The organism is Bacillus sp. EKM206B (assembly GCF_011066015.1).
GTDB lineage: Bacteria > Bacillota > Bacilli > Bacillales > Bacillaceae > Bacillus > Bacillus velezensis.
Window position 1 is genome coordinate 115344 of sequence record NZ_JAAMNL010000008.1, and the last position, 43715, is coordinate 159058.

A 43715-nucleotide genomic window follows, 5' to 3' on the forward strand; every position below is an offset into this window, starting at 1 on the left:
AGGTTCGGTAACGGCGCTCATTGACCGGCTCGAAAAAGCGGGATATGTCATGAGGAAAAAAGACCCCGAAGACAAACGTCGGGTGATCATCGTGCCGCTGACAGCCGGAAAAGCGAATGTGAAGCAATTGTTCAGCTCCTTATCCCAGTCCACGATCAGCCTTTGCCGGCAATATAAAGAAGAAGAACTGCGGCTGATATTCGATTTTTTAGGAAAAGCGACGGACATGATGGAAGACGAGCTTGAGAAATTAAAATAATATATCATAGCACGGCCCATTCATGAATAACTTGTACAAGTTGCATGAATGAGGGGGAAGCCAATGAACATCTTTTTAAGCTACATCGTTCTCGGGCTGTCATTGTCAGCACCTGTCGGACCGGTCAATGCGGCGCAAATTGACAAAGGCATCAAAAACGGCTTTTGGCATGCATGGATTTTCGGTCTTGGCGCCATGGCCGCGGACGGGCTGTATATGATTCTGATCTATTTCGGGCTGTCTCAATTTTTGACCGCTCCTTTTGTAAAAACGTTTTTGTGGCTCTTCGGTTTTTTCGTGCTGACCTATACGGGAGTCGAAACGCTAAAAAATATAAGGGAAGCCATGAATGTCAGAAGCGGAAAAGGAAAACCGGCTTTTTACAAAACATTCGGCGCGGGATTTTTTATTTCTCTTTCCAATCCGCTGAGCATTTTATTCTGGCTCGGCATATACGGGAGCATCCTCGCCAAAACCGCTGAATCCTTCGATGCAAATCAGCTTTTGATTTACAGCTCCGGCATTCTTCTCGGCATTTTGATCTGGGATTTTTGCATGGCGGTCGCTGCGAGCACTTTCAGAAATCTTCTTCATGAAACAGCGCTTCGCTGGCTGACGGGAGCGGCGGGTGTGTCTTTGATCGTTTTCGGATTTTATTTCGGCTGGCAGGGGATTCAAATGCTCATCTCATAAATAGAAGGACTGTCACCCATCGCCTGTCTCCATCATAACGTATCCTGACGATACTGGAGGTGGGCTGATGGCAAGCGAGCTGTACACAAAAAGTTGCCTTGAGGAAAAGTTGTTGGATCTGCCAAATTGGCAGAGAGTCGCTTTTGAGCTTCTATCAGAAAAAGTAGGTGATAAAGCGGACGCGTTTCCGTGCATTCCGGGACGTCAGGGATTTTTGACAGATCAGCTCCGGATATCCTTTGCGGGTGATCCCCGCGAAGAGGGAACCCCGGAGGAAGTGGGGATGCTGCTGTCCGAGTACGGAAAGATCTCAAGGAATACCGGAAAATACGCGTCGCTGCTTGTGATTTTTGATACGCCTGAGGATTTAGCTGAGCATTATTCCGTTGAGGCGTATGAAGAACTGTTCTGGTCTTTTTTAAACCGGCTGAGCGGCTGCGACCCGAAAGACTGGCCGGAAGACATACCGGAGGACCCTGAACATTATAAATGGGAGTTCTGCTTTGACGGCGAGCCGTATTTTATTCTGTGCGCGACGCCTGCGCATGAAGCGAGACAAAGCAGAAGCTTCCCGTTTTTTATGCTGGCGTTTCAGCCGAGATGGGTTTTCGAAGGATTAAATGATTCAACCGCCTTCGGACGAAACATGAGCCGGCTGATCAGAAAACGCTTAGAGGCGTATGATGAAGCCCCTCTTCATCCCCGATTGGGGTGGTACGGAGGAAAAGACAATTTAGAATGGAAGCAATATTTCCTCCGTGATGATGAGACGCAAGTGTCAAAGTGTCCCTTTTCTTATTTGAAGAGACTGTTTAAACCGACGAAATAAGCTATGATCCGGCAGGGCTGTGTCCCTGCTTTTTTTGTACGATCCATGTCACGATCGCAATGACGGCGAGAAAACAAAGGCTGACCAGAAAACCGGGCCGGCTCGATTTCTCAAACAGCGTCCCGGAGACGGCCGCAACAATCAGCACAAGGGCGATAACAATCTGAACGGTTCCCATCTTTGTCGTTTCAAGCAGTTTCTTGCCCGAGAACAAAATGAACAGCCACGTATAAAGAAGCATCAGGCCCGCCGCGGTTGTCATGTGTTCATATATATTTTTCGGCAGCACCAATGACAGGATGATGGAGACGATGAGTCCGGCAAACGTCAATCCGAGCGCAGGCCAGCAGATTTTTTTGTTTTCCTTTAATCTGAAGCATTTCGGCGCATCCCCGTCATCGGCCATCGTACAAAGCAATGTCGTCACGGCAAACAGCGAGGCGACGAGCGTGGAAAATCCCGCAATAATAAAAATCCCGTTAAAAATATCAAGAATGATATCTAAATGAAAACCCTTCAGCGATGTAATAAACGGGCTGTCCTGTTCGGTGAATTTGCCCAGCGGCACTAACAGCAGCGCCAGGCCGAGAGAAATGACGTAAATCACCGCAAGAACGGCAAGCATCAGCCGGCCTGATTTTGAGGCTTCCTCCGGCTTTTTCAAATGCACGGTCATCAGCCCCAAGACTTCAATTCCTCCAAAGGCGTAAAATGCATAAATCAATCCCGTCCATAACCCCATCGCTCCGTGCGGGAACAAATCCTTTGATTCGTTCGGCACCTGCACATCCGGTTTATGAGAAAATATACCGCACAGCGCCAATATGGCGATCACGATAAACATAAAAATCGCCGCTGTCTTGACAACAGCGAGCACATTTTCCGTTTTTTGAAAAACGGACAGCCCCGTAAATATAATCAAAAGACCGAGCACCGCATAGATGGAGGCGAAAATCCACAGCGGCACATTCGGAAACCAATGCTTTGTAAACAGCGAGATCGCTGTCAGCTGGCTTCCAGTGATCAGCATCTCGGACGACCAGTACACCCATCCGTTGCTGAAACCGGCCCAAGTGCCGAAAGCCTTTCTCGCATAAGCGCAAAAAGACCCCTTTTCGGGCTGTTTGGCCGAGAGCTTCGCGAGCTGCTCAAAGACAAAATAGGTGCCAAGCCCGGCAATAAGAAATGAGATCAGCGCGGAATATCCGCTTTTGACAATAGCGATGCTGGACCCGAGAAAAAAGCCCGTCCCGATTGTGCAGCCGACGCCGATTAAGGAGAGCTGCCACCAAGCGAGATTCCCTTTAGGCTGGTCCTGTGATTTACTCATGAAGTTCAACCCCTTTATCAAAGCTTAGATTGCGGCCGTCAGAAGGGGAATATACATCCAATAAATTGCTTTACATGAAACAAACGGCCGAAGTTCATAATAGAAGAAAAAAAGGAGCAGTCTGATGACACAGCAATTTATTGTACCGCCGAAAAAAGGGCTCGGCCTGAAGGTTCACAAAGGGCAGATTATAAAAGTAGTCGATGTGGAAGGGCAGCAGGTGGCTGATTTTACGGCGTATCATGCCAAGGACTTTTATGAACATCTTGATCAGGGCGCGACGATTGATGCCAACCAGTCCATTCAAGTAAAAACGGGTGATCATATTTATTCGAATTTATACAAGCCGATGCTGACGCTGATTGAGGATACAGTCGGCAAGCATGACCTGCTGCTTCCCGCCTGCCGTCCGGATATGAACAGGCTTTTATACGGAAAGCATAAAGACGAGCTCCAGGATACGTGCTATGACAATATGAGCGGGGCGCTTGAACCGTTCGGGGTGCCGCGGCCGCATATGCATTACCCATTTGCCATCTTTATGAACACGGTGCTCGATGAGAAGGGGAACTTATCAGTCGAAACGCCTCTTTCTGACGCGGGTGATTATGTACGGCTCCGTGCGGAAATGGATCTCGTCGTGGCGTTTTCATCCTGTCCGATTGAAAAAGGAAAATGCAACGGAGACAGCATCACGGCGCTGCGGGTGGAAATCAGCTGATCCCGGTGTATTTGATTCACTTAAAATCTGCACCTGTGCTATATTTAACAGAGAGTCGTACATAGTGGCATGATTCATTTTCAGCATGAACGGGAAATGGATCATAAAGAAACAATGCAGGAGGAGTGATTGGGATGAGCATCCAGAAACAAATTATGAATGATCTCCATGTAAAGCCCTCAATTGATCCGAAACAAGAAATTGAGGACAGAGTGAACTTTCTGAAACAATATTTGAAAAAAACAGGTGCCAAAGGCTTTGTGCTCGGCATCAGCGGGGGGCAGGATTCCACGCTTGCGGGACGCCTCGCCCAATTGGCGGCTGAAAGCATCAGAGAAGAAGGCGGAAACGCTGAATTTATCGCCGTCCGTCTTCCGCACGGCACACAGCAGGATGAGGATGACGCCCAATTGGCGCTCAAATTCATTAAACCTGATAAATCATGGACATTTGATATTAAGTCCGCTGTCAGCGCGTTCGCTGATCAGTATAAAAAAGACACGGGCGATCAGCTGTCTGACTTTAACAAAGGAAATGTAAAAGCCAGAATGAGAATGATCGCTCAATATGCCATCGGCGGACAAGAGGGGCTGCTTGTCATCGGAACCGACCATGCGGCCGAGGCGGTGACCGGTTTCTTCACGAAATACGGTGACGGCGGAGCTGATCTGCTGCCGCTGACCGGATTAACGAAACGCCAGGGCAGACGTTTATTAGAAGAGCTCGGCGCGCCGGAACGCCTGTATTTGAAATTACCGACGGCCGATCTGCTTGATGAAAAACCGCAGCAGACTGATGAGACCGAACTCGGCATCACATACAATGACATTGATGATTATTTAGAAGGCAAGGATGTTTCTTCCGAAGTGATTGAAGCGCTGGAAAAACGCTACCTCAGTACGGAGCATAAGCGCCAGGTGCCGGCATCAATGTTTGATGATTGGTGGAAATAGAATGAAAAAAACCTCCCTTTTGAAAGGGAGGTTTTTTGTTTATTTCATTTTTATTTATCTACACTTTCATAAATCCCTACCCAATACCCTTTGCTGCTGTCATAGTATTTGCTTTTGAAAATCCATTTTGTTCCATCTAAAACGAAAGAAGCAGCGAAATTGCCGTTAGGGCTTTGAACGAGTTTGATGGCATTAATGCCGGCATCTGCTTTCGTTGAGATTGGGCTATTTTCCGCGGATGCGGATGCTGTTGGTGATGCGGCAAAGGCAGGAGCGGCAGACATCAGTAAGGCAAGAGACAGCGCAGAACCGGTTAACACTTTTTTGAATTTCATTTCGAGCACTCCCTTTTCAAATGAAATGTGTTACGATGTTAATAATTAGATAATTATCCATAAAATACCTTCTGTATTTCTAAATTTTTTTTCTTAATTTGAAAAAACATCCCTTCAGAGGGGATGTTTTTTATTTCTTAAAGCAGTGCCTGATCTCATTCAGGGATTCTTTCATATGCGCTTCAGCATGATGACCGAAGTATTCGAGTGATACGAATCCGCCGTATTGCCTGTTCAACAGTTCTTTCAGAAAGGGTTCCTGCTGTAAATCGCCTTGCAGAACAGACACCGGCTTGCTGAGATACCAGTTGTCAAAATTCCAGTGATAGTTTTTCAGATGAATGTGGCTGACGGTATGATACAGTTTTTCCAAAGCGGACATTTGGTCAACGTGATTGACGTGTAGGTTGGAGCCGTCAAAAATGGTGCGGACCCGCGGATGTCCGACATCCTCCAAAAATGCCAGCGCCGCCTCCGGTGTATCCGCGTACGTATCGTAATGAATCTCAAGCCCGATATCGACTTCATAGTCATCTGCGAGCCGTGCCGCCTGCTGAAATTGATCAACCGCACGTTGCCACTTTTCCGGTGACGTCCGGTGCGAAGGAAGATTGCCGGCAAAGACTCTGATCAAGGGACTGTGCAGCTGTCGTGCCGCGCTTAATGCCCTTTGAACATCCTTTAACGCCTGCCTTTCATCCTGAGTGGCGAAGTCAGTGTACAAACTGACGGCAGGCACCCCGATGCCTTCCTCCTGAAGCTGCTGATAAAGCCTGTCGAGCGGGCCGATTTCCTCTATATATTGTTTAGCGTGTCCGTACCACAGTTCGATTCCCTCAAAGGAGTGCTCCTTCGCGAAAGAAATGATGTCGAAAATATGCTTTTTCTTAAATCCTGTCGTGCAAAAACTCAGTTTCATCGATAATCCTCCCGTAACTGTCTATCATATGTGTACTTTTTCCCCGGGTGCGATACGGATAAACAGGTGAAAAGGGCAGACACTTTTTTATAAGCGGGGTGTGTCTGCATCAGGTCAGTGCGGCACACAAATTGTTTAACGCTTTTTTGCGTCAAAGTATTAAATAATTAACCGAAGTGTTGTACAATTAATTTCATTCGAGTAAGGGGGGAGAAGCCATTGAAAAAAGAAACGGAGCTGAGGGCCTTCAGTCCCGTCCGCAATAAACCGACTCGCGCTCGTTATGTGATATTGGTTCTTTTGTTTTTTATCACTGCGATTAATTATATAGACCGAGCCAGTGTATCTATTGTCGGCCCATCCATTCAACATTCGCTGAACCTAAGCCCCGCGCTTTTGGGCATCGTTTTTTCTGCGTTCAGCTGGACCTATACGGGGATGCAGATTCCAGGCGGGCTCATTTTGGATAAATTCGGGTCAAAACGGACATACGGAATTTCTTTATTTGTGTGGTCGGTTTTTACCGGAGTACAAGCTTTTGCGACAAGTTTCGGGTTTCTATTCGGCTGCCGCCTGCTCATCGGCATAGCTGAATCGCCGGCGTTTCCGGCAAACAACCGGATTGTCACGACATGGTTTCCAAGGCGGGAACGCGCCTTTGCGACGGGTGTTTATACGGCGGGGGAATATGTCGGGCTGGCGTTTGCCACACCGGTTTTATTCTGGGTGTTAACGGCATTTGACTGGCGCGCCGTATTTATTTCCTCAGGGGTGCTCGGAATTATTTTCTCCATTTTCTGGTTTAAAATGTATCACGAGCCGAACGGGTATCGGAAAGTGAATCGTGAGGAGCTTGATTATATTAAAGAAGGCGGCGGACTGACTGAGGTGTCTGATGCAGCCGGCAGGATATCGTGGGCGGATTTCGTCCAGCTTCTAAAATACCGCAAGCTTGTCGGATTGTATATCGGCCAATTCGCCGTAGCCTCCACGCTGTTCTTCTTTTTGACATGGTTTCCGACTTATCTGGCGGAGGCAAAGCACATGGCTTTCTTAAAAGTCGGCTTCGCCGCATCAATCCCGTATATCGCCGCTTTTTTCGGCGTATTGTTCGGCGGGTATTGGTCTGACGGCATGATGAAACGGGGGGTGTCGGTGAACGTTGCCCGGAAAACGCCCGTCATCCTCGGTCTTCTGCTGACAGGCTCCATCGTGCTCGCGAATGTTACGGATTCTGCTCCCGCGGTTTTGACGATCTTATCCATTGCTTCTTTTGCGCAGGGCATGTCCAATATATCCTGGACGATGCTGAGTGAGGTCGCGCCAAGCGAAACAATCGGATTGGCAGGGGGCGTCTTTAGCTTTTTCGCCAATATGGCCGGCATTATCACCCCGCTTCTCATCGGGTTTATCGTTTCTGCGACCGGTTCATATAACGGAGCGATTCTGTTTGTCGGCGCTGTCGCATTTATCGGGGCATTTTCTTATATTTTCATTGTCGGAAAGGTGGAACGCATTAAGCTCCGATAGAAAGAAAAACTCATCTCTGCTTATAAAGGATGGGTTTTCTTTTATTGCATTATCTCTATATTTCAATATTGAGTTATCATATAATAAACATAACTTTTTCATTTCTTAGGAGGATTTCGCCGAAGATGAACGCAAAACGTGCCATTCCCGTAAGAGAAAGAAATATCGTACTGATCGGATTCATGGGTGTCGGAAAGACAACAATCGGCCAGCTGGTCGCTAAGAAACTATACAGAGACTTTATTGATATTGATTTGCAGATTGAGAAAGATTTCAATATGTCCATCCCTGAAATGTTTGAGCAGAAGGGTGAAGCCTTTTTCCGTCAGACCGAAAAGGATTATATATTAGATATTTGCCGTAATACGAAATTCAAGATCGTGTCGCTTGGGGGCGGTTCGTTTAAACAAGAGGAAATCAGACAGTGCTGCCTTGAAAACTGTCTCGTGCTCCATCTTGATTTATCATGGGAGAATTGGAAGCAGCGGGCTGATCTGCTGATTGAAAGCCGTCCCGTTCTGCATAACCGTTCCATGGATGAAATGCAGCAGCTCTTTAACGAGCGCCAAAGCATCTATGATAAACATAATTCAAAAGTGGCGACGGATAATCTGGAACCAGAAGAAATCGCCGATTATATCGTAGAAACGTTAAAAATCGGCTGGGACCTGTATCAGCCGATGTAAAAAGAGCCGTGACGCTGTGAGCGCACGGCTTTTTTGTTTTTAAACAAACGTTTATTAAAATGTTTAGAAAATGAGTGTAAAATCGTGTTAAGATAGAGTCAGAAAATTAAATCTTATAAAACAAAGGAGAATAATCGGATATGCAATTATACGACTTGCCGCTCGACCAACTGCAAACCTATAAACCAAATAAAACCGCTCCTCATGACTTTTCGGATTTTTGGGCATCATCATTACATGAGCTTGCAAAGGAAGAGGCAAAGCCTGAATTGACAGCTGAAAGCTACCCGGCTGACGGCGTGAAAGTATTCCGGCTGACATACCGAAGCTTCGGCAAGGCGGAAATTGAGGGATGGTACGCCGTTCCCGACCGGCAAGGACCGCATCCGGCCATCGTGAAATATCACGGCTATAACGCGAGCTATGACGGGGATATACATGACATCGTAAATTGGGCGCTTCACGGATATGCCGCGTTCGGCATGCTTGTCCGCGGCCAGCACAGCAGCACAGATACAAGCGTCTCACCGCACGGACACGTTCCCGGCTGGATGACGAAAGGGATTTTAGATAAAGATACATATTATTACCGCGGCGTGTACTTAGACGCCGTCCGGGCTTTGGAAGTCATCAGCGGCTTTGATGAAGTGGATGAAACGAGGATCGCCGTCATCGGCGGGAGCCAGGGAGGCGGACTTTCAATCGCCGCGGCGGCACTATCTGACATTCCGAGAGCGGTTGCGGCCGATTATCCTTATTTAAGCAATTTTGAGCGGGCCATTGATGTCGCTCTTGATGAGCCGTATCTTGAGATTAACTCCTTTTTCAGAAAGAACGGCAGCCCCGAAACGGAGAAGGCCGCGATGAATACACTGGCCTATTTTGATATCATGAATCTGGCGGACCGCGTAAAAGTTCCGGTGCTCATGTCCATCGGGCTGATTGACCGTGTGACCCCGCCGTCGACGGTATTTGCCGCGTACAATCATCTGGAAACGGAAAAAGAATTGAAGGTTTACCGGTATTTCGGACATGAATACATACCTTCTTTCCATACGGAAAAGCTGGCCTTTCTGAAAGCGCATCTGAAAGGCTGACGATAGCGAAAAGCCCAAGTACTTGGGCTTTTTTCAGGAATGATCACGGAAAAGGACGGATACAGATGGAACAAAGGATCATCGAAGAATTAAAACGAATTGAAGCACAGCACGGCGTCAAGGTGCTTTACGCCGTAGAATCAGGGAGCCGCGCATGGGGATTTCCGTCAAGCGACAGCGACTACGATGTACGGTTTCTCTATGTGCCGAAAAAAGAATGGTACTTTTCGATCGAACCGCATAGGGATGTCATAGAAGAGCCGATTCATGACATGCTTGACATCAGCGGCTGGGAACTGAGAAAAGCGCTGCGGCTTTTTAAAAAATCAAATCCGCCTCTTTTGGAATGGCTCTCTTCTGAGATGATCTATTATGAAGCTTTCTCAGCGGCTGAAAAGCTTCGAAAACTGAAAATCCGCGCCTTTTCGCCTGAAGCCGGCATCTATCATTATCTCAATATGGCAAAACGGAATGAAAAAACGGAATTGCGGGGCAGTGAAGTGAAGATTAAAAAGTATTTTTATGTTCTGCGTCCTCTCCTTGCCTGCAGATGGATTGAAACGTTCGGCTCCGTACCGCCGATGTCATTTCCCGTACTGGCCGATGCCTTATTGACGGATGAAGCGCTCATTTCTGAAATCAATACACTGCTTACAAGGAAAAAAAGCGGTCAGGAGCTGGCTCCGGAACCCAGAAATACGATCATTCATGCATTTATAGAAGAAGAAATAGAACGCATCGGGCACTATGTCAAAACGATCAAAACGCCGAAACCTGACATAACGGAGGAACTGAATCGGCTATTGATTCAGACCGTCGAAGAGGCGTGGGGGGAAAAAGGCGGAAATTGACGATTGCCGTCATTTCCGTCCGCCTTTTTTCGGCATAATCCGCCTGCTATCTAAGAAGCTGATTGTGGTAAAACCACAAAAATTTATCAGAATCTTTGTATTTTTAGAATATTGTGAGAGGATGTTTTGTCCATTTACAATAGACTCATACAAATACTTCTTAGATTGCGGGGTGTTAAGGTTGGAAGTGATTACAAGAGATTTTTTCTTATTTTTATCCAAGAGCAGCTTTCTCAATAAGATGGCGCGAAGCTGGGGAAGCCGTGTGGCAGCCGGCAAAATCATCGGAGGAATGGATTTCCGCAGTTCTATCCCGACAATCCGACATTTGAACAGCCAGGGGCTGTCAGTTACTGTCGATCATTTGGGGGAATTTGTCAACAGCGGTGATGTCGCGAAAGAACGCACCGAGGAGTGCATGCAGACCATCGCCTTAATCGCTGATGAACAGCTGAATTCCCAAGTGTCATTAAAAATGACGTCTTTAGGTCTTGATATAGATCTCGATCTCGTCTATGAAAATATGACGAAAATCCTCCAGACGGCTGAAAAACATAAAGTCATGGTGACGATTGACATGGAAGATGAAACGAGATGCCAGAAAACGCTGGATATCTTTAAAGACTTCCGGAGCCGGTATGAATATGTAAGCACCGTGGTGCAGGCCTATCTGTACAGAACGGAGAAGGATCTTGATGACCTCAGCCCGCTGAATCCGTTTCTGCGGCTTGTCAAAGGGGCCTATAAAGAATCGGAAAAGGTGGCCTATCCTGAAAAAAGCGACGTCGATGAAAATTATAAAAGACTCATCCGCAAACAGCTTTTAAAAGGACATTATACGGCAGTTGCCACGCATGATGACAAAATGATCGAGTTTACAAAACAGCTTGCCAAAGAGCACGGCATTCCAAACGACCGTTTTGAGTTTCAGATGCTGTACGGCATGCGCTCGCAAACCCAGCTCAGCCTGGTGGAAGAAGGATACCGCATGAGAGTCTACCTGCCTTACGGGGATGACTGGTACGGCTATTTCATGAGACGGCTCGCCGAACGCCCCTCAAACATCGCATTCGCCTTTAAAGGGATGACTAAGAAGTAAAAAAGGGAGAGATGACAATGACTACACCTTATAAACACGAACCATTCACGAATTTCCAAGATCAATCGAACGTTGAAGAATTTAAGAAAGCGCTTGCGACGGTAAATGAGTATCTGGGAAAAGATTATCCGCTCGTCATCAACGGTGAAAAGGTAGAGACGGAAGCGAAAATCGTTTCAATCAATCCAGCTGATAAAGAAGAAGTCGTCGGAAAAGTGTCAAAGGCGTCCCAGGAGCACGCTGAGCAAGCGATTGAAGCTGCTGCGAAAGCGTTCGAAGAGTGGAGATACACATCCCCTGAAGAAAGAGCGGCCGTTTTGTTCCGCGCAGCTGCCAAAGTCCGCCGCAGAAAGCACGAATTCTCCGCCCTGCTCGTCAAGGAAGCGGGAAAACCTTGGAACGAAGCTGATGCAGATACGGCTGAAGCGATTGACTTCATGGAGTATTATGCACGCCAAATGATCGAACTGGCAAAAGGCAAACCGGTCAACAGCCGTGAGGGCGAGAAAAACCAATATGTGTACACGCCGACCGGCGTAACGGTCGTCATTCCGCCATGGAACTTCCTCTTTGCGATTATGGCGGGAACGACGGTGGCACCGATCGTAACGGGCAACACGGTCGTTCTTAAACCGGCAAGCGCGACACCGGTCATCGCGGCGAAATTCGTAGAAGTGCTTGAGGAATCAGGTCTTCCGAAGGGCGTTGTCAACTTTGTGCCGGGAAGCGGAGCGGAAGTGGGAGACTACCTCGTCGATCACCCGAAAACAAGCATCATTACGTTTACGGGATCACGTGAAGTCGGTACGAGAATTTTCGAACGCGCGGCGAAAGTGCAGCCGGGACAGCAGCATTTGAAACGCGTCATTGCAGAAATGGGCGGTAAAGATACGGTTGTCGTTGACGAAGATGCGGACATTGAATTGGCGGCTCAATCCATCTTTACATCAGCATTCGGCTTCGCGGGACAAAAATGTTCTGCAGGTTCACGTGCAGTTGTCCATGAAAAAGTGTATGATCAAGTATTAGAGCGCGTCATCGAAATCACTGAATCAAAAGTGACGGCAAGCCCTGACAGCGCTGACGTGTATATGGGACCTGTCATCGACCAAGGTTCTTACGACAAGATCATGAGCTACATTGAAATCGGAAAAGAAGAAGGCCGTTTAGTAAGCGGCGGCACCGGAGATGATTCAAAAGGCTACTTTATTAAGCCGACGATCTTCGCTGACCTTGATCCGAAAGCCAGACTCATGCAGGAAGAAATTTTCGGGCCTGTCGTTGCATTTTCTAAAGTGTCAAACTTTGATGAAGCTTTAGAAGTGGCAAATAATACTGAATATGGTCTGACAGGCGCGGTCATTACAAACAACCGCAAACATATTGAACGGGCGAAACAGGAATTCCATGTCGGCAACCTATACTTCAACCGCAATTGTACGGGAGCGATTGTCGGCTATCATCCGTTCGGAGGCTTCAAAATGTCCGGCACTGATTCAAAAGCGGGCGGCCCGGATTATTTGGCCCTCCACATGCAGGCGAAAACAATCAGTGAAATGTTTTAAGAGGGACTGAATGGGCATCCTCCTCGCGGGGGCTGTCCATTTCACCATAAACATATAAAGCGGAGGAGGAAATGCCATAGCAAACATTCAGTTGATTATTTCCATTTGTATTTATATGGCGGGCATGCTGTTTATCGGTTATTTCGCCTACAGACGGACGTCAAATCTGACGGATTACATGCTCGGGGGGCGTTCTTTAGGCCCTGCCGTCACAGCGCTCAGCGCGGGAGCGGCGGATATGAGCGGATGGCTCTTGATGGGGCTTCCGGGCGCCATGTTCTCGACAGGATTAAGCGGCGCTTGGATTGTGATCGGGCTTGTGCTCGGGGCATGGGCGAACTGGCTTTTCGTGGCGCCGAGGCTGAGAACGTATACTGAAAAAGCGGGGAATTCCATCACCATTCCGGGTTTCCTTGAAAACCGTTTCGGTGATCATACGAAGCTTCTCAGACTGTTTTCGGGTCTTGTCATTCTCGTCTTTTTCACATTTTACGTATCATCCGGCATGGTATCCGGAGGCGTCTTATTCAACAGCATTTTAGGGTTGAATTACCACACGGGACTGTGGGTCGTGACAGGCGTCGTTGTCGCCTACACCTTGTTCGGGGGCTTTTTGGCGGTAAGCTGGACGGACTTTGTCCAAGGGATCATTATGTTTGCGGCGCTTATTCTCGTGCCGATTGTGACGATTTTTCATACGGGCGGACCGGGGGAAACCGTTGCCGATATCCGTTCCGTCAACCCGGAACTGTTTAATATGTTCAAAGGGACGACCGTCCTTGGCATTATTTCTTTATTTGCGTGGGGGCTCGGCTATTTCGGGCAGCCGCATATTATTGTGCGCTTTATGGCGATCACGTCTGTGAAAGAAATCAAACGAGCCAGACGGATCGGAATGGGATGGATGATTTTGTCTGCACTAGGCGCGCTGTTTACGGGTCTTGCGGGAATCGCGTATTACCACCAGAACGGACTGAAGCTGGCTGATCCGGAAACCATTTTTATTCAGCTCGGCAACATTCTGTTCCACCCGATTATTACGGGATTTCTCATTTCTGCGATTTTAGCGGCCATTATGAGTACGATTTCGTCTCAGCTGCTCGTTACGTCCAGTTCTTTAGTGGAGGACTTGTATAAGTCCATGTTCAGGCGTTCGGCTTCTGATAAGGAACTCGTATTTCTGGGGAGAATGGCAGTGCTTGCGGTGTCAATCATCGCTTTGGTGCTCGCTTGGGAGAAAAACAACACGATACTTGGTCTTGTCAGCTATGCATGGGCGGGATTCGGCGCTTCATTCGGGCCGGTCGTACTGCTCAGTTTATTTTGGAAACGGATGACGAAATGGGGGGCACTCGCCGGCATGATTGCGGGAGCGATTACCGTAATCATTTGGGCGAATGCCGGTCTTTCAGACTTTTTGTACGAAATCATTCCGGGCTTTGCTGTAAGCCTTGCCGCTGTATTTGTCGTCAGCTTATTGACACAGGCTCCGTCAAAAGATGTCACAGATCAGTTTCATGACTACCGTGATACACTTTCTCAATAAAAGCAAGGAACGAGAGGAAGAAGGGACCGCCCTTTTTCCTCTTTTCACGATACAGGCTTTCGGATCATTCCGTTTTGGGAGTATATGAATTTTTTTCTATACAAAAAGTCACCCCTCAGAGTATGATAAAGATAAAAAGAGCATAGGAGAAATAGGTATGGAAGAGCTTTTAGAGAGAGTTTTTTCATTTACGGACATTGATAAATTAATTGATTTCATCAGTTATGAATTGCAGAAGCCCGTTATTCTGGAAAGCGCGGATTTCTTTTTGCTTGCCTATAATTCTTATTACATTAATCACTTCGACTCCGCCAACCAGCAGACGATATTTTCAAAAAAATGCCCCGTGCAGATTTTTGAAAGGTTTCTGAAGGACGGGGTGATCGAAAAGCTGAAAACCGTTCCTGAACCGTTCCGTGTCGAAAAAATAGACAGTATCGGACTGAATCAGAGAGTGGTTGTAAGCGCAAAACATAAAGGCGAAGTGATGGGCTACATCTGGATTCAGGAGCTCGACCGAAACTTGACGGACGAGGAGCTCGATTTTTTATATGAAACTTCATTCCATGTCGGAAAAATCATCTATAAAACGAACCGGCTGAAACAGGAAAAAGAAGAGAGAGCGGAAGACCTGGTGAAACGGGCGATCTTTCAGCAATTCTCCTCTGAAAAGGAGTTCAGGCGGGAAGCGGAAAAGATGAACGCCGTGCTGCCGTCGGTTTTTTCGGTAGTCGTCCTGCACGCCGCAAATGGGGATGGGGAGGCAGTCGAAGATGTGAAGGAAAACATCAAATCGTACTTGAATTTGCGGGATAAAGTCAGTCACGTCTTAACCATTGATTCCAATATTGTCATCGTCGTCGCAAGCTTCTCGCAAAAAAGCTCCGGCACTTCGGCAGCATCTGAATTTATCCACAAACTGCTGACTCATTTTCACTTTCAGAAGATCCCCACTCCCATCTATATCGGAATCGGCAATGAATACAGCAGCATCCTGAAGCTTGGCAAAAGTTATATAGAGGCCCTTGAAGTCATAAAGGCCGCCGAAATTACCGGAAACCAGGAAAATATCCCGTACGAATACAGTAAGCTCGGGATTTACCGCTATCTTGAAAGCATCGAAGAAAAAAACGCCTCACTGGAATATGTAAACGATGATTTAGCGTTATTAAAAGCCAAAGACAGAGAAAGCAGTACCGAACTGCTGAAAACGTTAGAAATCTATCTCCTCAATAACTGCAAAACAAAACCAGCCGCAGAACAGCTTTTTATTCATCAAAACACATTGAACTACCGTATCAAACAGATTCTTGACATGACATCAATTAATTTAAACGACTTCAGGACAAGGTGCCAGCTGTATCTCGATATCATGCTGATGAAAAAGAGATAAAAAAGAAACCAGTCGCCGTACTGGTTTCAGTTTTAATACCTTCCCGCTTATCAATCTCAGAACCTCACTTCTGAATCACTCCTTTTCCGCAAGAGAGAAATGAATAAACACTGCTCCTCAATATGTGTTATACTTTCATTGATATTGATTCTCAATTAAAAATGTTTGAAGTATAGATATAAACGGGAGGCAGAACGATGGCGGAAAATCATGAGGTGTATGACGTCACGATTATAGGCGGAGGCCCGGTCGGCCTGTTTGCGGCTTTTTATTGCGGGATGCGCGAGCTGAAAACGAAAGTGATCGAGTTTTTGCCGCGGCTCGGAGGGAAAGTGTCTATGTTTTTCCCTGAAAAAATCATCCGTGATATCGGCGGAATACCCGGGATTGCCGGAGAACAGCTGATTACGCAGCTGAAGGAACAGGCGGCGACATTTGAGCCGGATATCGTGTTGAATCAGCGGGTGACCGGATTTGAACGGCTGGAAGACGGAACCATTGTGCTGGAAAGTTCCAAAGGGGAAAAGCACTATACACGCACGGTGATTTTGGCTGTCGGCATGGGGACGCTTGAGGTCAATGAACTTGACAGCGCGGATGCGAGCCGGTATTCAGGAAAGAACCTTCATTATAAGGTGGAGAAGCTTGATGCGTTTCAGGGGAAGCATGTCGTGATTTCAGGAGGGGGAGATACCGCGGTTGACTGGGCGAATGAGCTGGAACCGATTGCGGCGTCTGTTACCGTCTTGCACCGCAGGGAGGAGTTCGGCGGTTTGGAAAGCAGCGTGGCGAAAATGAAGCGGTCTTCCGTGCGGGTGCTTGCGCCGTATCGTCTGAAGCATCTCAATGGCACAGGGGAACGGGTCGAGAGCGTCACCGTTTGCCAAACTGAGTCCGGACTTTCTGAAGTCATCAAGCTTGATGAGCTCATTATCAACCACGGGTTTAAAATTGATCTCGGTCCGATGAAGGACTGGGGGCTTGAGATAGAAGAAGGCAGGATTAAAGCTGACAGACATATGCGGACGAATCTTCCGGGCGTGTTTGTCGCCGGTGACGCCGCCTATTATGAAAGCAAGCTCAGATTGATTGCCGGCGGTTTCACGGAGGGGCCGACCGCCGTGAACAGCGCCAAAGCCTATTTGGACCCGCAGGCGGATCAGATGGCGATGTATTCGACTCATCATAAAAAATTGGTGACACAATAAAAAAGGGCTGACCCCCGATGTTGAGTCCGGGGGTCAGAAATTCCGGCGTATCAGCTGTGAACGAGCATGTCTTTCATTTCATTTCGTATAAACGCAAATAACTGTTCCTGATTTTTCACGGCGGTAAACCCGCAGCCGGCGGGGACGTCTTCGCCCATGCAGATGACGGGAGGGCGGTTTGCTGACGGATCCGGTGATATGCCGATTTGTTTTCCGGCGCTGATCAAATGCTGAGCGGATTCTTTGCCCGTACAGATAATCATTTGCAGAGGAGACTCGCTGATCGTGCGTTCGATCATGGAAGTGTACCGCTCATCTGCGATATGTTCATGGGTGATATAAAACGGGCATGATTTTGAGTCTGACAAGTTTTCTGCTGCTTGACGGCTTCCTACAATGAGTGAATGCGGAGAATCAATTTGACATTCGGATAGGAGAAAGCCCCGTTTTGTCAGTTCCGTCTTTGCGGCCTTAGTCGCTGCATTCAGGCTTGCGGTCACCCGGCGGATGTCGATCTGCTTGAAAGCCAGTGCGTCAAAGAATTCGCATACCGCAAGGCGTGATGTGAAAAATAGTTGTTCAAAGGTGCTGATCTGTTTCAGGATGTTTTCGTTTGCGGGCATTTTTTTAACGATCCGCTTCGGCCATTCAATAACATCGGCGCCATACTCGCGCAGCTTGTCTGTCAATGTATGTTCTTCATCGCCATGAGTGACAACCATGATATGCCGCCCGATGAACGGCTTGCTTTCAAACCAGCTGTGTGTTTGAAAATTGACAATATCACCGATGACGATAATGGCAGGGTTGGTGATGTTTTGGCTTTGAACTTTTTCATGGATATCCTGAAGCGTTCCTTTAACGCTCCGCTGCCGCCCCCACGTCCCCCATTGAATGACGAGTACGGGGACGGAAGGGGATTTTCCGTACTCCGTAAGCTTACGGCATATAAATGACAGATTTTTAACGCCCATATAAAACACAAGCGTTTGAACGCTTCGGGCAAGCCCTTCCCAGTCGAGATTCGGCCTGCCGTGCAATGATGTATCATGAGCGGTGATCATCGCGAAGGACGAAGCGAAATCACGATGGGTGACGGGGACTCCCGCATACAGCGGCGCTGCGATTCCCGAGGTGATGCCAGGCACCATTTCGTAGCGGATGCCGTACTGATGAAGCGCCTCTGCTTCTTCGCCGACTCTGCCGAACACACTTGGGTCTCCGCCTTTCAAGCGGACAACGGTGAAGCCCTCCGCCGCTTTTTCAATCAGCAGGGCATTTATCTCAGATTGTTTCATAAAATGGCGGTCGGGCAGCTTTCCGCAATAAATGAACCGGCAGTCCGGTGAGGCATATTCAAGAAACTTTGGGTTTGCGAGCCGGTCATACAAAATAATATCCGCTTTCTCCAGAGCCTGTTTTCCTTTTACGGTGATCAGCCCCGGGTCTCCTGGTCCGGCACCGACAAAATATACGATTCCGTTTTTCATGATGGCGTCATCCCTTCAGCAATTTAAAAAATGAAGGACCACTTGAAAAAGTGATCCGGTCTGATCAATACAGGAGGTATACATTCTCTCCTTCAATCAGTGTTTCGTATGTTTTGACACAGCCATGATCCGGCTCTTGGACTTTTCCGTCTTCTAAGGAGATTTTCCAGTCATGCATCGGGCAGAAGACGTATTCTCCGCTGACGATGCCTTCAGCCAAGACGCCCCCTTTATGGGGACAGCGGTTTTCGACGGCGCGGACGCTCCCGTCAGAAAGCTTAAATACGGCAAGCTCTTTATCCTCTATATATACGGTTTTTCCTAACTCCTCGGGTAATTCGTTTACTTTGCCTATACAAATCTTTGTCATATCTTTATTCACCATGTCCGTTCCCCCTTACTGTTTTATGAAGTCGTGACGACATTTTCGAATAGATCTTTAGATGCTTTTTTATCTTTAAGGAAGTATTGCCACGGATCTTTGTGGACAGAGAGTGTCTCATTCATTCTGTCGTTGAGCTCCTGCCGTTTTTCCGGATCGTTTAATACGGATTGGACATGAGATAAACCGACGCGCTCAAGCCATGCGGATGTCCGCTCCAGATAGTTTGCCGTTTCTCTGTAGTACTGAAGGTAAGCCCCCGCATATTCTAAGACTTCTTCATTCGTTTTTACTTTCATCAGCAAATCACCGGCGCGCAAATGGGTTCCGCCGTTTCCGCCGACATAAAGCTCCCAGCCTCCGTCGATGCCGACAACGCCAAGGTCCTTAATGCCTGATTCCGCACAGTTCCGCGGGCAGGCGGACACGGCCATTTTGACCTTATGAGGCGTATTGAGCCCTTCGAATTTTTTCTCAAGCGCAATGCCCAGTGCCATGGAGTCTTGCGTGCCGAAGCGGCAGAATTGTTCGCCTACGCACGTTTTTACCGTGCGGAGTGTTTTTCCGTACGCGTAGCCTGACGGCATATCAAGCTCGGCCCATACTTTCGGCAGGTCTTCTTTTTTGACGCCGATGAGATCAATTCGCTGGCCGCCTGTCATTTTAACGAGCGGGATCTCATATTTGTCGACGACATCGGCGATCTTGCGGAGATCCTGAGAGTTGGTCACGCCGCCGTACATCCGGGGAACGACTGAGTATGTTCCGTCTTTTTGAATATTGGCGTGCATCCGTTCGTTCACAAAACGGGATGTTCTGTCATCCTCGTATGTAGCCGGATTAATCATGCCTAAGTAGTAGTTGAGGGCAGGACGGCATTTGGAGCAGCCCTCCGGCGTTTTCCAGCCGAGCACGTTCATGATTTCTCTTGTATGGGACAGCCCTTTGGCTTTGATTTCTTCTACGACTTCATCTCTCGACAGTGATGTGCAGCTGCAAATCGCTTCTTTTTGCGCGGACGCGTCAAATTCGGAGCCCAGTGTATATTGAAGAATGTCTTCCACGAGCGGTTTACAGCCTCCGCAGGAACGGGATGCCCCGGTGCATGCTTTGATTTCGTCCGTAGATGTGCAGCCTTTTTCCTGAATGGCTTGAATAATCGCGCCTTTTGATACGCCGTTGCATCCGCAGATGATTTCATCGTCGCTCATCGCCGCGGTCATGCTTGCGCCTGCTTCCTGATCAAGAGGCTGTAAGATTGATATTTTGGAGGTTTCAGAGATATCGGCTTCTTTTTGAATCATTGAAAACAGGCGGCCGCCCTCGCTGCTGTCGCCGAACAAAACAGCGCCGACAATTTGATTGCCCCTCAGGACGATTTTTTTATAAATGCCGTCCTGCTCATCGAACACTTTAATTGCTTTTTTGTCCTCTGATTCGTTAAAGTCACCGGCAGAGAAGACTTCGACGCCTGATACCTTTAATTGAGTGGAGAGAACGGAGCCTTCATACGGTTTTGTTTCAATGCCGCAAATATGTTTGGCCAGCACTTTTGCCTGTTCATAGAGCGGCGCCACAAGACCGTATGCGATTCCGCGGTGCTCGGCACATTCACCGACCGCGTAAATGTGCGGAATGTCAGTCTGCATATAATCGTTGACAATGATTCCGCGGTTTACCGGAATGCCGCTTTCTGTGCCAAGCTGTGTATTCGGGCGGATGCCGACCGCCATGACGACCAGGTCAGCTTCGATGCTTGTGCCGTCTTTGAAGCGTACGCCTTCGACACGGTCAGTACCGAGAATTTCTTCGGTTTGTTTTTCAAGGAAAAAGGTCATGCCTTGTTTTTCTAATTCGTTTTGCAGCAGGCGTCCCGCCGCTGCGTCAAGCTGGCGCTCCATCAGGAATGGGGCGAGGTGGATGACAGACACGTCCATTCCGAGATTCAGCAGTCCGCGAGCTGCTTCCAAACCAAGCAGTCCTCCGCCGATGACGGCTGCTTTTTTATATTGTTTTGACGCGGCGAGCATCGTGTCGGTATCTTTTATGTCCCGGAATGCCGTGACGCCTTGTTTGTCTGCGCCCGGAATCGGAAGGATAAAAGGGACAGAGCCTGTCGCCAGGATGAGTTCATCGTAAGGCTGGATTCTGTCTGCATCGGTGATGACGGTTTTGTTTTCCGTGTCGACTTTGATGACTGTTTCACCGGTATACAGCTGAATGTTGTTTTCTTTGTACCAGTTCCAATCGTTTAACGTAATGTCTTGAATGTCGGTATCGCCTTGCAGCACTTTTGACAGAAGGATTCGGTTATAGTTGGGATGAGGTTCGGCCCCGAATATTGTAATCTCGAATTCGTCTTTTGAAACACGCAGTATTTCTTCAATCGCTCTTACCCCGGCCATTCCATTTCCAACAAGAACTAGCTGTTTTTTTCCCATCAGATGATCCGCTCCTTATCTTTGTTTTTTTTAGCGTAGCACAGCAAAAACAAATATTTAAGATGCATGTTATGAAATGTAACAAAAAATACTAAAAAATCTAAAAATTTTATGAAAAATTATATAGGGCTGATTCGTACCGCACACATCTTAAAACCGGGCATTTTACAGTCCGGATCCAAGGCTTCACCAATTAAGTCGTTGACGTTTTGCGTGTCAGACCAATGGATGGGGACAAACAATGTGTCTTTTCGCACTTTCTCCGACCATCTGCTCCGGACCGTAATGCTGCCCCGGGGGGATTCTATTTTCACGAGAACACGGTCTTCGATATGATAGTCGGCCGCCGTTTTTGGGTGGATTTCCACAAAGGATTCGAAATGTCTTGCAGCCAAGGCAGAGCTTTTTCTCGTTTGGACACCCGTTAAGTAATGAGACATCACCCTTCCTGTGATTAAATAAAGCGGATAGCCGGCGCTCGGTTTCTCTTTCGGGACGGCCGGTTCATTTGGAATCACGCTTAATTCAGCTCTGTGATCGGGATGGGCAAATGAGTGCTCAAACAATCGCCCGGTTCCGGGGTGATCCGCTTCAGGACATGGCCACTGAATGCCGCCTTCCCGCCTGAGCCTGTCATAGGTGATGCCAGAGTAATCAGCAATTCCGCCGCGGCTCGCTTCTCTCAGTTCGTTAAAGATTTCTTCCGCCGACGTATAGGGAAAATAATGCCCTTTACCAAGAGCCGAGGCAATGTCACAGATGATCTGCCAATCATGTTTCGCTTCTCCGGGACAGGTGCGGCTCGCTTCTCTTAATGTCACGCGGCCTTCTACATTTGTCATCGTGCCTTCGTCTTCCAAATAAGAGGAGGCGGGTAAAATCACATCCGCGAATGCCGCGGTCTCAGAAATAAATAAGTCAACTGCGACAAAAAATCTCAGTTTCTTGATTGCCTGCTTGACGAAATTCGCATTTGGGCCGGAAACAGCCGGATTGGAACACATGAGAAACAGTCCTTTGATGTCGCCGCTATCTATTTTTTCTATCATTTCATAGGCTGAGACCCCTTTTCGCGGCAGCTCATCCTGATGAATCCCCCACACCTTCGCAATGTGCGCCCGGTGTTCTTCAATTTCGATAGAACGGTAGCCCGGAAGCTGATCCGCTTTTTGGCCGTGTTCTCTCGCGCCTTGTCCGTTGCCTTGACCGGTAATCGCCCCGTAACCTGAGAAGGGCTTGCCGATTTTTCCGGTGATCAGCACCATATTTAAGAAAGCTTTCACTGCCGCGGTACCGTCAGTCTGCTGTTCGATCCCCCGCGCTGTAAACAGCATGCCGGATGTTTCCTTGGCAAACTTCACGGCGGCCTTTCGTATATGCTCCAAAGGAACACTTGTCTGCTCGGAGATCTCTTTCAGATCCAAAGCGTCGGTATGCCGTTTGAGCTTATCGAATCCGTTTGTGCGTGTGCGGATAAAGTCTTTGTCTGTAAGCTGTTCGTCAATGCAGATTTTGACGAGTCCGTTTGCCAAGGCGGCGTCTGTACCGGGCTTGATTTTCAGGTGAAGATCGGCTATTTTGGTCGTCGCCGTTTCCCGGGGATCAATGGCGATAATGTAAGCCCCGTTTTCTTTCGCTTTATCAAAATACGGCATGATCGTCGGCTGGCATTCGGCGATATTGGTGCCTGCCAGGATGATGACACGTGTATGCGGGATGTCCGATAATGGATTCGTCAGGCCCCTGTCCGCGCCGAATGTCTGGCCGGCCGCCGTTGCTGCGGCAGACATACAGAGCCGCCCGTTGTAATCGATGTATTTTGTCTGTAAGCCGACCCGTGCGAACTTTCCAAGCAGATAGGCTTCTTCATTTGTAATTGAGGCGCTCCCATAGACGGCCATCGCATCATTGCCGTGTTCGGTTTGGATCAGATTGATTTGTTCCTTAATGCGATTCAGTGCTTCAGCCCAAGAGACAGGCACAAATTCACCGTTTTTTTTAAGCAGGGGGCGTGTAATGCGGGAAGAGTGTACGGCATGCTGATGGGCATTCATGCCTTTTGTACATAAACGGCCATGTGTCGTCGGATTATCAATGCCGATTGCAGTGTATTTCTTCCGTGCCGCGAAGGTTTGTTCCGTAAGCTGCATTTTGCATTGCATGCTGCAGAACGGGCATTGCGTCTCATATGTTTTTTCCGATTGGACATCTTGCAGTTTGTCACGGAAATAACGGAGCATCGGTTCAGTCAAAAAGCTTCATCCTTTCGTATGGCGTTTTCCCGGCAGACAGGTTTTGCAGCAGGGATATGTCTGAACGGAGATTTTTCAGAAGCTGTGTCCGCATATCTTCTTCAAACAGCATTTCTCTGATATGGACGAGGCCGAGTCTGTCAGCCCATTGATAAATCGCTTCGTTGTAGTGAGCCGTTTCGCGATAATATTGAATAAGGCCTTTCATCATAGCGGCGGTACTGTCTTCGTTATCCGTCACACAAAAAAGGCTGCCGGCGCGGGCTTGTTTTCCGCGGAAGCCCCCGATATAAATCTCCCAGCAAGTTTGTGTCTGAAGCGCGCCGATATCTTGAATGTAAGCATCGGTGCAATTGTTTTCACATGACAAGCTGACGGATACATAAGCGGGTACGGCAAGTGTGTCGGTATCTCGTTCAATCCTGCTTGCCAGCTCTTGAAAGGAGCGATGCTGTCCGCACGTACATGCTCTGATTTGAATCGTCCAGCGGTGCCGGGGGGAGAAAACCGGCATGTTCAGTGCTTTTCTGATGCTTGCAAGGTCATTTGGCCTGATTCCGGAAAGCCTCAGCCGGTGACTGTCAGTCATCGAAACCTCGGGGATGCCGTATGCTTCGATGACGTCTGCGATGTTTTTGAGCTCTGCCGCACTTGTCAGTCCGCCGTACATTTGCGGAATCAGGGTGCATGTCTCTTCTGCCGATATTTCATTGAACTGCATAAAATCAGGCCGCGTCCTTTCCAAGTAATAGTGAAGCGCCGGAATACAAATGCGGCAGCCGTTTTCTGTTTTCCAGCCGATCACTTCCATCACCTCGGCGGCATCAGTGAACGGACGGCGCCGAAGTTCGGCGATGACTTCTTCTTCTGTCAAATCGGTGCAGCCGCAAAACGAAGGCTGGCGGGAGGGTTTTGTGTAATCATCGCTTGCCATATACTTCAGCAAGTCTTCAACGAGCGGCCTGCATCCTCCGCAAGATCCGGACGCTTTTGTCATGTGCTTCACTTCCTCCGCGGTTTTTAAGCCATATTTGTTCACCGCTTCTTCAATGGAGCCCTTGGTCACTGAGCTGCATTGGCAAATGGTTTCATGGGGAGGCATGGATTTAAAGGATATACCGCCCTGATCCGGTTCCATGAGCTGTTTTTTCACGATGGAAATATCTCTTTGCTTCACAAGACTGTCGAGAAGCCGCTGTTTACCGCGCGTGTCCCCGAATAAAATAAAGCCGGCCGGTTTATCGTCCTCAAAGAGCGCTTTTTTGTAGATGCCTGCATGCTCATCATGGAACAATATGCCGGCTGTGTGCTCATCCTCGTGCACCTTTCCTGCCGACCATACATCAATACCGGCTATTTTTAAGGCCGCAGATTGTGCAAAGCCTTGAAACCCTTCGCACGGAACACCGCATAGATGCTGTGCGAGCACTTTTCCCTGTTCATAAAGCGGTGCCGCCAATCCGTATACAATCCCGTCATGCTCCGCGCATTCACCGACGGCATACACATTCGGTTTGTTCGTCTGCATGAATTGATTGACGATGATTCCTCGGTTCACTGAAAGTCCGGCAGATGCAGCCAATCGGATATTGGGCCTCACACCGGCGGCCATGACAATCAGGTCTGCTTCTATGGAAGAACCGTCTTTGAAACGGATGCCTTCCGCCCGTGAGTTTCCTGTAATGGATGCCGTGTCTTTCTCTAAAAGAAAGACTAAGCCTTTTCGTTCCAGCTCTTTCTGCAGCAGGCGGGATGCCGTTGGATCAAGCTGTTTTTGCATAATGGCGGAAGAGTGGTGAATGACGCTGACGTCCATGCCGAGCTGCCGTAAGCCGACGGCCGCTTCAAGACCTAATAAACCGGCGCCGATGACCGCCGCCTTTTGATACCAACCGGCCGCATTGATAAGAGATTGGCAGTCTTCTATTGTCCGAAAGCCGTACACACCTTCTTTATCTGCTCCGGGTATGGGGAGAATATAAGGAGAGGAGCCCGTTGCAAGGATGATTTGATCGTAAGTCATGCTGCGCTTCCGATCCGTTGTGACAACCTGCCGTTCTGTATCAATGTGTACAACCGTTTCTCCCGTGTAAAGCGTAATTCCGTTTTTTTCGTACCATTCGCGGCTATTCAGCGTAATGTCATCAAGCGAAACCTCACCTTGTAAAACGGAGGATAAGAGAATGCGATTGTAATTGGGATGAGGTTCGCTTCCGAAAATGACAATCTCAAACATGTCACGGTTCATCTTTAAAATGTGTTCAATACAGCGAATTCCTGCCATTCCGTTCCCTGCTGCAATTAATCGTTGTTTCTTCATTCGCCAAACCTCCTTTGCAGCTGCCTGTAAGATTGCTTCTCTATGAGAAATTATGGCACATTGCCTGATTAACGCATTAAATGTGTCGCATTATCTTACACATGTCTTTTCCGGTGAATGCCGGTCATATATTCTTGATTCAGCAATTTGAAATGATAGAAGACCGGAAAGGAGAATGTTATGAAGCTGTCGGAATTAAAAACAAGCGGTCATCCGCTCACTCTGCTCTGTTCCTTCTTATATTTTGATGTGAGTTTTATGATTTGGGTAATGCTGGGGGCGCTCGGCGTTTATATTTCTCAGGATTTCGGGTTATCTTCTTTTGAAAAAGGGTTTGTCGTGGCTCTGCCGATCTTATCAGGATCTGTGTTTCGGATCATTTTAGGTGTGTTAACGGACAGGATCGGGCCGAAGAAAACAGCCGTGATCGGGATGCTGATCACGATGATCCCGCTGCTTTGGGGGGCATTCGGCGGCCGTTCTTTGACTGAGCTGTATGCGATCGGCATTCTGCTGGGCGTAGCGGGCGCAAGTTTTGCTGTTGCGCTTCCGATGGCGAGCCGGTGGTATCCGCCTCACTTGCAGGGGCTTGCGATGGGGATAGCAGGTGCCGGCAACAGCGGCACTTTGTTTGCGACATTGTTCGGCCCCCGCCTTGCGGAACAGTTTGGGTGGCACAGTGTAATGGGAATTGCGCTTCTTCCGTTGATGATCGTTTTTATACTGTTTATCGTCATGGCGAAGGACTCTCCTGCACAGCCCGCACCGCAGCCGCTTAAAAACTACCTTCACGTGTTCAGGCAGAAGGAAACATGGTGTTTCTGTCTTCTGTACGGCGTCACTTTCGGAGGTTTTGTGGGATTATCAAGTTTTTTGGCGATTTTTTTCGTTGATCAATATCAATTGTCAAAAATCCATGCCGGTGATTTCGTCACAATATGTGTCGCAGCGGGCAGTTTTTTTCGCCCTGCAGGAGGCTGGATTTCAGATCGGGCGGGAGGTGCGAAAGTTCTGGCTGTACTGTTTGTCATCGCGGCTCTGTGTATGGCGGGAGTCAGCAGCCTGCCTCCGCTTTCAACGGTGATCGTTCTGCTGTTTATCGGAATGATGGCGCTCGGTATGGGCAACGGAGCGGTATTTCAGCTTGTCCCTCAGCACTTTGCAAAAGAAATCGGAATGGTGACGGGAATCGTCGGAGCAGCCGGCGGCATAGGGGGTTTTTTCCTTCCGAATATTTTAGGATCATTGAAGCAGATGACAGGAACGTATGCGATCGGTTTTATCTCTTTCTCATGTATCGCATTGCTCGCATTTGTGCTTGTTCTGGCCGCAGGCTATTTTTGGAGAAAAAGCTATGGCACTGAAAACAGTCCTGCGGATGTTTAAGTTTGGGCGGAAGACACGTATGACAGCGTGTCTTTTTTATGATTGATTATTTTTCACTTGATTTTAAACGGAGAATATATCAGAATAAATAGTAACGATTACGATTTATAATAATGTATATCATGATGAAAAAAGGGCAGGTGCGGAATGTAAATCGTAATCATTCTATTTTGTCAGGAGGCTATTTTATGAAAAAAATTCCGGTTACAGTATTGAGCGGCTATCTTGGTGCCGGAAAGACGACCGTTTTGAATCATATTTTACAAAACCGCAGCGGTTTAAAAATTGCCGTCATCGTCAATGACATGAGCGAAGTAAATATAGACGCGGGCTTGGTGAAGCAGGGAGGCGGCTTGTCAAGGACGGATGAGAAACTCGTGGAATTATCCAACGGCTGTATCTGCTGCACGCTGCGTGAAGATTTATTAGTCGAAGTTGAGAAACTCGCGAAAGACGGCAGATTTGATTATATTGTGATTGAATCAACAGGGATCAGCGAACCGATTCCCGTTGCCCAGACATTTTCTTATATAGATGAAGAAATGGGCATTGATCTGACAACATTCTGCAGGCTGGACACAATGGTGACCGTGGTGGATGCAAACCGCTTCTGGCATGATTTCCAGTCCGGTGACAGCCTTCTTGACCGGAAGGAAGCGGCGGGAGAAGAGGATGAACGGGTGATTGCCGATTTATTAATTGACCAAATCGAGTTTTGTGATGTGCTCATTTTAAATAAATGCGACATGGTGGGCGAAAAAGAGCTTGAACAGCTGGAAACGGTCCTTCGCGCATTACAGCCCCGCGCCAGACTGATCCGGTCCGTCCGCGGAGAAGTGCCCGCCGAATCCATATTGAATACCGGTTTATTTGAGTTTGAGGAAGCGAGTTCATCAGCAGGATGGATAAAGGAGCTGACGGCAGGTCATGAAGCGCACACTCCCGAAACGGAAGAGTACGGTATCACTTCGTTTGTGTACTCGCGGCGTTTGCCGTTTCATGCCGTTCGTTTTGACAGCTGGCTGCATCAATCAATGCCTGACAACATTGTGCGCGCAAAAGGAATTGCTTGGTGCGCAACCCGCAACAGCCTTGCGCTGCTGATGTCTCAGGCGGGTCCGGCGGTTTCGATTGAGCCTGTTTCTTATTGGGTGGCGGCAATGCCGAAACTTGAGCAGGAGCAGATCAAACAGCAGGAACCGGAGATTCTGGAAGATTGGGACGACCAATTCGGAGATCGTCATACGAACTTGGTGTTTATCGGAACAGATTTAGATGAAGCCGCCATTACAAAGGAATTGGATCAGTGCCTGCTCACGCCGTCTGAGTTCGATTCTGATTGGTCGCAGCTTGAAGATCCTTTTCAATGGGATATTCAGCGGGCCGAATAACATACCGGCCAAGTTTAGAAGCAGGTGAAAAGGGAAGGAGTGATGAAAAAGGAGCTGACCAAGTGTGAAAGCATTGACATACCAAGGAAAAGAACATATGGAAGTGAAAGAAGTCCCGGCACCCGCCATTCAAGATGAGAGAGATGTCATCGTTCGAATCACCGCAACCGGGATATGCGGTTCAGACCTTCATTTATATAAAAACGGAATACCCGCCGATCCGGGTTATATTGTCGGGCATGAGCCGATGGGAATCGTGGAAGAAACGGGCAGTCAAGTCAAAAAGCTGAAAAAAGGCGACCGGGTCGTGATTCCTTTTAACATCGGCTGCGGAGAATGTCATTACTGCAAGCACCAGATGGAAAGCCAGTGTGATGAATCTAATCCAAATCCTCATACAGATGCCGGCGGCTTATTCGGTTTTTCGGAGTTTAACGGTAATTATCCCGGCGGGCAGGCTGAATATTTACGTGTTCCTTATGCTGATTTCTCTTCTTTTCTGGTTCCGGCAGACAGTGAGCTTGAAGATGAGCAGGTGCTGCTTCTGTCAGATGTCATGCCGACCGCCTTTTGGAGCGTCCAGCACAGCGGAGTGAAAAAAGGAGATACAGTCGTGATTCTGGGATCAGGTCCGATCGGCTTAATGGCGCAAAAATTCGCGTGGAAAAAAGGAGCTAAACGGGTTATCGCAGTTGATCAAGTCCCGCACCGCCTTGAACATGCGAGACGCATAAACGGAGCAGAGACCTTCAATTTTTCAGAACATGATGAGATCGGGAAACTGCTGCATGAACAAACGTCAGGGGGCGCGGATGTAGTGATTGATTGTGTCGGAATGGACGGCACGCCGCTTTCAAAAGAAAAAGCAGAGCAAAAACCGAATCAGTTCGGAACGATCAGTCCGATTCTTACAGCATCAGAAGCCGTTAAGAAGTTCGGAACCGTGCAGCTCACGGGCGCATACATTTCTGAAGCGGACGGCTTTCCGCTCGGTGATTTTTTCACACGCAACGTTTCTTTAAAAATGGGCCAGGCACCCGTTATTCATCTGATGCCGATGCTGTATCAAATGATCGAACAAAATGAAATTGATCCGACGGATATCATTACACACAAAATGAGTCTTGCGGAAGCTCCTGCTGCATATGATATATTTGACAAAAAAGAAGATGGCAACATTAAAGTGATTTTAAAGCCATAGCGAGGAGAAACACGATGAATATTTACAGACCGGCGGGATTTTGGATCAGATTGGGAGCCGTGGTACTCGACTATTTAATTACTTCAGTGCCTTTGGCGATTATTTTTATGCTGGCAACAGGAAAAGATCCGAATGAGAGCACAATGATCAGCATCATTTTGACTCTTTATGCTATTTTGCTCCCTGTATACTGGAACGGTTATGTTATCGGCAAAAAGATCTGCGGTATCCGCATCGTCAAAAAAGACGGCACTCAGGTAGGCTTTCTCACTATGATTTTGAGAGTGCTTGTGGGCGGCCTGATATATGGCGTGACGTTTGGAATCGGTGTGATCGTGAGCGCATTCATGGTCGGAATGAGAGAAGACAGACGGTCAATCCACGATTTTGTAGCGGGAACGTATGTCACATACGCGCTGCCGGACGAATCGATTGAAAAGAGCGAATAATTTCGCTCTTTTTTTGCATAAAAAATGGATGAGGGAGCAACATATAACAAACGTTAAAGGAGGAAAGAGTCATGAAAAAAGCTGCATTGTTTTTAGCTGCGTTTTTCATTACAGCAATGGTTTTCACAATGCCGGCACACGCCGCCGGAACAAAAATGCCTTCAACCATGTCACTCACGGAACAGCAGAAAAAAGAAATTGAATCACTTGAAAAAGAAGTGCTCGAAAAACGAAAACATGTCATATCCAAATATGTTGAGTACGGAGTCCTGCCGAAAGAAAAAGCAGAACATATTAAACAGCATATGGACAGGCGCTTTAACATGATGAAACGAAATGGGTTTGTCCCGAAGCCTCCGCCTCATAAATTGGAAAAACGGCATCATCATTCTTAAGCATCCGGCAAGCCGGATGCTTTTTTTGTTTTTATCGGGATTGCTCTGAAACGCGTTTCATAACGTATGATATCAATATCATACGCATCAGGAGGATGAAACACATGTTACATAAAAAACAGGGCCTGTTCCCTGATACATTTCTATGGGGGTCAGCCTCGGCTGCCTATCAGGTTGAAGGAGCCTGGAATAAAGACGGTAAAGGACCTTCAGTATGGGACTTATTCACGAAAATACCGGGTAAAACGTTTAAAGGCTCAAATGGCGATACAGCAGTCGGCCATTATGAGCGTTATAAAGAAGATATCGCCTTGATGGCAGAAATGGGTTTGAAAGCTTACCGCTTTTCTGTCAGCTGGCCGAGAATTTTTCCGAATGGCAGAGGGGAAATCAACGAATCAGGGATCGCATTTTACGAAGACCTGATCGATGAATTGATTTCTAACGATATTGAGCCGGTGCTGACTCTTTATCATTGGGACTTGCCTCAGGCGCTGATGGATGAATACGGCGGCTTTGAATCAAGAAAAATTATTGATGATTTTAATGATTACTGCATTGCGTTATACAAAAGATTTGCCGGCAAGGTGAAATACTGGGTCACGTTAAACGAGCAGAATTATAATTTTCATAACGGGTTTATTACAGCTGCACATCCGCCCGGCGTAAAGGACAGAAAACGATTTTATGAAGCGAATCATATCGCATTTTTAGCTAATGCCAAAGCGATTGAATCCTTCAGACAATATGTTCCTGACGGTTTGATCGGCCCGAGCTTCGCTTATTCACCGGCTTATCCGCTTACAAGTCATCCTGAAGACATAACTGCATTTGAAAACGCAGAGGAATTTATGAACCATTGGTGGCTTGATATGTATTGCCGGGGGACTTATCCGCAAATTCCTTTCAATTATTTAAAGGAAAAGGGCTGGGCGCCCGCCATTGAAGCCGGGGATATGGAATTGCTTGCAAAAGGCAAGCCGGATTTTATCGGTGTTAATTATTATCAGACGATTACGTACGAAAGAAATCCTCTTGACGGTGTATCGGAGGGGAAAATGAACACGACTGGTCAGAAAGGGACAAACCAGGATACCGGTATACCGGGGCTGTTTAAAACGAAAAAGAATCCTAACCTCGTGACAAGTAATTGGGATTGGACGATTGACCCGATAGGTCTGCGCATCGGCCTCCGGCGTATAACGAGCCGCTATGAGCTGCCGGTTTTTATAACAGAAAACGGGCTGGGGGAATTCGATAAAATAGAAGAAGACGGCTCAATTCAGGATGACTACAGAATTGACTATTTACGCTCCCATCTTGAACAGTGCAGAGAGGCCATTAGTGACGGAGTTCATCTCATCGGCTACTGCAGCTGGTCATTCACGGATCTGTTAAGCTGGCTGAATGGCTATCAAAAACGCTACGGTTTTGTGTATATCAATCGAGATGAAGAAGATGAAAAGGATTTAAAACGGATCAGGAAAAAAAGTTTTTATTGGTACCAGAATGTAATTGAAACAAACGGTAAAAGTTTATAAAAGTTCCCTGAGAGAAATATGATTCTCTCAGGGCTTTCTTTTACATTGCGGCTGCATCAATAATATACGTATCCGCATGAAGATCGGATATTTCGGCAGGCACTGAATAACAGGTAAGGCTGTATCGGCCTTTCGGAATATTAAAAGAAAGCCGCTTTGACATCACGCTTTCAATCTCAATTCCATCTTTTACAGCCTCAAAGGGAACAGTCGCTTTTTTCTCATAGGATGGTACCGGTTCACTTGTGTTAAGCCTGAGGACGATAAATGCCCTCGTATTTCTCCTTGCCTCAAATGAAACAGCTCCGTCAGCTTCCGCATATCCTTTTTCAATGGCTTCATCGGTCCAATCGATAACAGGCGGTTCTGAATCTTTTTGGAAGATTGTAAATTGATGATAAGAAATGGCCAGTTCTTGCGGTTTCCATGATTTATTCAATGCGCTGTTCCTCCTGTTTTTTACTTGATTTTAAATAATACTCTCGTTCCGTCGGGATCATTGGTAAGCTGGTGTCCGACCCAAGAGCCGGCTCCGCGGTTGTCTGCCGGAGAAATATATTCTACGGAGGCATTATTTCCGCCCTGTTTACAAACCGCCATCGGCCATTCATCTCTATCGTATCCCGTTTTGACGGGCACATGTTTAAGAGATTGCTCACGCCGCTTATGTACTCCGTCTCTGTCAATGGTGCATATGCTGGAATGTCCTTCTTTTATCGCGTCCTTAATATGCTTTGCTGTTTCCGGATATCGATCGGACGGAAATAAGATTACTTTGTCGTAATCACTCTTCTGAACGGTCTGCTCGTTATCTGAGAAAAGATCACCCTTGATCAGGGCCGCGACTGCTCCGGCAATGATGATAAGAATAAGCAGCAGTGCTTTTAATGTTTTCAAGAGTATCAATCACCTCCAGTTTTAATTGCTGTAAAGCTGGTCCAAGAATAAAGCAGAATCGGCCGGCTGTAAAGCTGTTAAAATATATTTCTCAGCCGAAATTCAGCTGAATATCTGTAAAACCATCCGCACAAATCAACTTTATTCATTAAAAATTCGATCAGAAAGTGTTTTTTGCCGTTTCCCTATTCAGAAATGAATAGTTGCGGGTGTATCGTCAATTGACTTATTATAGCGATAAGCTCACCGCAGGATATCTTTGTCTGCGAGTGTCCGACCCGAAAAACTTGGCCGTCTTGTCACCGTGCGCAACAGGACGATAAAAAGACGGCCATCTGATAAGAAGGCCGTCAGCAAATCATTCCAGATTCGCATGCTTTGTAAACATGTCTGCTGAATTCAATTCTTTTTTCTCCATGATTTTTAGAATAACCGCATCGTAAAACAGCAGAAGAGTTTGTTCGAATAAAGAACCCATCGGCTGAATCGTCTTTCTGTCTCCGCCGGTCTCTTCCTTAGGAGAGCCGGGAATCGTTATTGTAAGATCCGCAAGTTTGCCGAGACTTGAGTCGGGGTTAATCGTTAATGCAGTGATGATGCCGTTAAGGCTTTTGGCTTTTTCAGCCGTATGAAGCAGACTTTTTGTTTCGCCTGAGCCTGAGCCGATGATGACGAGACCGCCTTCTTGGAGGGGAGGGGTAAGCGTCTCACCGACGATGTAAGCGTTCAGACCGATGTGCATCATCCTCATGGCGAACGCTTTAGCCATAAAGCCGGAACGTCCCGCTCCGGACGTGAAGATTTGATCTGCCGATAAAATCTGATCCGCAAGCTTGTCAGCTTCACTGTCGGATATTAATGCTGCGGTGCGGGATATTTCATTTAGTATTTCATGTAAGTATTCAGTCGTTTTCATGATCCTTGTGTGATCAGCTGTTTCATTTTAGCAGCAGCATCCGCTTTATTGTCAGCTCCCGTAATGCCTCCGCCGACAATGATTAAATCTGGGTTTTGTTTGATGGCTTCAGGAAGCGTATCAAGTTTAATGCCTCCGGCAATTGCGGTTTTAGCGCTCTTGACCGCTTTTTTAATCGCCGTCAGTTCCTCGAATGAATTTTTTCCTTCTGCTTGAAGATCATAACCTGTGTGAACACAAATATAATCAACACCGAGCTGGTCAATTTCTTTTGCCCGTGTTTCAAGGTTTTTTACGTTAATCATGTCGACGAGAATTTTTTTCTGCTGTTTTTTTGCTTCGGCAACCGCCCCTTTGATTGTTGAGTCGTCTGTCGCTCCTAAAACGGTGATGATGTCGGCTCCCGCTTCTGCCGCTTTCATAATCTCGTAACCGCCTGCATCCATGATTTTAAGATCGGCAAGCACTTTCAAGTGAGGAAAGGCTGATTTCATTTCCTGCACGGCTTTCAGTCCTTCATTAATGACAACGGGAGTGCCGATTTCTACAACATCTATATATTGTTCGACCTCTTTCACAAGTTCAATTGCTTCCGGGATATTCACTAAGTCTAATGCCAGCTGTAATTCCACTTTATATCCACTCCTCTTTTTTATGTATTTCCATTCTATAGAGTGCCCCGCATGTTGAGAAGTACGCACTTTGAAGTCTAATAGTTACTTTTAGGATACTGTCCCCGCAGGCAATGCGCTTTGTTTCAGCAAAACTGCGTGGTAGTATAAACTGATGAAAGTTGTGTAAAAAAGTAAGCGTGTATGAATAGATGATCAACGTACAAAAAGTAAGAGGAAGGAGAATGGCCCGTGAGCCGAATGGATGAGAAAACGTTTAATTGCGAAAAGGAATTGACGCTTGCCGTGATAGGCGGGAAGTGGAAAATGCTGATTATGTGGCACTTGGGAAAAGAAGGGACGAAGCGGTTTAATGAGCTGAAAGCTTTAATTCCGGATATTACGCATAAAATTCTTGTGAATCAGCTCAGGGAGCTGGAGCAGGATCTGATCGTTCACAGGGAAGTTTACCCTGTCGTCCCTCCGAAAGTGGAGTATTCTTTAACGGCGCAAGGAGAAAGCCTTATGCCGATTTTGGACGCCATGTATAAGTGGGGAAAAGATTATATGGAATTAATCAACATTGATAAAACTGCAATAAAGGAATCTTTTTGAAGTGCTCTATGTAAAATAGAGTGCTTTTTTTGCGGTTTAATGAAATCATATTGCGAACGTTCGGACCGTCTGTTTCGGTTCTTGCGCTGTTTTTTCCGGGTCAGCTTACGTACGTAAATTTTTCTCATTCTGCCATAACTGGATATTTGACAGATTTTCATTATAGTTTAAAGATTTTTAATTTTACGTAAATAATATTTTTGAAAATAAATTGCGGGATGCCGCAAAATACCCTCTGGATTTGTCGGATTTTTTTTCGGTGTGCCGCATGAAACTTTTCACCCATTTTTCGGTGATAAAAACAATATTTTCATATAAAGTGAACGTAAGTAGATATATAGAAATACATGCAGAAATAGGTAAACCTTTCGTGCTTACAATCAATGGCTTTTTGTCTTGATTTCTCATAAATTTGATGCCGCATTTCGGACTGCGCGGGTGAACGGATGACGGATTTCGGCGGTGATTGAATCGGGATCGTTTTTGGAGGTAAGTGGTTCTTTTGGCTTGAGAATGAGTTAGGGACATAGAGGGAGGCTGTTTCTAAGGGAGAATTGACAACTTTATCTTAAAAAGGGGAGGCGCACACATATGGAAATAACTTTTTATCCTTTAACAAATGCTCAAAAACGTATCTGGTATACAGAAAAATTCTATCCGAACACAAGTATTTCAAATCTTGCCGGGTTCGGGAAACTCATTTCTGAAGACGGCGTACAGGCTCATTACGTTGAGAAAGCGATACAGGAATTCGTCCGGCGGTATGAGTCGATGAGAATCCGTCTGCGGCTTGATGATGAGGGGGAGCCCGTTCAATATGTGAGCGAATACCGTCCGCTCTCTATCGGGCACACAGATATCAGGCAAGCCGGCTGCTCTGCGGACGAGCTGTCAAAATGGGGGCGTGAAGAAGCTGGCAAGCCTCTGGCGTTATATGATCAGGATTTATTCCGTTTTTCCGTGCACACGATCAGTGAAAATGAGGTCTGGTTTTACGCTAATGTGCATCACATTATTTCAGACGGGATTTCCATGACGATTCTGGGCAATGCGATTACTGATATTTATTTGGAGCTTTCAGGCGGGACAAGTGAGGAACAGACGGAGATTCCTTCTTTTATCGAGCACGTGCTGACAGAGCAGGAATATGTGCAATCGAAGCGGTTTAAAAAGGATCGGGATTTTTGGAACGGGCAGTTTGAGACCGTGCCGGAGCTTGTGTCCCTGAAACGGAGCCAGGCAGATGCGGGTCTTGATGCGAAACGGTTTTCTCAAGAAATTCCTCACGACTTATATGGCCGCATTCATTCATTCTGCGAGGAGCATAAAGTCAGCGTACTGTCTCTGTTCCAGTCAGCTCTGATCACTTATCTCTACAAAGTGACCGGCCGGGATGACGTTGTCACGGGTACGTTTATGGGAAACCGGACGAATGCGAAAGAAAAGCAGATGCTCGGGATGTTCGTATCTACGGTGCCTGTGCGGACAAGCGTTGACGGAGGACAGTCGTTCTTGGAATTCGTTAAAGGCCGGATGAAGGATCTGATGAAAATTCTCCGCCACCAAAAGTATCCGTATAACCTGCTTGTCAATGATTTGCGCGCTTCGAAAAGTTCACTGAGCAGATTGTTTACGGTGGCTCTGGAGTACCAGGTGATGCAGTGGCAGAAAAAAGAGAATCTGTCCTTCCTGACAGACCCTATTTTCAGCGGAAGCGGTACAAATGATATTTCAATTCATGTGAAGGAACGATGGGACACCGGGAAATTGACAATTGATTTTGACTATCGCAGCGACATTTTCAAGGGGGAAGAGATTGAATCTGTTTCTGAACGTTTGATCACGCTGATTGAAGATGCGATTTCATCTCCTGATCGCATAATTGATGAACTTACTCTTCTTTCTGAATCCGAGAAAGAGCGGCTGTTGAAACGGGCCTCCGGCAATCCGGTGAATTACCGCGGAGAGATGACGATACCGGGGCTGTTTGAAGAGAAAGTGAAGTCACTGTCTGACAAACCCGCGGTTGTGTATGAAGGCCGAACATTGTCCTATCGCACATTGCATGAACAGTCAGGCCGTATTGCCGGACGCCTTCTTCAAGCCGGGATATCAGCCGATTCTCCTGTCGCGGTTCTGCTTGGCCGTTCTGAGCGTGTCATTGCGGCAATATTGGGAATTTTGAAAGCGGGCGGCGCCTATGTGCCGATAGATCCTGACTTTCCGGCGGATCGGATTCAGTACATTTTGGAGGACAGCGGAGCGAAGGCTGTTCTGACGGAGGCCGGAATACAGGCGCCCGCAGCGGATGCCGAACGGATTGATTTTAACGAGGCTGTTCAGTATGAGACGGCTGCGGACGGTGTCAGCACACAATCAGACCGGCTGGCTTACATCATCTACACGTCAGGTACAACGGGGCGGCCGAAAGGCGTGATGATTGAGCACCGGCAAGTTCATCATCTGGTGCAATCACTGCAGCAGGAGATTTATCAATGCGGTGAGCAGACCTTAAGAATGGCGCTTTTGGCTCCGTTTCATTTTGATGCGTCCGTCAAACAGATTTTTGCCTCGCTTCTTTTGGGACAGACGCTTTATATCGTGCCGAAAACGACTGTAACGAATGGCTCGGCACTGCTGGACTATTATCGTCAAAACCGGATTGAAGCCACTGACGGAACGCCTGCGCATCTGCAGATGATGGTTGCGGCGGGAGATGTCAGCGGAATTGAATTGCGCCACATGCTCATTGGGGGAGAGGGCTTGTCCGCGGCTGTTGCTGAACAGCTGATGACGCTCTTTCATCAATCGGGCAGGACGCCGCGTCTGACGAATGTCTACGGGCCGACAGAAACGTGCGTAGATGCGTCCGTGCATCAGATGTCAGCGGATAACGGAATGAATCAACAGGCGGCGTACGTTCCGATCGGAAAACCGCTCGGCAACGCCCGTCTGTATATATTGGATAAGCACCAGCGGCTTCAGCCCGACGGCACGGCCGGTGAGCTGTATATCGCGGGTGACGGTGTAGGCCGCGGCTATTTAAATCTTCCGGATTTGACCGCAGAGAAGTTTTTGCAGGATCCGTTTAACGGAAACGGCCGCATGTACCGCACGGGTGATATGGCGCGCTGGCTGCCGGATGGGACGATCGAATATATCGGCCGTGAAGATGATCAGGTGAAAGTCCGCGGCTACCGCATTGAGCTGGGAGAAATTGAAACGGTGCTCAGAAAAGCTCCGGGCGCGGCGCAGGCCGTCGTGCTGGCACGGCCGGATCAGCAGGGCAGCTTAGATGTCTGCGCATATATCGTTCAGGAAAAAGGAACCGAGTTTCACCCTGCCGAGTACAGGGAGTATGTGTCCAAGCACCTTCCTGATTACATGGTGCCCGCTTACTTTACAAAAACGGACGAAATTCCGCTCACGCCGAGCGGGAAGGCGGACCGCAAAAAGCTGTTTGCGCTTGATGTGCAGGCTGTCAGCTCATCCGAATATGCCGCGCCGAGAAATGAAACGGAGGAAATGCTCACCGTCATCTGGCAGGAAGTCCTCGGAATGGACAAGGCGGGCATTTATGATCATTTCTTCGAGTCAGGCGGTCATTCATTAAAGGCAATGACGCTTCTGACGAAAATTCATAAGCAAATGGGCGTTGAAATTCCGCTGCAATACTTGTTTGAGCATCCGACGATTGCGGCGCTTGCCGATTATGCGGAAAACCGAAACGAAGGACCGGCATTCAATGCAATTGAGCCGGCTGAGAAGCAGGCGAGCTATCCGCTTTCGCTCGCTCAGCAGCGGACTTATATCGCAAGCCAATTTGAAGACGCGGGAGTCGGATATAACATGCCGGCTGCGGCCATGATTGAGGGCGCTTTAGACCGTGAAAAGCTTGAGCGTGCATTTTCTGCCTTAATCAGCAGGCATGAAGCGCTCAGAACATCGTTTCAATCAGAGGACGGCACGCCGAGACAAGTGATTGGCGAGCATGTTCCGTTTCATATTGAAATGATCGAAGCGCGCGGAAGAACGAATGAACAGGTCATGAAGGACTTTGTGCGCCGTTTTGATTTATCTGAGGCGCCGCTGTTCAGAATCGGCCTGCAAACGCTCGGTCACAATCGCCATCTGCTGCTGTTTGATATGCATCACCTGATTTCTGACGGGGTGTCTATTTCCATCATGCTGAAGGAACTGGCTGACATCTACGGCGGAAATCAGCTGCCTGAATTGCGCATTCAATATAAAGATTATGCCGTATGGCAGGCGGAACGGGCGAAAGAAGGCTACAAGAAGGAGCGGGCGTACTGGAAAGAAGTCTTCAGCGGGGAACTGCCGGTGCTTCAGCTGCTCCCTGATTATCCGCGGCCGCAGGTGCAAAGCTTTGAAGGTGACCGCGTGTCCGCCAAGCTGCCGAAAATGCTGCGGGAACGGCTGCAGAAGCTTGCCGAGAAAAACGGAGCCACCCTTTACATGGTGCTGTTATCAGCATACTATACGCTGCTTTCTAAGTATTCGGGACAGGAAGACATCATCGTGGGAACACCGTCAGCGGGAAGAAATCACTCCGATACCGAGGGGCTTATCGGGATGTTTGTCAACACGCTTGCGCTGCGAAGCTCCGTGAAGCAGGATCAGACATTTGCCGGCTTGTTAGGTCATGTGCGCAAGCAGGTGCTGGATGCGTTTTCTCATCAGGATTATCCGTTTGAGTGGCTGACCGAGGAGCTGAACGTGCCCCGGGACATGAGCAGGCATCCGATATTTGACACGATGTTCAGTCTGCAAAACGCCTCCGACGGAATTCCGGAGATCGGTAATCTGACGCTGTCTCTTCATGAAACAAACTTCAATATCGCCAAATTCGACCTGACCATGCAGGCTCGGGAAACAGCGGAAGGCATTGCGCTTGATTTGGATTATTGCACGAAGCTGTTTAAGCGCTCAACTGCGGATCGCATGCTTGCGCACTATGTCCGTCTGCTGGAAAGCGCGGCAGCTCAGCCGGATGCGAAAATCAGCGAATATGATCTGCTTTCTGAACGGGAGGCTTTGAATCAATTACAGCGGTTCAACCCGGAACGCACGGTATACCCGAAAGATCAAACGATCGTGCAGATCTTTGAAGAACAAGTCCGAAAGAACCCTGACCGGACGGCTCTACAGTTCGAAGGGGAAACCCTGTCGTATCAGCAGCTGAATGAACGCGCCAACAGGCTTGCGCGGCATATTCTTTCGGTCGGAGGCGGCGGAAAAACCGCGGCTGTTCTGTGTGAACGGTCAATGGATATGATTGTTTCCATTATGGCTGTGTTAAAAGCGGGGTCCGCCTATGTGCCGATTGATCCTGAGCATCCGGTTCAGCGGATTCAGCATTTCTTCCGCGACAGCGGGGCGAATGTGCTCCTGACTCAGCAAAGCCTCAAGCCGCTTGCGGAAAAGGCCGGTTTTCAAGGCGTCGTTGTGCTTGCTGATGATGAGGCGAGCTATGAAAAGGACTCTCGCAATCCAGCATTGCCGTTTGATTCCAAAACGATTGCCAATCTCACTTATACATCAGGCACGACGGGAACGCCGAAAGGAAACATCGTCACACATGCCAACATTTTGCGGACGGTAAAAAACACGAACTATTTGACTGTTTCTGAAGAGGACACAGTGCTCGGTCTGTCAAACTACGTTTTTGACGCTTTTATGTTTGATATGTTCGGTTCGCTGTTAAACGGTGCAAAGCTTGTGATCGTCCCGAAAGATACGGTGCTGGATATGTCACGCCTGTCCCGTGTGATCAAACGGGAGAACGTCAGCATTCTGATGATTACGACGGCCCTGTTCCACCTGCTTGTTGATATGGAGCCGTCCTGTCTGACGATGCTTCGGAAAATCATGTTCGGGGGCGAAAGAGCGTCTGTAGAACATGTCAAAAAGGCGCTTGCGGCAGTCGGAAAAGGAAGACTGCTTCATATGTACGGCCCGTCGGAAAGCACGGTGTTTGCGACATACCATCCGGTGGATGTCATTGAAGAGGATACGCTCTCCGTTCCGATCGGGAAACCGGTCAGCAATACGGAAGTCTTCATCATGAACTCAGCCGGACGCATTCAGCCGGCGGGTATCGCGGGAGAGCTGTGCGTCAGCGGTGAAGGTCTCGTAGAAGGCTACTACAACCGTCCTGAACTGACGGAAGAAAAATTTGTAAAGCATCCGTTTAAGGAAGGTGAACGGATGTATAAAACGGGCGACTTGGCCAGATGGCTTCCGAATGGCGATATCGAGTTTATCGGACGTATCGACCATCAGGTGAAAATCCGCGGTCAGCGGATTGAGCTTGGCGAAATTGAGCATCAGCTCCAAAGTCATGACCAGATTCAGGAATGTATTGTGCTCGCTGTGGATCAGGGTGCGGGTGACAAACTTCTTTGCGCGTATGTTGTCGGCCTCAGGGAAATCTCTTCCCGGGAGCTGAGGGAGCATACGGCGAAGGATCTTCCGGCTTATATGATTCCGTCCGTCTTTATTCAATTGGATGAACTGCCTCTTACAGGGAACGGAAAAATCGACAGGCGGGCGCTGCCGATGCCGGATGTGACCGCAGCGAATGCCGTGTCATATACGGCGCCGCGCAATGAAACAGAACAAAAACTGGCGGATAGTTGGGCTGAGGTGCTGCAAATGGAACGTGTCGGCGTCCATGATCAGTTCTTTGAGATCGGGGGCCACTCGTTAGCGGGGATGAAACTGCTGGCCCTTATCCAGAAGACATTCGGCGTGCAGCTTACCTTAAAGGATCTGTTCACTTCTCCGACGGCCGCGGGGCTGGCGCAGCTGATTGAAGGGGCTGAGCGGAAGGCGGCTGAGAGCATCGCACCGGCGGCCGAGCGGGAAACGTATCCGGTTTCTTCACCGCAGAAGCGGATGTTCGTGCTTCAGCAGCTGGAAGGCGCTGAAACAAGCTATAACATGCCGTCTGTGCTCCGCTTAAAAGGAAAGCTTGATGCAGAAAAGCTGAAATCCGTCATGAAACAGCTGACAGAACGCCATGAAGCCTTCAGAACGACATTTGACATAAAGGATGGGGAAACGGTTCAGCGCATATGGACGGAAGCTGATATCGACATGGAATATTATGAAGCCTCTGAAGAAGATGCTGAACGGATTATTCAGAGCTTTATCCGGCCGTTCCGCCTGGATCAGCTTCCTCTCGTCAGAACGGGACTGGTCAAGCTGGCTGAACATGACCACCTGCTGCTGTTTGACATGCACCATATCATTTCGGACGGCGCTTCAGTCGGCGTGCTGATAGATGAACTGTCCCGCTTGTATGGCGGCGAAACGCTTGAGCCGCTGCGGATTCATTATAAAGACTATGCGGTATGGCAGCAGAAATTTATTCAATCAGAGCAGTACCGCAAGCAGGAGGAGCATTGGCTTCGGGAGCTTGACGGCGAGCTTCCGGTATTGACGCTGCCGGCTGATTACAGCCGTCCGGCCGTGCAAACCTTTGAAGGAGACAAGCTGGTCTTTTCTCTGACTGAGGAACAGACGTCAGCTCTTCGCAGTCTTGCGAAACAAACGGATTCTACCATGTACATGGTGCTGCTGGCGTCATACAGCGCCTTTCTCTCAAAACTGAGCGGACAGCATGACATCATTGTGGGCTCGCCGGTTGCGGGACGGTCACATGCGGATCTCGCAAACGTCATCGGTGTTTTTGTGAATACACTCGCGCTTCGTACGTATCCGGAAGCGGACAAAACGTTCACGGACTATCTTAAAGAAGTAAAACAAACCGCTTTACATGCATTTGACGCGCAGGATTATCCGCTTGAAGACCTTCTGCAAAAGGTTGAGGTGCAGCGTGATACGAGCAGAAATCCGCTGTTTGATGCGGTATTCTCAATGCAAAATGCAAATGCGGAAGATCTGGTCATGGAAGGAATTGAGCTGAAGCACCATCCGTTTGACAGAAAAACAGCCAAGTTTGACCTGACAATGACGGCTGAGGACACAGACGAAGCTTTAACGTTTGTGCTTGAATATAACACCGCGCTGTTTAAACCGGAAACGGCAGAGACATGGAAGCATTACTGGCTTCAACTGTTAGAAGCCGCAGCGGAAAATCCGGCTGCGAAGCTTTCTGAGCTTTCATTGGTGAATAAAACAGAAAAACAAGCTCTCCTCAACGCATGGAAGGGAAAAACACTTTCTGTGCCGCGGGACAAAACGGTTCACCGTCTCTTTGAAGATACGGCCGCCCGCTACGCGAACCGGCCGGCCGCGGCATATAACGGCGCGAAATGGACGTACGGCGAGCTGAACGCAAGGGCGAACCGGATCGCGCGCATTCTCATGGACTGCGGCGTCACGGCTGACGAACGTGTCGGCATTTTGACGAAACCGTCCTTGGAAAT

34 protein-coding genes (1 of these 34 only partly in view) are annotated in these 43715 nt (G+C 48.0%); 22 read left to right on the forward strand and 12 right to left on the reverse strand.

The genetic code is table 11. The features are described 5' to 3' along the window. The 3 genes from G9F50_RS15340 to G9F50_RS15350 all read left to right on the forward strand — a co-directional run. Positions 1 to 259: the 3' portion of a MarR family transcriptional regulator gene (locus G9F50_RS15340; protein ID WP_003156626.1), read on the forward strand. The gene continues 203 nt to the left of window position 1, outside the view; only the last 259 of its 462 coding nucleotides appear in the window; its start codon lies off the left edge, out of view; it ends in the stop codon at positions 257 to 259. 63 nt (positions 260 to 322) lie between these two features. Then, positions 323 to 952: a LysE family translocator gene (locus tag G9F50_RS15345; RefSeq protein WP_003156625.1), complete on the forward strand. Its 630-nt coding sequence runs from the start codon at positions 323 to 325 to the stop codon at positions 950 to 952. A gap of 67 nt (positions 953 to 1019) precedes the next feature. After that, positions 1020 to 1781: a YqcI/YcgG family protein gene (locus G9F50_RS15350; protein WP_038456905.1), complete on the forward strand. Its 762-nt coding sequence runs from the start codon at positions 1020 to 1022 to the stop codon at positions 1779 to 1781. A 1-nt stretch (position 1782) separates the two neighbouring features. On the opposite strand, the gene G9F50_RS15355 is transcribed toward G9F50_RS15350, so the two are convergent. Beyond that, entirely contained in the window at positions 1783 to 3111 is a 1329-nt protein-coding gene (locus tag G9F50_RS15355; RefSeq protein WP_032857841.1) for an amino acid permease, read from the reverse strand. Between the two features lie 124 nt (positions 3112 to 3235). Between G9F50_RS15355 and G9F50_RS15360 the strand changes: the two genes are divergently transcribed. Continuing rightward, on the forward strand, positions 3236 to 3832 hold the full coding sequence (locus G9F50_RS15360; protein ID WP_060563049.1) for a DUF1989 domain-containing protein: 597 nt from the start codon (positions 3236 to 3238) through the stop codon (positions 3830 to 3832). A 134-nt stretch (positions 3833 to 3966) separates the two neighbouring features. Continuing rightward, positions 3967 to 4785 carry an ammonia-dependent NAD(+) synthetase gene (gene nadE / locus G9F50_RS15365; RefSeq protein WP_007409061.1) on the forward strand — a complete coding sequence of 273 codons (819 nt, stop codon included), beginning with the start codon at positions 3967 to 3969 and terminating at the stop codon, positions 4783 to 4785. A 50-nt stretch (positions 4786 to 4835) separates the two neighbouring features. On the opposite strand, the gene G9F50_RS15370 is transcribed toward nadE, so the two are convergent. Next, positions 4836 to 5120 (reverse strand): antimicrobial peptide LCI, encoded by a 285-nt coding sequence (locus G9F50_RS15370; protein ID WP_007409062.1) that lies wholly within the window; start codon positions 5118 to 5120, stop codon positions 4836 to 4838. A gap of 130 nt (positions 5121 to 5250) precedes the next feature. Beyond that, positions 5251 to 6039, reverse strand: a complete 789-nt coding sequence (locus G9F50_RS15375) for a sugar phosphate isomerase/epimerase family protein (protein ID WP_060563050.1) — start codon at positions 6037 to 6039, stop codon at positions 5251 to 5253. Between the two features lie 219 nt (positions 6040 to 6258). Between G9F50_RS15375 and G9F50_RS15380 the strand changes: the two genes are divergently transcribed. The 9 genes from G9F50_RS15380 to G9F50_RS15420 all read left to right on the forward strand — a co-directional run bounded on the left by G9F50_RS15380 (position 6259) and on the right by G9F50_RS15420 (position 17014). Continuing rightward, entirely contained in the window at positions 6259 to 7569 is a 1311-nt protein-coding gene (locus G9F50_RS15380) for an MFS transporter (RefSeq protein ID WP_060563051.1), read from the forward strand. Between the two features lie 125 nt (positions 7570 to 7694). Next, the gene (locus G9F50_RS15385) at positions 7695 to 8255 is read left to right on the forward strand and encodes a shikimate kinase (protein ID WP_038456909.1); all 561 of its coding nucleotides are present in this window, start codon (positions 7695 to 7697) and stop codon (positions 8253 to 8255) included. A gap of 140 nt (positions 8256 to 8395) precedes the next feature. After that, the gene (gene cah / locus G9F50_RS15390; RefSeq protein WP_025284201.1) at positions 8396 to 9352 is read left to right on the forward strand and encodes a cephalosporin C deacetylase; all 957 of its coding nucleotides are present in this window, start codon (positions 8396 to 8398) and stop codon (positions 9350 to 9352) included. 65 nt (positions 9353 to 9417) lie between these two features. After that, complete coding sequence (locus G9F50_RS15395) at positions 9418 to 10203, forward strand: nucleotidyltransferase domain-containing protein (RefSeq protein ID WP_021494192.1); 786 nt, start codon at positions 9418 to 9420, stop codon at positions 10201 to 10203. A gap of 187 nt (positions 10204 to 10390) precedes the next feature. Beyond that, positions 10391 to 11302: a proline dehydrogenase family protein gene (locus G9F50_RS15400; RefSeq protein ID WP_087920787.1), complete on the forward strand. Its 912-nt coding sequence runs from the start codon at positions 10391 to 10393 to the stop codon at positions 11300 to 11302. 17 nt (positions 11303 to 11319) lie between these two features. Beyond that, the gene (gene pruA / locus G9F50_RS15405) at positions 11320 to 12867 is read left to right on the forward strand and encodes an L-glutamate gamma-semialdehyde dehydrogenase (protein ID WP_060563052.1); all 1548 of its coding nucleotides are present in this window, start codon (positions 11320 to 11322) and stop codon (positions 12865 to 12867) included. Positions 12868 to 12958: 91 nt separating this feature from the next. Next, on the forward strand, positions 12959 to 14413 hold the full coding sequence (putP, locus tag G9F50_RS15410; RefSeq protein WP_079891103.1) for a sodium/proline symporter PutP: 1455 nt from the start codon (positions 12959 to 12961) through the stop codon (positions 14411 to 14413). Positions 14414 to 14570: 157 nt separating this feature from the next. Further along, positions 14571 to 15806 (forward strand): proline utilization transcriptional regulator PutR, encoded by a 1236-nt coding sequence (gene putR, locus G9F50_RS15415; RefSeq protein WP_003156600.1) that lies wholly within the window; start codon positions 14571 to 14573, stop codon positions 15804 to 15806. Between the two features lie 197 nt (positions 15807 to 16003). Beyond that, entirely contained in the window at positions 16004 to 17014 is a 1011-nt protein-coding gene (locus G9F50_RS15420; RefSeq protein ID WP_060563053.1) for an NAD(P)/FAD-dependent oxidoreductase, read from the forward strand. Positions 17015 to 17064: 50 nt separating this feature from the next. On the opposite strand, the gene cobA is transcribed toward G9F50_RS15420, so the two are convergent. The 5 genes from cobA to nirB all read right to left on the reverse strand — a co-directional run bounded on the left by cobA (position 17065) and on the right by nirB (position 25899). Next, positions 17065 to 18504, reverse strand: a complete 1440-nt coding sequence (cobA, locus tag G9F50_RS15425) for a uroporphyrinogen-III C-methyltransferase (protein ID WP_060563054.1) — start codon at positions 18502 to 18504, stop codon at positions 17065 to 17067. A gap of 64 nt (positions 18505 to 18568) precedes the next feature. Next, complete coding sequence (gene nirD, locus G9F50_RS15430; RefSeq protein WP_014416865.1) at positions 18569 to 18889, reverse strand: nitrite reductase small subunit NirD; 321 nt, start codon at positions 18887 to 18889, stop codon at positions 18569 to 18571. A gap of 20 nt (positions 18890 to 18909) precedes the next feature. Beyond that, on the reverse strand, positions 18910 to 21327 hold the full coding sequence (gene nasD, locus G9F50_RS15435; RefSeq protein ID WP_060563055.1) for an NADPH-nitrite reductase: 2418 nt from the start codon (positions 21325 to 21327) through the stop codon (positions 18910 to 18912). Between the two features lie 119 nt (positions 21328 to 21446). Then, on the reverse strand, positions 21447 to 23579 hold the full coding sequence (gene nasC, locus G9F50_RS15440; protein WP_060563056.1) for an assimilatory nitrate reductase catalytic subunit NasC: 2133 nt from the start codon (positions 23577 to 23579) through the stop codon (positions 21447 to 21449). Further along, a complete protein-coding gene (gene nirB / locus G9F50_RS15445; RefSeq protein ID WP_060563057.1) occupies positions 23572 to 25899 on the reverse strand; it encodes a nitrite reductase large subunit NirB in 2328 nt (775 codons plus the stop codon). The genes nasC and nirB overlap by 8 nt, the downstream gene beginning before the upstream one ends. A gap of 180 nt (positions 25900 to 26079) precedes the next feature. Here nirB and G9F50_RS15450 point away from each other — a divergent pair, with 180 nt between their 5' ends. The 6 genes from G9F50_RS15450 to G9F50_RS15475 all read left to right on the forward strand — a co-directional run bounded on the left by G9F50_RS15450 (position 26080) and on the right by G9F50_RS15475 (position 32262). Then, positions 26080 to 27285, forward strand: coding sequence for an MFS transporter (locus tag G9F50_RS15450; RefSeq protein WP_014416869.1), 1206 nt, complete (start codon positions 26080 to 26082; stop codon positions 27283 to 27285). A gap of 188 nt (positions 27286 to 27473) precedes the next feature. Next, positions 27474 to 28676: a GTP-binding protein gene (locus tag G9F50_RS15455; protein WP_060563058.1), complete on the forward strand. Its 1203-nt coding sequence runs from the start codon at positions 27474 to 27476 to the stop codon at positions 28674 to 28676. 64 nt (positions 28677 to 28740) lie between these two features. Beyond that, complete coding sequence (locus G9F50_RS15460; protein WP_052827030.1) at positions 28741 to 29877, forward strand: zinc-dependent alcohol dehydrogenase; 1137 nt, start codon at positions 28741 to 28743, stop codon at positions 29875 to 29877. A gap of 14 nt (positions 29878 to 29891) precedes the next feature. Then, complete coding sequence (locus G9F50_RS15465; RefSeq protein WP_007409358.1) at positions 29892 to 30326, forward strand: RDD family protein; 435 nt, start codon at positions 29892 to 29894, stop codon at positions 30324 to 30326. A gap of 71 nt (positions 30327 to 30397) precedes the next feature. After that, positions 30398 to 30721 (forward strand): YckD family protein, encoded by a 324-nt coding sequence (locus G9F50_RS15470; protein ID WP_060563059.1) that lies wholly within the window; start codon positions 30398 to 30400, stop codon positions 30719 to 30721. A 104-nt stretch (positions 30722 to 30825) separates the two neighbouring features. Then, positions 30826 to 32262 (forward strand): glycoside hydrolase family 1 protein, encoded by a 1437-nt coding sequence (locus G9F50_RS15475; RefSeq protein WP_060563060.1) that lies wholly within the window; start codon positions 30826 to 30828, stop codon positions 32260 to 32262. 40 nt (positions 32263 to 32302) lie between these two features. Here G9F50_RS15475 and G9F50_RS15480 read toward each other — a convergent pair whose 3' ends face one another. The 4 genes from G9F50_RS15480 to hxlA form a co-directional block, all read right to left on the reverse strand. Then, a complete protein-coding gene (locus G9F50_RS15480; protein WP_060563061.1) occupies positions 32303 to 32701 on the reverse strand; it encodes a competence protein ComJ in 399 nt (132 codons plus the stop codon). A 20-nt stretch (positions 32702 to 32721) separates the two neighbouring features. After that, positions 32722 to 33159, reverse strand: a complete 438-nt coding sequence (locus G9F50_RS15485; protein ID WP_060563062.1) for a NucA/NucB deoxyribonuclease domain-containing protein — start codon at positions 33157 to 33159, stop codon at positions 32722 to 32724. Positions 33160 to 33517: 358 nt separating this feature from the next. Further along, positions 33518 to 34075: a 6-phospho-3-hexuloisomerase gene (gene hxlB, locus G9F50_RS15490; RefSeq protein WP_007409354.1), complete on the reverse strand. Its 558-nt coding sequence runs from the start codon at positions 34073 to 34075 to the stop codon at positions 33518 to 33520. Then, positions 34072 to 34707 (reverse strand): 3-hexulose-6-phosphate synthase, encoded by a 636-nt coding sequence (hxlA, locus tag G9F50_RS15495; RefSeq protein ID WP_060563063.1) that lies wholly within the window; start codon positions 34705 to 34707, stop codon positions 34072 to 34074. The genes hxlB and hxlA overlap by 4 nt, the downstream gene beginning before the upstream one ends. 231 nt (positions 34708 to 34938) lie before the next feature. On the opposite strand from hxlA, the gene hxlR reads away from it, so the two are divergent. Both hxlR and srfAA read left to right on the forward strand, forming a co-directional pair. Continuing rightward, on the forward strand, positions 34939 to 35301 hold the full coding sequence (hxlR, locus tag G9F50_RS15500) for a transcriptional activator HxlR (protein WP_007409352.1): 363 nt from the start codon (positions 34939 to 34941) through the stop codon (positions 35299 to 35301). Positions 35302 to 35892: 591 nt separating this feature from the next. Further along, positions 35893 to 43715: surfactin non-ribosomal peptide synthetase SrfAA (gene srfAA / locus G9F50_RS15505; protein WP_165417777.1), on the forward strand; the 7823-nt coding region annotated here is incomplete at its 3' end.

Bases quoted from the DNA above. Each gene is read 5' to 3' on its own strand.
- G9F50_RS15355 (WP_032857841.1), bottom strand. From the start codon at position 3,111: ATGAGTAAATCACAGGACCAGCCTAAAGGGAATCTCGCTTGGTGGCAG.
- hxlB (WP_007409354.1), bottom strand. From the start codon at position 34,075: ATGAAAACGACTGAATACTTACATGAAATACTAAATGAAATATCCCGC.
- cah (WP_025284201.1), top strand. From the start codon at position 8,396: ATGCAATTATACGACTTGCCGCTCGACCAACTGCAAACCTATAAACCA.
- pruA (WP_060563052.1), top strand. From the start codon at position 11,320: ATGACTACACCTTATAAACACGAACCATTCACGAATTTCCAAGATCAA.
- G9F50_RS15420 (WP_060563053.1), top strand. From the start codon at position 16,004: ATGGCGGAAAATCATGAGGTGTATGACGTCACGATTATAGGCGGAGGC.
- putR (WP_003156600.1), top strand. From the start codon at position 14,571: ATGGAAGAGCTTTTAGAGAGAGTTTTTTCATTTACGGACATTGATAAA.
- G9F50_RS15385 (WP_038456909.1), top strand. From the start codon at position 7,695: ATGAACGCAAAACGTGCCATTCCCGTAAGAGAAAGAAATATCGTACTG.
- G9F50_RS15345 (WP_003156625.1), top strand. From the start codon at position 323: ATGAACATCTTTTTAAGCTACATCGTTCTCGGGCTGTCATTGTCAGCA.
- G9F50_RS15375 (WP_060563050.1), bottom strand. From the start codon at position 6,039: ATGAAACTGAGTTTTTGCACGACAGGATTTAAGAAAAAGCATATTTTC.
- G9F50_RS15350 (WP_038456905.1), top strand. From the start codon at position 1,020: ATGGCAAGCGAGCTGTACACAAAAAGTTGCCTTGAGGAAAAGTTGTTG.
- G9F50_RS15455 (WP_060563058.1), top strand. From the start codon at position 27,474: ATGAAAAAAATTCCGGTTACAGTATTGAGCGGCTATCTTGGTGCCGGA.
- nirD (WP_014416865.1), bottom strand. From the start codon at position 18,889: ATGGTGAATAAAGATATGACAAAGATTTGTATAGGCAAAGTAAACGAA.
- G9F50_RS15475 (WP_060563060.1), top strand. From the start codon at position 30,826: ATGTTACATAAAAAACAGGGCCTGTTCCCTGATACATTTCTATGGGGG.
- G9F50_RS15395 (WP_021494192.1), top strand. From the start codon at position 9,418: ATGGAACAAAGGATCATCGAAGAATTAAAACGAATTGAAGCACAGCAC.
- cobA (WP_060563054.1), bottom strand. From the start codon at position 18,504: ATGAAAAACGGAATCGTATATTTTGTCGGTGCCGGACCAGGAGACCCG.
- G9F50_RS15465 (WP_007409358.1), top strand. From the start codon at position 29,892: ATGAATATTTACAGACCGGCGGGATTTTGGATCAGATTGGGAGCCGTG.
- G9F50_RS15370 (WP_007409062.1), bottom strand. From the start codon at position 5,120: ATGAAATTCAAAAAAGTGTTAACCGGTTCTGCGCTGTCTCTTGCCTTA.
- nirB (WP_060563057.1), bottom strand. From the start codon at position 25,899: ATGAAGAAACAACGATTAATTGCAGCAGGGAACGGAATGGCAGGAATT.
- nadE (WP_007409061.1), top strand. From the start codon at position 3,967: ATGAGCATCCAGAAACAAATTATGAATGATCTCCATGTAAAGCCCTCA.
- G9F50_RS15450 (WP_014416869.1), top strand. From the start codon at position 26,080: ATGAAGCTGTCGGAATTAAAAACAAGCGGTCATCCGCTCACTCTGCTC.
- G9F50_RS15470 (WP_060563059.1), top strand. From the start codon at position 30,398: ATGAAAAAAGCTGCATTGTTTTTAGCTGCGTTTTTCATTACAGCAATG.
- G9F50_RS15360 (WP_060563049.1), top strand. From the start codon at position 3,236: ATGACACAGCAATTTATTGTACCGCCGAAAAAAGGGCTCGGCCTGAAG.
- nasD (WP_060563055.1), bottom strand. From the start codon at position 21,327: ATGGGAAAAAAACAGCTAGTTCTTGTTGGAAATGGAATGGCCGGGGTA.